53 protein-coding genes and 1 pseudogene (2 of these 54 running past the window's edge) are annotated in these 55,617 nt (G+C 72.9%); 31 read left to right on the top strand and 23 right to left on the bottom strand.

Annotation, left to right across the window (positions count from 1 at the left end):
* Nucleotides 1–136: the start of a DUF1499 domain-containing protein gene (locus MKK64_RS02400; RefSeq protein WP_243932099.1), read on the bottom strand. 644 nt of this gene lie to the left of the window's left edge; only the first 136 of its 780 coding nucleotides appear in the window; the start codon lies at nucleotides 134–136; its stop codon lies beyond the left edge, outside the window.
* 98 nt (nucleotides 137–234) lie between these two features.
* Between MKK64_RS02400 and MKK64_RS02405 the strand changes: the two genes are divergently transcribed.
* Complete coding sequence (locus tag MKK64_RS02405; RefSeq protein WP_243932100.1) at nucleotides 235–735, top strand: MarR family winged helix-turn-helix transcriptional regulator; 501 nt, start codon at nucleotides 235–237, stop codon at nucleotides 733–735.
* Between the two features lie 42 nt (nucleotides 736–777).
* Here the strand turns inward: MKK64_RS02405 and MKK64_RS02410 are convergent, their stop codons facing one another.
* Complete coding sequence (locus tag MKK64_RS02410) at nucleotides 778–2,640, bottom strand: AsmA family protein (RefSeq protein WP_243932101.1); 1,863 nt, start codon at nucleotides 2,638–2,640, stop codon at nucleotides 778–780.
* A gap of 307 nt (nucleotides 2,641–2,947) precedes the next feature.
* Here MKK64_RS02410 and MKK64_RS02415 point away from each other — a divergent pair, with 307 nt between their 5' ends.
* Both MKK64_RS02415 and MKK64_RS02420 read left to right on the top strand, forming a co-directional pair.
* The gene (locus MKK64_RS02415) at nucleotides 2,948–3,685 is read left to right on the top strand and encodes a CoA transferase subunit A (protein ID WP_243932102.1); all 738 of its coding nucleotides are present in this window, start codon (nucleotides 2,948–2,950) and stop codon (nucleotides 3,683–3,685) included.
* Between the two features lie 174 nt (nucleotides 3,686–3,859).
* Nucleotides 3,860–4,519 (top strand): 3-oxoacid CoA-transferase subunit B, encoded by a 660-nt coding sequence (locus tag MKK64_RS02420; protein ID WP_147729342.1) that lies wholly within the window; start codon nucleotides 3,860–3,862, stop codon nucleotides 4,517–4,519.
* A 4-nt stretch (nucleotides 4,520–4,523) separates the two neighbouring features.
* On the opposite strand, the gene MKK64_RS02425 is transcribed toward MKK64_RS02420, so the two are convergent.
* The 4 genes from MKK64_RS02425 to MKK64_RS02440 all read right to left on the bottom strand — a co-directional run bounded on the left by MKK64_RS02425 (nucleotide 4,524) and on the right by MKK64_RS02440 (nucleotide 8,148).
* A complete protein-coding gene (locus MKK64_RS02425) occupies nucleotides 4,524–5,321 on the bottom strand; it encodes an ABC transporter permease (protein ID WP_243932103.1) in 798 nt (265 codons plus the stop codon).
* Nucleotides 5,318–6,238 carry an ABC transporter permease subunit gene (locus MKK64_RS02430; protein ID WP_147842667.1) on the bottom strand — a complete coding sequence of 307 codons (921 nt, stop codon included), beginning with the start codon at nucleotides 6,236–6,238 and terminating at the stop codon, nucleotides 5,318–5,320. Before MKK64_RS02430 ends, MKK64_RS02425 begins: the two co-directional genes overlap by 4 nt.
* A 160-nt stretch (nucleotides 6,239–6,398) precedes the next feature.
* The gene (locus MKK64_RS02435) at nucleotides 6,399–7,457 is read right to left on the bottom strand and encodes an ABC transporter ATP-binding protein (RefSeq protein WP_243932104.1); all 1,059 of its coding nucleotides are present in this window, start codon (nucleotides 7,455–7,457) and stop codon (nucleotides 6,399–6,401) included.
* 4 nt (nucleotides 7,458–7,461) lie between these two features.
* Entirely contained in the window at nucleotides 7,462–8,148 is a 687-nt protein-coding gene (locus tag MKK64_RS02440) for a Crp/Fnr family transcriptional regulator (RefSeq protein ID WP_147727456.1), read from the bottom strand.
* 380 nt (nucleotides 8,149–8,528) lie between these two features.
* Here MKK64_RS02440 and MKK64_RS02445 point away from each other — a divergent pair, with 380 nt between their 5' ends.
* The 3 genes from MKK64_RS02445 to MKK64_RS02455 all read left to right on the top strand — a co-directional run bounded on the left by MKK64_RS02445 (nucleotide 8,529) and on the right by MKK64_RS02455 (nucleotide 12,624).
* Nucleotides 8,529–9,395: a UDP-3-O-acyl-N-acetylglucosamine deacetylase gene (locus MKK64_RS02445; RefSeq protein ID WP_243932105.1), complete on the top strand. Its 867-nt coding sequence runs from the start codon at nucleotides 8,529–8,531 to the stop codon at nucleotides 9,393–9,395.
* A gap of 69 nt (nucleotides 9,396–9,464) precedes the next feature.
* On the top strand, nucleotides 9,465–11,333 hold the full coding sequence (locus MKK64_RS02450; protein WP_243932106.1) for an ABC-F family ATP-binding cassette domain-containing protein: 1,869 nt from the start codon (nucleotides 9,465–9,467) through the stop codon (nucleotides 11,331–11,333).
* A 130-nt stretch (nucleotides 11,334–11,463) separates the two neighbouring features.
* Nucleotides 11,464–12,624, top strand: coding sequence for a glycosyltransferase (locus MKK64_RS02455; RefSeq protein WP_409567831.1), 1,161 nt, complete (start codon nucleotides 11,464–11,466; stop codon nucleotides 12,622–12,624).
* 35 nt (nucleotides 12,625–12,659) lie between these two features.
* Here MKK64_RS02455 and MKK64_RS02460 read toward each other — a convergent pair whose 3' ends face one another.
* Nucleotides 12,660–13,979, bottom strand: a complete 1,320-nt coding sequence (locus MKK64_RS02460; RefSeq protein ID WP_243932107.1) for an MFS transporter — start codon at nucleotides 13,977–13,979, stop codon at nucleotides 12,660–12,662.
* A 222-nt stretch (nucleotides 13,980–14,201) separates the two neighbouring features.
* Between MKK64_RS02460 and MKK64_RS02465 the strand changes: the two genes are divergently transcribed.
* Nucleotides 14,202–15,104, top strand: a complete 903-nt coding sequence (locus MKK64_RS02465; protein WP_243932108.1) for an alpha/beta fold hydrolase — start codon at nucleotides 14,202–14,204, stop codon at nucleotides 15,102–15,104.
* Between the two features lie 4 nt (nucleotides 15,105–15,108).
* Here the strand turns inward: MKK64_RS02465 and MKK64_RS02470 are convergent, their stop codons facing one another.
* A complete protein-coding gene (locus tag MKK64_RS02470; protein ID WP_243932109.1) occupies nucleotides 15,109–15,819 on the bottom strand; it encodes a dihydrofolate reductase family protein in 711 nt (236 codons plus the stop codon).
* Nucleotides 15,820–15,886: 67 nt separating this feature from the next.
* Nucleotides 15,887–16,984 carry a hypothetical protein gene (locus MKK64_RS02475; RefSeq protein ID WP_243932110.1) on the bottom strand — a complete coding sequence of 366 codons (1,098 nt, stop codon included), beginning with the start codon at nucleotides 16,982–16,984 and terminating at the stop codon, nucleotides 15,887–15,889.
* Nucleotides 16,985–17,095: 111 nt separating this feature from the next.
* Between MKK64_RS02475 and MKK64_RS02480 the strand changes: the two genes are divergently transcribed.
* From MKK64_RS02480 to MKK64_RS02500, 5 genes are all read left to right on the top strand, one after another.
* On the top strand, nucleotides 17,096–17,533 hold the full coding sequence (locus MKK64_RS02480; RefSeq protein WP_243932111.1) for a GlcG/HbpS family heme-binding protein: 438 nt from the start codon (nucleotides 17,096–17,098) through the stop codon (nucleotides 17,531–17,533).
* Nucleotides 17,534–17,537: 4 nt separating this feature from the next.
* Nucleotides 17,538–19,133, top strand: coding sequence for a peptide ABC transporter substrate-binding protein (locus MKK64_RS02485; protein WP_243932112.1), 1,596 nt, complete (start codon nucleotides 17,538–17,540; stop codon nucleotides 19,131–19,133).
* Between the two features lie 75 nt (nucleotides 19,134–19,208).
* Nucleotides 19,209–19,403 carry a hypothetical protein gene (locus tag MKK64_RS02490; RefSeq protein WP_243932113.1) on the top strand — a complete coding sequence of 65 codons (195 nt, stop codon included), beginning with the start codon at nucleotides 19,209–19,211 and terminating at the stop codon, nucleotides 19,401–19,403.
* Nucleotides 19,404–19,446: 43 nt separating this feature from the next.
* Nucleotides 19,447–20,370: an ABC transporter permease gene (locus tag MKK64_RS02495; protein ID WP_243932114.1), complete on the top strand. Its 924-nt coding sequence runs from the start codon at nucleotides 19,447–19,449 to the stop codon at nucleotides 20,368–20,370.
* Nucleotides 20,367–21,470 carry an ABC transporter permease gene (locus MKK64_RS02500; protein WP_243932115.1) on the top strand — a complete coding sequence of 368 codons (1,104 nt, stop codon included), beginning with the start codon at nucleotides 20,367–20,369 and terminating at the stop codon, nucleotides 21,468–21,470. Before MKK64_RS02495 ends, MKK64_RS02500 begins: the two co-directional genes overlap by 4 nt.
* A gap of 18 nt (nucleotides 21,471–21,488) precedes the next feature.
* Here the strand turns inward: MKK64_RS02500 and MKK64_RS02505 are convergent, their stop codons facing one another.
* A complete protein-coding gene (locus MKK64_RS02505; protein WP_243932116.1) occupies nucleotides 21,489–21,836 on the bottom strand; it encodes a hypothetical protein in 348 nt (115 codons plus the stop codon).
* 115 nt (nucleotides 21,837–21,951) lie between these two features.
* Between MKK64_RS02505 and MKK64_RS02510 the strand changes: the two genes are divergently transcribed.
* The gene (locus MKK64_RS02510) at nucleotides 21,952–23,430 is read left to right on the top strand and encodes an MFS transporter (protein ID WP_147843944.1); all 1,479 of its coding nucleotides are present in this window, start codon (nucleotides 21,952–21,954) and stop codon (nucleotides 23,428–23,430) included.
* A gap of 43 nt (nucleotides 23,431–23,473) precedes the next feature.
* Here MKK64_RS02510 and MKK64_RS02515 read toward each other — a convergent pair whose 3' ends face one another.
* On the bottom strand, nucleotides 23,474–24,427 hold the full coding sequence (locus MKK64_RS02515; RefSeq protein ID WP_409567830.1) for a glucokinase: 954 nt from the start codon (nucleotides 24,425–24,427) through the stop codon (nucleotides 23,474–23,476).
* 134 nt (nucleotides 24,428–24,561) lie between these two features.
* On the bottom strand, nucleotides 24,562–25,311 hold the full coding sequence (gene otsB, locus MKK64_RS02520; protein ID WP_243932118.1) for a trehalose-phosphatase: 750 nt from the start codon (nucleotides 25,309–25,311) through the stop codon (nucleotides 24,562–24,564).
* Between the two features lie 107 nt (nucleotides 25,312–25,418).
* Here otsB and MKK64_RS02525 point away from each other — a divergent pair, with 107 nt between their 5' ends.
* Together MKK64_RS02525 and MKK64_RS02530 are read left to right on the top strand one after the other, a co-directional pair.
* Nucleotides 25,419–25,928: a DUF427 domain-containing protein gene (locus MKK64_RS02525; protein WP_147728397.1), complete on the top strand. Its 510-nt coding sequence runs from the start codon at nucleotides 25,419–25,421 to the stop codon at nucleotides 25,926–25,928.
* A 64-nt stretch (nucleotides 25,929–25,992) separates the two neighbouring features.
* Nucleotides 25,993–27,216, top strand: a complete 1,224-nt coding sequence (locus MKK64_RS02530; RefSeq protein ID WP_243932119.1) for a serine hydrolase domain-containing protein — start codon at nucleotides 25,993–25,995, stop codon at nucleotides 27,214–27,216.
* Between the two features lie 153 nt (nucleotides 27,217–27,369).
* Here MKK64_RS02530 and MKK64_RS02535 read toward each other — a convergent pair whose 3' ends face one another.
* Nucleotides 27,370–28,029, bottom strand: coding sequence for a DUF2147 domain-containing protein (locus tag MKK64_RS02535; RefSeq protein ID WP_147858430.1), 660 nt, complete (start codon nucleotides 28,027–28,029; stop codon nucleotides 27,370–27,372).
* 169 nt (nucleotides 28,030–28,198) lie between these two features.
* Between MKK64_RS02535 and MKK64_RS02540 the strand changes: the two genes are divergently transcribed.
* A complete protein-coding gene (locus MKK64_RS02540) occupies nucleotides 28,199–29,119 on the top strand; it encodes a bestrophin family protein (RefSeq protein ID WP_243932120.1) in 921 nt (306 codons plus the stop codon).
* A 25-nt stretch (nucleotides 29,120–29,144) separates the two neighbouring features.
* On the opposite strand, the pseudogene MKK64_RS02545 reads toward MKK64_RS02540, so the two are convergent.
* A pseudogene (locus MKK64_RS02545) lies at nucleotides 29,145–29,653 on the bottom strand (N-acetyltransferase family protein).
* Between the two features lie 88 nt (nucleotides 29,654–29,741).
* Nucleotides 29,742–29,948 (bottom strand): hypothetical protein, encoded by a 207-nt coding sequence (locus tag MKK64_RS02550; protein ID WP_147729034.1) that lies wholly within the window; start codon nucleotides 29,946–29,948, stop codon nucleotides 29,742–29,744.
* A gap of 337 nt (nucleotides 29,949–30,285) precedes the next feature.
* Between MKK64_RS02550 and MKK64_RS02555 the strand changes: the two genes are divergently transcribed.
* Nucleotides 30,286–35,136, top strand: a complete 4,851-nt coding sequence (locus MKK64_RS02555; RefSeq protein ID WP_243932121.1) for an NAD-glutamate dehydrogenase — start codon at nucleotides 30,286–30,288, stop codon at nucleotides 35,134–35,136.
* A 388-nt stretch (nucleotides 35,137–35,524) separates the two neighbouring features.
* On the opposite strand, the gene MKK64_RS02560 is transcribed toward MKK64_RS02555, so the two are convergent.
* A complete protein-coding gene (locus MKK64_RS02560; protein ID WP_243932122.1) occupies nucleotides 35,525–36,700 on the bottom strand; it encodes an MFS transporter in 1,176 nt (391 codons plus the stop codon).
* Nucleotides 36,701–36,993: 293 nt separating this feature from the next.
* Between MKK64_RS02560 and MKK64_RS02565 the strand changes: the two genes are divergently transcribed.
* A complete protein-coding gene (locus MKK64_RS02565) occupies nucleotides 36,994–37,458 on the top strand; it encodes a hypothetical protein (RefSeq protein ID WP_243932123.1) in 465 nt (154 codons plus the stop codon).
* Nucleotides 37,459–37,534: 76 nt separating this feature from the next.
* Here the strand turns inward: MKK64_RS02565 and MKK64_RS02570 are convergent, their stop codons facing one another.
* Nucleotides 37,535–38,782, bottom strand: a complete 1,248-nt coding sequence (locus MKK64_RS02570) for a deoxyguanosinetriphosphate triphosphohydrolase (protein ID WP_243932124.1) — start codon at nucleotides 38,780–38,782, stop codon at nucleotides 37,535–37,537.
* A gap of 163 nt (nucleotides 38,783–38,945) precedes the next feature.
* Between MKK64_RS02570 and MKK64_RS02575 the strand changes: the two genes are divergently transcribed.
* Both MKK64_RS02575 and MKK64_RS02580 read left to right on the top strand, forming a co-directional pair.
* A complete protein-coding gene (locus tag MKK64_RS02575; protein ID WP_147728759.1) occupies nucleotides 38,946–39,272 on the top strand; it encodes a HesB/IscA family protein in 327 nt (108 codons plus the stop codon).
* Nucleotides 39,273–39,473: 201 nt separating this feature from the next.
* Nucleotides 39,474–41,363: a hypothetical protein gene (locus MKK64_RS02580; protein ID WP_243932125.1), complete on the top strand. Its 1,890-nt coding sequence runs from the start codon at nucleotides 39,474–39,476 to the stop codon at nucleotides 41,361–41,363.
* Between the two features lie 26 nt (nucleotides 41,364–41,389).
* Here MKK64_RS02580 and MKK64_RS02585 read toward each other — a convergent pair whose 3' ends face one another.
* The 3 genes from MKK64_RS02585 to MKK64_RS02595 are packed head-to-tail and all read right to left on the bottom strand — an operon-like array spanning nucleotide 41,390 to nucleotide 43,897.
* A complete protein-coding gene (locus MKK64_RS02585) occupies nucleotides 41,390–42,154 on the bottom strand; it encodes an ABC transporter ATP-binding protein (RefSeq protein WP_243932126.1) in 765 nt (254 codons plus the stop codon).
* 1 nt (nucleotide 42,155) lies between these two features.
* Nucleotides 42,156–42,866: an ABC transporter permease gene (locus MKK64_RS02590; protein WP_147727945.1), complete on the bottom strand. Its 711-nt coding sequence runs from the start codon at nucleotides 42,864–42,866 to the stop codon at nucleotides 42,156–42,158.
* A gap of 50 nt (nucleotides 42,867–42,916) precedes the next feature.
* The gene (locus MKK64_RS02595) at nucleotides 42,917–43,897 is read right to left on the bottom strand and encodes an ABC transporter substrate-binding protein (RefSeq protein ID WP_147727942.1); all 981 of its coding nucleotides are present in this window, start codon (nucleotides 43,895–43,897) and stop codon (nucleotides 42,917–42,919) included.
* Between the two features lie 196 nt (nucleotides 43,898–44,093).
* Here MKK64_RS02595 and MKK64_RS02600 point away from each other — a divergent pair, with 196 nt between their 5' ends.
* Both MKK64_RS02600 and MKK64_RS02605 read left to right on the top strand, forming a co-directional pair.
* Entirely contained in the window at nucleotides 44,094–44,471 is a 378-nt protein-coding gene (locus MKK64_RS02600; RefSeq protein WP_243932127.1) for a 4a-hydroxytetrahydrobiopterin dehydratase, read from the top strand.
* Between the two features lie 119 nt (nucleotides 44,472–44,590).
* Nucleotides 44,591–44,842 carry an RAG2 PHD domain containing protein gene (locus MKK64_RS02605; protein ID WP_243932128.1) on the top strand — a complete coding sequence of 84 codons (252 nt, stop codon included), beginning with the start codon at nucleotides 44,591–44,593 and terminating at the stop codon, nucleotides 44,840–44,842.
* Between the two features lie 12 nt (nucleotides 44,843–44,854).
* On the opposite strand, the gene MKK64_RS02610 is transcribed toward MKK64_RS02605, so the two are convergent.
* The 3 genes from MKK64_RS02610 to MKK64_RS02620 form a co-directional block, all read right to left on the bottom strand.
* Nucleotides 44,855–45,076 carry a hypothetical protein gene (locus MKK64_RS02610; protein ID WP_243932129.1) on the bottom strand — a complete coding sequence of 74 codons (222 nt, stop codon included), beginning with the start codon at nucleotides 45,074–45,076 and terminating at the stop codon, nucleotides 44,855–44,857.
* 109 nt (nucleotides 45,077–45,185) lie between these two features.
* Entirely contained in the window at nucleotides 45,186–46,031 is an 846-nt protein-coding gene (locus MKK64_RS02615) for a metallophosphoesterase (protein WP_147842315.1), read from the bottom strand.
* On the bottom strand, nucleotides 46,028–46,636 hold the full coding sequence (locus MKK64_RS02620; protein ID WP_243932130.1) for a cation transporter: 609 nt from the start codon (nucleotides 46,634–46,636) through the stop codon (nucleotides 46,028–46,030). Before MKK64_RS02620 ends, MKK64_RS02615 begins: the two co-directional genes overlap by 4 nt.
* Before the next feature lie 163 nt (nucleotides 46,637–46,799).
* On the opposite strand from MKK64_RS02620, the gene croR reads away from it, so the two are divergent.
* The 9 genes from croR to MKK64_RS02665 form a co-directional block, all read left to right on the top strand.
* Nucleotides 46,800–47,276: a 3-hydroxybutyryl-CoA dehydratase gene (croR, locus tag MKK64_RS02625; protein ID WP_147727936.1), complete on the top strand. Its 477-nt coding sequence runs from the start codon at nucleotides 46,800–46,802 to the stop codon at nucleotides 47,274–47,276.
* Between the two features lie 108 nt (nucleotides 47,277–47,384).
* Entirely contained in the window at nucleotides 47,385–48,164 is a 780-nt protein-coding gene (locus MKK64_RS02630) for a TrmH family RNA methyltransferase (protein ID WP_243932142.1), read from the top strand.
* Nucleotides 48,165–48,249: 85 nt separating this feature from the next.
* The gene (gene crtI / locus MKK64_RS02635) at nucleotides 48,250–49,827 is read left to right on the top strand and encodes a phytoene desaturase family protein (protein ID WP_243932131.1); all 1,578 of its coding nucleotides are present in this window, start codon (nucleotides 48,250–48,252) and stop codon (nucleotides 49,825–49,827) included.
* Nucleotides 49,828–49,865: 38 nt separating this feature from the next.
* Nucleotides 49,866–50,306: a DUF2141 domain-containing protein gene (locus MKK64_RS02640; RefSeq protein ID WP_409567832.1), complete on the top strand. Its 441-nt coding sequence runs from the start codon at nucleotides 49,866–49,868 to the stop codon at nucleotides 50,304–50,306.
* Between the two features lie 8 nt (nucleotides 50,307–50,314).
* Nucleotides 50,315–51,280, top strand: a complete 966-nt coding sequence (locus MKK64_RS02645) for an ABC transporter ATP-binding protein (RefSeq protein ID WP_243932132.1) — start codon at nucleotides 50,315–50,317, stop codon at nucleotides 51,278–51,280.
* Complete coding sequence (locus MKK64_RS02650; protein WP_243932133.1) at nucleotides 51,277–52,476, top strand: ABC transporter permease; 1,200 nt, start codon at nucleotides 51,277–51,279, stop codon at nucleotides 52,474–52,476. Before MKK64_RS02645 ends, MKK64_RS02650 begins: the two co-directional genes overlap by 4 nt.
* Nucleotides 52,477–52,585: 109 nt before the next feature.
* Nucleotides 52,586–54,112: a phytoene desaturase family protein gene (locus tag MKK64_RS02655; protein ID WP_243932134.1), complete on the top strand. Its 1,527-nt coding sequence runs from the start codon at nucleotides 52,586–52,588 to the stop codon at nucleotides 54,110–54,112.
* Nucleotides 54,113–54,238: 126 nt separating this feature from the next.
* On the top strand, nucleotides 54,239–55,009 hold the full coding sequence (locus MKK64_RS02660; protein WP_243932143.1) for a lysophospholipid acyltransferase family protein: 771 nt from the start codon (nucleotides 54,239–54,241) through the stop codon (nucleotides 55,007–55,009).
* Nucleotides 55,009–55,617, top strand: partial view of a glycosyltransferase gene (locus MKK64_RS02665; protein ID WP_243932135.1) — the 5' portion only. 537 nt of this gene lie beyond the right edge of the window; only the first 609 of its 1,146 coding nucleotides appear in the window; the start codon lies at nucleotides 55,009–55,011; the stop codon falls past the right edge of the window. The genes MKK64_RS02660 and MKK64_RS02665 overlap by 1 nt, the downstream gene beginning before the upstream one ends.

Genomic DNA, 55,617 nt, shown 5'->3' on the forward strand with positions numbered 1-55,617 from the left:
GCGCCGGCCCGGCCTCCGTACGGGGATCGCGGACCAGCACGATCGCGATGCCGGACACGATGAGCGAGAACAGGGCGGCCCACCGGGCCAGGGGGCCGGCGCGGGTGACGGGTTCCTCGACGAGAAGGCGGCGCATGGCTGGTGTCTGGCTTCGGGGTCGCGAACGCTATACCGGCCGGCGCGTGGCCGCGCCACTCGCCGGGATCGCCCGGTCTGCTATAGCTTGGCCCCGTGATGCCGCGTACCCGCCCCGTCCCCGATCCGGATCCTGCCGACGCCGCGGTCGATCCCCTGCGCGTCTGGTTCCGCTTCATCCGCCTCAACCGGCGGGTCACGGCGGCGATGAGCGGGACGCTGCGCGGCATCGGCCTGTCGATCCCGCAATTCGACGTGCTCTCGACGCTGACCGAGCGCGAGGGCCTGACCCAGCAGGACCTGGCGGCGCGCCTCTACGTCACGAAGGGCAACGTCTCCGGTCTGATCGACCGCCTGGTCGAGGCCGGGCTGGTCGAGCGCCGCCCGATCCCCGGCGACCGGCGCTCGCACGCGCTCCACCTCACGCCGGCCGGCGCCGACCTCGCCGCGCAGGGGCTCGCGGCGCAGGCGGCCTATGTCGGGCGGACGCTCGGGCGCCTCGGCGCCGACGACCTCGCCGCATTCGAGGGCCTCGTGCTGCGCTGGCGGGAGCTGGCCCGGTCCGAAGCCGAGGGGCCGGATCGTCCCAAGGCCGATTGATCGTCGCGGGATGGCGGATCCGAGCTTCGCCCGAACTCCGGATCAGGGGGCGTAGGCGCGCGCCGAGCCGGGAATCACGACCGAGGTCGGCACGTGCAGGGGCAGGGACGACGGCGCGTCCTCGCGTTGGTCCGGGTCGGCGCCCTTCTGGCCGGTGCGGACGCGGATCCCGGCCCACGGGCCGTCGATGTCGAAGGCGAGGCTTGCACGCGCGTTGTCGCCCCCGGCCTTCGGGCCGAGTTCCGCCCGGGCTCGGACGCTGCGCGCCGGCAGCGAGACCTGGCCGCGCAGGATGCCCGTGAGGTTGGCGGCCTTGAGGGTGCCCTCGCCGATCTCGCCGACCCCGTCGGCGAACTTCAACGTGATCGCGGCCCGCTCGAACGGGGTGCGGCCGTTGCGGCGGGCGAGCGCGCCGGGCGCGACCGCCCCGTTGCGATGCAGGACGTCGGCGAGGTCGATGCCGGCGAGCACGCCGCCGTCGATGGCGAAGGCGGCCCGTCCGGCGACGTGCGCGGTGAGGTCCGCCGCATCGCGGCCGGTGCTCTCCAGGGCGAACTGCCCTTGCGTGCCGCCGTGAACCCAGCGCGACTCGCCGAGGTCGAGCAGGAGGGCGCCGAGGTCGAGCCGGTCGAAGGCACCCTGCGCCTTGACCTCGGTCTCGGCCCCGTCCGCGCCGGTCGCCGACAGGGCGACCCGGCCCTTCAGGGTCGCGCCCTGGAGCTCGGCGCGGTTGAGGGCGACCTCGACCGCCCCGGGCCGCACCAGCACGCTCGCCGCGAGATCGTTCAGGAGGACCGGCCCGATCCGGCTCTCGGCCGCCGAGATGCGCAGGTCGAGGTCTCCGCCCGTGAGCGGGCCCAGGGCGATCGCCTGAGCGCCCTGGGGGACGCCGTCGACCGTCGATCCGCCGAAGATCTGCATCAGGCCGCCGAGCAGGGGCGCCAGGTTCAGGCTGTCGCTGGCGAGCGTGGCCTGGACCGCGGTGCGGGCCTCGCCGAGGCTCACGGACCCCGCGCCCTCGAGCACGTCGTCGCCGAAGGTGGCGCGCAGGCTGGAGAACGCCATCGTGCGGCCGGCGGCCTCGAAGCGTCCGTCGAGGGCCAGCGTCCGGATGAAGGGGGCCAAGGCCACGTCGCTGCCGATCCAGGCCATCGTCTCGGAAAGCGAACGCGTCTCGATCCGCCCCTGCCCCTGGATCGCGAGGCCTCCCGCGGTCCGAGCGCTGCCCTCTGCGGCCAAGTTCCCGGTGGGCCAGGCGGCATCGAGCCTGAACGGCGACGCGGCGCCGCTCAGCAGGTCGTTCGCGCGCAGGCCGATAAGCGCGACGCTGGTGCGCGCGCCGCGCCAGGTGAAGCTCGCCGCCGCGTCGAGGCCGGCGCTCCAGAGCGGCCAAGCGAGGGTGAGGTCGACCGCCTGCGCGCCGCCGCCGGGGCTTGCCGCGTCGAGGGTCGCGCCGGTCAGCGTGATCCGGCGCGGGTGATTCGTGCCGCCTTGGCCGAGCCGCGCGGCGGTTCGGCGCACCGGCTCGGCCCAGCGCGGATCGTCGGCGCCCTCCGGCATGTGGATCGTGGCGCCCCCCAGCGCGAGCGAGCCGAGGTCGGCCTGGCCCGAGAGCAGGGCGAGCGGGTTGAGGTCGAGATCGAGGCTGCCGCCCTCGATCAGCGCCGGGCCGCCGGCCTGCGCGGCGGTGATCCGGGTGCGGGTGAAGCTCAGGCGCGGCAGGGGCAGCAACGTCATCGTGGTCGCGCCCTCGGCGGTGAGCGCGAAGCCGAAATCGCGCAGGCCGCGGCTGACGAAGGCCGCCGCCGTCGGGGTGCCGACCGGCCAGGGCAGGGTCGCGAGGCCGGTCCCGAGGACGGCGAGCGACGCGAAGCCGACGGCGAGAAGGAGGCGGCGCGGCGACATTGCACTCCGGGCGGGCACGTCGCGGGCCGCCCGAGGGGCGGCGAGATCGCGACGGGGGACGACGAGCGGCCCCGGATGTTTCAGGCTCACCCCGCCGTCATGCATCGGACCGTTCGGGTGATTCCCTTAAAGCGTCCGATCGGCTTTGTCTGCCCGCAGCGCCCGGCCGTCCCCGCTGCCTTCGTGCGGACGGCCGGGGCCGCGCTTCCCGACGCCGGGCGCCTTTACCGGCGCGCCGGAATCGGGGACAGCTTTCGCGGAACGAATGTCGGCGCGATCGCGCGCGGGCCGGAAGGGTTCAGTGTCCATGAAGAAGGTCTATGCGGATCCGACGTCGGCGCTCGCGGGGCTGCTCAAGAACGACATGATGGTGATGTGCGGCGGCTTCGGCCTCTGCGGCATCCCCGACGAGCTGATCGAGGCGGTGCGGGAATCGGGCGTGAAGGGGCTGACCATCGTCTCGAACAACGCCGGCATCGACGGCGTCGGCCTCGGCAAGCTGCTCGAGACCCGGCAGGTCGCGAAGATGATCTCGTCCTATGTCGGCGAGAACAAGGAGTTCGCCCGGCAGTACCTCGGCGGCGAGCTCCAGATCGAGTTCAATCCGCAGGGGACGCTGGCCGAGCGCATCCGCGCGGGCGGGGCCGGCATCCCGGCCTTCTTCACCAAGACCGGCGTCGGCACGAAGGTGGCCGAAGGCAAGGAGGTGCGCGAATTCGACGGCGAGCACTTCGTGATGGAGCGCGGGCTGTTCGCGGACCTCGCCATCGTCCACGCCCATACCGGCGACACCGAGGGCAACCTGCGCTACCGGAAGACCGCGCGGAACTTCAACCCGATGATGGCGACCGCCGCGACGATGACGGTGGCGCAGGTCGAGCACCTGGTGCAGCCCGGCGAGATCGACGCCGACGACATCCACACCCCCGGCATCTTCGTGAAGCGGATCATCCACGTTATGGGGCGCGAGAAGCGGATCGAGCAGCGCACGGTGCGCAAGCGCGCCGAGGCCGCTCCGGCCGCGGCCGGCGGCGGCGCCGTCTGAGCCCGCGACGACCTCCGGCCGTGAGGCCGCAAGCGCGAAGCGCGTCGCCGCGGGTGCGGCGGACGGCGCGGGACGCGCCCCACAGGAACCCGGCCGTGAGGCCGCAAGCGCGAAGCGCGTCGCCGCGGGTTCGGCGGACGGCGCGGGACGCGCCCCACATCAGGAGATCGAAAAATGGCCTGGACCCGCGAGCAGATGGCGGCGCGTGCCGCGCGTGAGCTGGAAGACGGCTTCTACGTGAACCTCGGGATCGGCATCCCGACGCTGGTGTCGAACTACATTCCCGAGGGCATGTCGGTGCAGCTCCAGTCGGAGAACGGCATGCTCGGCATGGGGCCATTCCCGTTCGAGGGCGAGGAGGACGCCGACCTGATCAATGCCGGCAAGCAGACGATCACGGCGCTGCCGACGACGAGCTACTTCTCCTCGGCCGATTCGTTCGGGATGATCCGCGGCGGGCACATCAACCTGTCGATCCTGGGCGCCATGCAGGTGGCCGGAAACGGCGATCTCGCCAACTGGATGATCCCCGGCAAGATGGTGAAGGGCATGGGCGGCGCCATGGACCTCGTGGCCGGCGTCAAGCGCGTCGTCGTCGTGATGGAGCACGTGGCGAAGAACAAGGACGGCACCGAGAGCCCGAAGCTGCTCAAGGAATGCGACCTGCCGCTCACCGGCACGCACGTGGTCGACCTCGTCATCACCGACCTCGGCGTGTTCACGATCGACAAGCACGGCGACGGCGGGATGCGGCTGATCGAGCTCGCCGACGGCGTCACCGAGGAGGAGATCCGCGGCAAGACCGAGGCGGCCTACACGGTGGCGCTCGCCTGAAACCCTACGCCGCGGCTCGGCCGCCCCGCCTGGCGCCGAGCCACGTCGCGGCGCCGACCGCGAGGCCGACCGCGGCGATGAGCAGCGTCGAGGCGGCGTTGATCTCGGGGTTCACGCCGAGCCGGATCTGGCTGTAGAGCCGCATCGGCAGGGTGGTCGCGCCGGGCCCCGAGACGAAGCTCGCGACGACAAGGTCGTCGAGCGACAGGGTGAAGGCGAGCAGGAACCCGGCGGCGATGCCGGGGGCGAGCAGCGGCAGCGTCACCGTCGCCAACACCCGGAACGGCCCGGCGCCGAGGTCGGCGGCGGCCTCCTCCAGGTCGCGGTCGAGCCCGCGCAGGCGGGCGGCGACCACGACCGCGACGAAGCCGGTGCCGAGGGTGGCGTGGGCGACGACGATCGCGCCGAGGCCGCGGTCGATGCCGACCCCGACGAACAGCAGCAGCAGCGACAGGCCGGTGATCACCTCCGGCATCACCATCGGCGCGGTGACGAGCCCGGTGAACGGCGTGCGCCCGCGGAAGCGTCCGTGCCGCGCGAGCGCGAGGGCGGCCAGCGTGCCCAGCGCCGTCGCGATGACGGCCGACAGCGTCGCGACGCGGAGCGACACCCAGGCGGCCTCTAGCAACGGCCCGTCGGCGAGCAGGACGCCGTACCACCGTGTCGAGAACCCGCCCCACACCGTGACCAGGGCCGAGGCGTTGAACGAGTAGACCACCAGCACCAAGATCGGCGCGTACAGGAAGCCGAGCCCGAGGATCAGCGCCGTGCGGGTGAGCGCGGTCGGACGATGCGCGTTCATGGTGCGCCCTCGCCGCTCGCGGCCTCGGCGGCGGCGTCGCGGAACAGCACCACCGGGCCGACGACGAGAACCAGCAGCAGGATCGCCACCGCCGAGGCGAGCGGCCAATCCCGGTTGGTGAAGAACTCGCTCCAGAGCACGCGCCCAAGCATCAGCGTCTCGGAGCCGCCGAGCAGGTCCGGGATCACGAACTCGCCGACCATGGGGATGAAGCACAGCGCCGCGCCCGCCAGCAGCCCGGGCAGGGCGAGCGGCAGCGTCACGGTCCAGAACACCCGCGTCGGCGAGGCGCCGAGGTCGGCCGCCGCCTCGCGCAACGCCGGATCGAGGCGGCTCAGCACCGCGTAGAGCGGCAGGACCATGAACGGCAGGTAGGCGTAGACGAGGCCGATCAGCACCGCGGCGGGGGTGTTCAGGATCTCCAGCGGCTGCGCGATCAGCCCGAGGCGCAGCAGCCCGAGATTGAGCAGGCCTTCGGGCTTCAGGATCGCGATCCAGGCGTAGACCCGGATCAGGAAGCTCGTCCAGAACGGTACTACGACGAGCGCGACGAGCAGCGGCTGGCGCGCCGCCGGGCTGCGGGCGATGGCGTAGGCGAGCGGCGTGGCGATGCCCGCCAGGATCGCGGTCGCCGCGAGCGCGTAGGCCAGCGACGTCAGGGCCGCGTCGCGATAGAGCGCGTCGGTGGCGAGCGTGACGTAGTTCTCGAAATTGAGCGCCCTGAGGAAGTCCGACCAATCCCCCGCGCCGCCTCGCCAGTCGAGCACCGGCAGGTACGGCGGCATCGCGGTCGCCGGCTCCGACAGGCTGATCTTCAAGGTGATGACGAACGGCACCAGGAAGAAGGCGCCGAGCCAGAGCCAGACCGGCAGGCGGAGAAGGGCTGCGAGAGCGCGCGCACGCGACGGTGCGGTCATCGCATCGACCTCTTTCCCCTTCCGGCCACCGAGGCGCCGATATTCTCACATCGCGCGAGCGGAGCCGTCCGGCCTTCCCTCCCCCCGCAGAGGGGGGAGGGAACGGGTGGCGACGTCGACGCGCGAGGCATGACGATGATCGTGGGGATCGCTCGTCCTCTCATGCCGGCAGGATCGTCGCGGCGTCGGGGGCGAAGCGGACCGCGACCGCTTCGCCCACGGCCGGCGCGCCCTCGCCCGGCGCGGTTGTCGCGCGCAGGCAGGTGCCGTCGGCGAGGCGGACGACGCGGCGGGTGCGGTCGCCGAGGAAGGTCTCCTCGACCAGCGTCCCGGGCGCGCCCTCCCCGCTCAGGCTCAGGTCTTCGGGACGCACGGCGAGGACGATGTCGGCGCCGGCTGAAAGCGGCGCGTCCGGCGCGCGCGCAAGCAGCGGTCCCACTACGCTCTCGATGCTGCGATGCGGGCCGGGCTCCTCCGCCCCGAGGCGGCCGGGGATGAGGTTCACGTCGCCGAGCAGGCCCGCGACGAAACGGGTGGCCGGCCGGCGGTAGAGGTCGGCCGGGCGGCCCACCTGCACGAGCCGGCCGCGATCCATCACGCCGATGCGGTCGGCCAGGGTCATCGCCTCCGCGGGATCGTGGGTGACGACGACGAAGGTGGTGGCGAGGCGGCGCTGCAGCGCGCGCAGCTCCGCCTGCGTCTCCTCGCGCAGCGTGCGGTCGAGGGCCGCCATCGGCTCGTCGAGGAGCAGCACCCGCGGCTCGCGGGCGAGCGCCCGGGCCAACGCCACGCGCTGGCGCTGGCCGCCCGAGAGCGTCGCCGGCGCGCGGTCCGCGAAGCCCTCGAGGCGCACGAGGCGCAGCAGCGCGGCGACCCGCTCGGCCGTCGCCGCGCGGCCGGCGACGAGGCCATCGAGCCCGTAGGCGACGTTCCGGCCGACGCTCATGTGCGGGAACAGCGCGTAGGACTGGAACATCATGTTCACCGGCCGGCGATGGGCCGGCAGCGCGGCGAGATCCTGGTCGCCGAGGCGGATCGCGCCCGAGCTCGGCGCCTCGAACCCGGCGATCAGGCGCAGCAGCGTGCTCTTCCCGCACCCCGAAGGCCCGAGCAGGCAGAAGAACTCGGACGCCGCCAGGTCGAGGGAGACGGCGTCGACGGCCGTTCCGGCCCCGAACCGCTTGGTCAGGTTCTCGAGTCGCAGCAGCGGCGCGGACAAGGGCTCAGCCGTCCTCGCGCAGGGCCTCGGCGACCCGGGCCTCCAGCAGGTCCGGCCGGCGGATCACCAGTGCGCCGCGGGTGCGGTCGACGAGGCCCTCGGCCGCCATCACCGTGAACTCGCGGGTCACCTGCTCGCGGCGGCAGCCGATGCGGGCGGCGAGCACGTGGTGGTAGGGCGGCGGCGTCACCACCCGCTCGTCGCCCCCGCCCGCCCGCGGCACCGAGAGCCGCAGCAGCTCGGCATAGAGGCGGTGGCGCAGGTCGAGCAGCGCATGCTCCATCAGGCGGGTGTTGAGCTCGCGCACGCGCTTGGTCAGCAGGCGGAACAGCCGGTCGGCGATGGCTTCCGAGGCGAACACCATCTGCCGGAACACCGAGGCCGGGACGACGCAGAGCTCGCCGCGGGTCAGCGCCGTGACGTTGGCCGAGCGGCCGACGCCGTCCAGCGCCGACAGCTCCCCGAAGAACGCGCCGCCGCGCATCTCGCCCAGGATCACCTCCTTGCCGGACTGCGTGCGGTTGAGGATGCGCACCTCGCCGGTGGCGAGGAAGTAGACGTCGGTGGAGACGTCGTCGAAATCGACCAGCACCTCGTTCTCGTCGAAGCGGCGCCAGTGGCAGCGCGTCTCGAAGGGGCCGAGCTCGATGCCCGGCTCCTTGAAGAACGGAATGGTGGAGAGCCGTGCCATCGAAAACCGGTCCCTTCGCGATGCGCCGGGACCGCCGCGCCGCGGACCATCTGAAAGTCCGCGCGACCGGCCCGACCCGGAGCATCGCGTCGTCGAGCTTGTTGCAGGATCGTGACGACCGGGTCGTCACCGGTCAAGCCGACCGTCGGCGATGGAGGTGGATGGGGCCGCGCCGGACTACGCGAGACTGTGATTTCCCGTTCGCGCCGACGTCGCTTAGGTGAAGGACCGCATTCGGCCTGCGAGGGCGCCCGGGATCCGGAATGCCGCGCCTGTTGCCCCCCGATCGAAGGCCTCCGGCCTCACCGCCCGACCTTTTCGCGCCGGGACGCGCGGCGATTTCGATCCCCCTCGACGCGCGCCACGCTCCGGCCGGTCCCGTGTTCGGCGGTCGTCGGGCGACCCTCGGGGCCGCGTTCACGCTGGCGGGACGCGGGCTTCACACCGGGCGCCGCGCGACCGTGCGCGTCGGCCCGGCCCCGCCCGGGCACGGCATCGTCTTCCGCCGGCGGCTTCACGGCGGGCGAACGGTCGACGTCCCGGCGCTGTGGACCCTGCGCGAGCGCCAGCCTCTGTGCACGGCGTTGCGCTCGCCGGACGGGCCGCTGGTCCGCACCGTCGAGCACCTGCTCGCCGCGCTCTCGGCCGAGCGCATCGACGAGGCGCTCGTCGAGATCGATGCCGAGGAGCTTCCGATCTTCGACGGCAGCGCGGTGCCCTGGTGCCGCGCGATCCGCGCGGCGGGCCGGATCGAGAATGGCGAGCCGCGCCGCATGATCCGGGTGCTGCGAACCGTCGAGGTGGTGGACGGCCGGCGCACGCTGCGCATCGCGCCGCATGACGGGCTCCACGTCTCCGCCCACCTCGCGCTGGCGCATTTCGGCCCGCTCGACTGGTCCGGCCCGGTCACGCCGGACGTGTTCCTCGCGGAGATCGCGCCGGCGCGAAGCTTCGGGCGCTACTGGCGCGCGATGCTCGGGCGCGCCTACGGCTTCGCGACGCGCAAGCCGTTCCTGCAGGGCTGCGGCGTGCGCTCGGCGGCGATGATCGTGCGCGGGGGGATCGTCGGCGGGATGCGGGTGCCCGACGAGCCGGTGCGCCACCGAGTCCTCGACCTCGTCGGCGACCTCGCGCTCGCCGGCCATCCGATCCTCGGGCGGCTGACGGCGGCCCATACCGGGCACGAGCTCAACCACGCGCTGGTCGCCAAGCTCATGTCCGACCCGACGGCTTGGGACCTGGTCTGAGGCATCCCACGGCTCAAGCGCATGGCACCGCACGCTTGCCACCGGGCGCCGGTCTCGCCAGAACGCCCCATGCTCCGCGTCAACGACCTCACCCTCCGCATCGGCGAGCGCCTGATCCTCGACGGCGCGAGCTTCTCGATCCCCGACCGCGCCCGCGTCGGCCTCGTCGGCCGCAACGGCGCCGGCAAGACCACCTTGTTCAAGGCGATCCTCGGCGAGTGGCCGGTGGATGCGAGCGCGGTCTCGATGCCCAAGGGCATGCGCATCGGCGCGGTGGCGCAGGAGGCGCCGGCCGGGCCCGAGACGCTCCATGCGGTCGTGCTCGCCGCCGACACCGAGCGCGCGAAGCTCATGGCCGAGGCGGAGGGCGCCGACGGGCTGCGCCGTGCCGAGATCGAGACGCGGCTCGTCGACATCGGCGCGCATTCGGCGCCGGCCCGCGCGGCGGCGATCCTGCACGGCCTCGGCTTCGACGCGTCGGCACAGAACCGGCCGTGCTCGGACTTCTCGGGCGGCTGGCGGATGCGCGTGGCGCTCGCCGCGGTGCTGTTCTCCGAGCCCGACCTGCTGCTGCTGGACGAGCCGACCAACTACCTCGACATCGAGGGCACGATCTGGCTCTACGACTACCTCGAGCGCTATCCCCGCACCGCGATCATCATCTCCCACGACCGCGACCTGCTCGACGAGTCGGTCGACCACATCCTGCACCTCGACCGCGGCAAGCTGACGATCTACCGCGGCGGCTACACCTCCTTCGCCAAGCAGCTCTCCGAGAAGCGGATGCTGCAGGCCAAGGCCAAGGTGAAGCAGGATGCCGAGCGGGCGCATCTCCAGAGCTTCATCGACCGGTTCAAGGCCAAGGCGACGAAGGCGCGCCAAGCGCAGTCGCGCGTCAAGAAGCTCGCCAAGATGGTGCCGATCGCCGGGCTGATCGAGGACGACGTGCCGGTGATCCACCTGCCGAGCCCGGAGAAGCCGCTCTCGCCGCCGATCGTGGCGATGGAGCGGGTGGCGGCCGGCTACCCCGACCGCATCGTGCTCTCGGGCCTCAACCTCAGCCTCGCCCCCGACGACCGCGTCGCGCTGCTCGGCGCCAACGGCAACGGCAAGTCAACCTTCTGCAAGCTCATCGGCGGCCGGCTCGACGCGCTGTCCGGCGAGCTGCGCCGCTCCTCGAAGATGAAGGTCGCCTACTTCGCCCAGCATCAGCTCGACGAGCTGCGCCCGGCCGAGAACGCGGTGGCGCACCTGCGCACGCTGATGCCGGACGCCCCCGAGGCGCGGGTGCGCGCCGCCACCGCCCGGCTCGGGTTTCCCGCCAACAAGGCGGACACGCCGGTCTCGCAGCTCTCGGGCGGCGAGAAGGCCCGCCTGCTGATGGGGCTCGCCGCCTTCGAGGGGCCGCACCTGCTGATCCTCGACGAGCCGACCAACCACCTCGACATCGAGAGCCGGCAGGCGCTGGTCGAGGCGATCAACGACTACGAGGGCGCGGTCATCCTGGTCAGCCACGACCGCTTCCTGGTCGAGGCCTGCGCCGACCGGCTCTGGCTGGTCGCCGACGGCTCCGTGAAAACCTTCGACGGCGACATGGACGATTACCGGCGCCTCGTGCTGGCCGGTCCCGAGCGCGACGCCGCCCGCGACGAGGACGCCTCGGGCGGCAAGCAGGCCGAGGCGCGGCGCTCGGCGGTGGAGCGCCGCGCCGCGCTTGCCCCCTTGCGCAAGCGGCTCGAAGGCTTGGAGGCGCGCATGGACAAGCTCACCGCCGCCATCGCCAAGATCGACGCGGCGCTCGGCGACGGCACCGCCTTCCTGCAGAACGCGGCCAAGGCCGGCGAGATCGCGAAGATGCGCGCCGACGCGGTCGCGGCGCTCGGGGCCGCCGAGGAGGAATGGCTCTTGGTGAGCGGGGAGATCGAGGCGGCGGCCTGATCGGCCTTCAGCCCCTGTACAGGCGCGGCCCGCGACAGGATGTCGACGTTCCACGATACGAACCGTCGCCGTGCGGGAGAGCGTCGGCGATCGAGGATGGATGATGCCTGATACGGTCGTGCTCGATGCCATCGCGCCGACGACGCCGGCGGCCGGTGGGCCGGACACGGTCGTCGCCATCCCCGTGCGCAACGAGGCCGAGCGCATCGGCTTCTGCCTCGACGCCCTCGATGCGCAGCAGGGCCTGGCCCCGGGCCGCCTCGGCATCGTGCTCTTCCTCAACAACTGCACGGACGACACCGCCCGCATCGTCGCCGAGCTGGTGCCGCGGCTTTCCGTGCCGGTGCGGGTGATCGAAATGGAATATGCCGGCGCCCATGCCGGCTGGGCCCGGCGCAAGGCGATGGACGCGGCCGCCGGCTGGCTCGGCGGCGCCGGCACCATCCTGTCCACCGACGCCGACAGCCGCGTGCCGCCGGACTGGGTCTTCGCCAACCTGCGCGCGCTCGCGGCCGGCGCCGACGCGGTCGCGGGCCGGGTCGAGCTGATCCCCGAGGAGGCGGCCCTGCTGCCGCCCTCGCTCCCGGCCCGCGGACGCCTGGAAGACGCCTACAGCGCGCTCCTGACCGAGGCGGAGGCGCGGATCGACCCCGATCCGAACGACCCGTGGCCGTGCCACCGCACCACCATTGGCGCGACGCTCGCCGTCAGCCGCGACGCCTACGCCCGGGTCGGCGGCATGCCGGAGATCGCCCTCGGCGAGGACGGCGCCTTCGTCGCCCGCCTCCTCGCGCACGGGTTCCGGGTCCGCCACGACCCGGCGGTGATGGTGTTCATCTCCGCCCGCCTCACCGGCCGGGCGCCGGGCGGGGTTGCCGACACCATCCGCTCCCGCTGCGAGGATCCCGGCGCGCTCTGCGACGCGCGACTCGAACCGGTGCCGCGCGCGCTCCATCGCTACCTCTGGCGCCGCCGCCTGCGCCGGCTCCATGCCTCCGGCCGGCTCGGGGCGAGCACGGCCTGGGCGCGCCGCCTCGGCATCCCGGCGGACGAGGCGGCGCGGATCGCCGCCCTCCCCCTTGTCGGCCAGGTCGTCGCGGAGGCCGAGCGCGCCAGCCCGAAGCTGAAGCACGCGCCGCTGAGCGTCCCGCGACTGCCCGGCCAGATCCGGCTCGCGAAGGCGGTGCTGCCGGTCGTGCGGGCGTTCGCATCGGTTCGGGACCGATGGGAGGGGCCAGTGGCTGTCGCGGCGTCGACATCGGCAGGGGCGGTCACGCGGGCCATGCCCTGAACCAGGTAAGGCGCCGGTCCCCTCTCCCGGTGGCCTCAGGCCCGCGCCGGCGCGGGCGCCGGCGACTTCGCCTTTCCGAGCCCCAGCACCAGGGCGCAGCCGATGGCGGAGAGGATCACCAGCGGCATCAGCCCCAGCGGGTAGCTTCCCGTCGCGTCCTTGATGACGCCGAGGAGGTAGGTGCCGAGGAACCCGCCGATGTTGCCGATGGCGTTGATCTGGGCGATGCCGGCCGCGGCCGCGCCCGCCGAGAGCCATTCGGTCGAGAGCGCCCAGAACGGGCCCTTCACGGTGTAGGTCGCGGTGATGGCGAGGCACAGGATCAGGATCGTCGGCCAGAGCTGGCTCGTCAGCACGGACGCGGCGAGGCTGGCGGCCAGCAGCCCGAGCGGCAGCGCGGTGTGCCAGACGCGCTCGCGCCGCCTGTCCGAGGACCGCCCCCAGACGATCATCAGCACCGAGGCGATGCCGAAGGGGATCGCGTTCAGCAGCCCGGTCTCGAGGTTGGTCAGGCCGAAGGACTTGATGATCTGCGGTTGCCACAGCGACAGGCACTGGCTCGCCCCGGAGGCGCCGGCGTAGATCAGCGAGGCGGCGAGCACGTAGCGGTTGGTCATCACCTGCCGGAGCGAGAGGTGGCCGGCGGGCCTCCCCGCGCCCTCCACCACCGAGGCCCGGTCGTCCGCCAGGCGCTCGGTGAGCCAGGCGCGCTGCTGCGGCGTCAACCAGCTCGCGCGGGCGGGGCCGTCCGGCAGCAGGACGAAGGCGAGGATGCCGAGCAGCACCGCCGGCACCGCCTCGATCAGGAACAGCCACTGCCAGCCGCGGAAGCCGAGCATCCCGTCGGTGCCGAGCAGCCAGGCTGAGAGCGGCGACCCGAGGAAGCTCGAGATCGGGATCGCGACCATGAAGATCGCCACGATCCGCCCGCGATAGGCGCGCGGGTACCAGTAGGTCAGGTAGAGGATCACGCCGGGGAAGAACCCGGCCTCGGCCGCCCCGAGCAGCAGGCGCACCGCGTAGAACGAGACCGGGCCCACGACGAAGGCCATCCCGGCCGAGACGAGCCCCCAGGTGATCATGATCCGCGCGAGCCAGATGCGGGCGCCGAAGCGCTCCATCGCGACGTTGCTCGGCACCTCGCACAGCACGTAGGACACGTAGAACAGGCCGCCGCCGAGGCCGAACTGCGCCGGCGACAGGCCGATGTCCTGGTTCATCTGCAGGGCGGCGAAGCCCGCGTTCACCCGGTCGACGAAGGCGACGAAGTAGGCCAGCATCAGGAACGGCAGGATGCGCCACGTCACCGTGCGCAGGGTGGCGCGCTCGATCGCGTCGATCTCCGCCTGAGCCATGGTCCGTCACTCCCTCGCGTCGCCGGCGCATCCGGCGTTCTACGAACCCGGCACCCCTCGGCCGGGGACGATCGCGACACCGCCGCCCCCCTGTCAACGGCTGCCGGGTGCGGCGCCGCGGGCGCGATGTGACGGCGAGGCACCAGGCGGCGCCAGGCAACGTTCCGCCCGCTCATCCCGTTGTCGCGACGACCGATCCGTCCCGAGACGAGGCGCAAGGCGATGGCGACGAGCCCCGACGGCTTACCCCCTGCCCTTCCCGGGCGGCGGGAGGTGATCGACACGGCGGCCGGCCGGGTGAGCGTCTACGGCTCGGCCGAGGCCGAAGGGGTGCCGCTGCTGCTGATCCACTCGATCAACGCCGCCGCCAACGCCTACGAGGTCCGCCCGCTCTACCTGCATGCGCAGGGGCGGCGCCCGGTCTACGCCCTCGACCTGCCGGGCTTCGGCTTCTCCGAACGTTCGCGCAGGCTCTACAACCCGCGGGTGATGGCGGACGCGATCCACGCCGTCGCCGACGCGATCGCGCGCCGGCACGGCGGCGTCCGCATCGACGCGATCGCGCTCTCGCTCTCGGCCTCCTACCTCGCCCGCGCCGTGGTCGAGCGGCCGGAGGCCTATCGTTCGATCGGCCTGATCAGCCCGACCGGGTTCGACCGGCGCCTCTCCGGGCGCGGGCCGGCGGGCGGCGACCGCGGCAGCCCGCGCGTCCGTACGATCGTCGATTCGCGCCTCCTCGGGCCGGCGCTGTTCGCCCTCCTCGTCAGCCGCCCGAGCATGCGCTTCTTCCTGCAGAAGACCTTCGGCTCGAAGCGGATCGACGAGGGGCTGTTCGCCTACGACTACCGCTCGGCCCACCAGCCCGGGGCGCGGCACGCACCCTACTGCTTCGTGGCCGGCCACCTGTTCCCGACCGACGCCACCACGCTCTACGAGGCGCTGACGCTCCCGGTGCTGATGCTCCACGGCAGCCGCGGCGACTTCGTCGACTTCCGCGACGCGCCGCGCTTCGCCGCCCGGCCGAACTGGACGATCCGGGCCCTGCCGACCGGGGCCTTCCCGCATTTCGAGGATCCGGCGACGGTGACGGGGCTCTTCGACGGGTTCTTCGCCGGCCTCGCCTGACCGCTCAGGCCGCGGCGACGCGATAGCGGAGCCAGACCACCCCGCCGGACAGGGTCTCGCAGGATCTCAGCTCGAGCCGGCGCTTGGCCCCGAGCGAGTCGGCCTCGGTGCCGTCGACGTCGAACACCGCGGGCGTGCCGCGAAGGCCGTCGACGGCCGGGGCGAGCAGCAGGCTGAGCTCGTCGATCACGCCGGCTCGCAGCATCGAGCCGTTGAGGCCGCCGCCGCCCTCGACCAGGAGGCGGGCGATGCCGAACAGGCGGCCGAGCTTCTCCACCGCCAGCGCGAAGTCGATCGTCTCGGTGCCGGCGAACAGGTAGGATTGCCCGCCCGCCCGCAGGCGTCTCAGATGCGCGTCGGGGACGCCCTCGGTCAGGACCACCACCACGTGATCGCCGGTGATCTCGTTCCGCGCGCCCCAGTCGAGGCGACCCTTCGCGTCGAGGGCCACCGCGTAGCCGGACGCGTCGCGCCGGGCGACGTGGTCCTCGCGCGGCACCGGGCCGTCATCGGCGGGCGGGGCGGCGAGCGGCGTGGCGCTGTCGGCGTAGCCCTGCATGGTGACGCGGCCGCACATCCAGGCATCGCCGTCGAGGCGCGCGTGCACCGTCTCGTAATGGTCGTCGGCGTCGATCCCCCAGCGGCGGGTCTTGATCCGCCCGTCGACGGAGCTGGTCATGTGGCAGATCACGTGCGGTCTGGCGGTCTCGGCCATCGTCGGGTCTCCTGCGGACGGGTCGCCGCCGGAACTAGCCCGCGACGGCCCTTCGCACAGGGGCCGCTCAGCTGACGCGCCAGCGTGATTCGAAGCCGATCAGGCGCGCCGCGCCCAACGCGGCGCTCTCGGCGCACTCGGCCGGGATCCGGCGCCACGCCGGAGGCCTGCGGAAATCGAAGCGGCGCATCGTCTCGCGCATCAGGAGCGCGATCTGCGCCTCGGTCTCCGGCGGGATCGGCCGCCCGGCCCACTCGTTCGGCGCCCGTGCGGGCGCCGCGGCGACGACGCGATCCCACGGCAGGCCCCAGGCGAGGTCGGCGAAGCGCGCGCAGGTGGCGGCGAAGCGGTCGGCGATCTCCTCGGCGAGGTCCGGCGCGTCGCCGCGGAACGGCTCCGGATCGAGACCGCGCGACCACGCCGCCTGGTCGAGGACGTGGCCGATCCGGCGCGGGTGGCCCTCCACCTGGCAGTGGACCCGGAGGTGCCGCAGGCGGCGCGAGGCCTCGACGGCGAGCGGCCCGGAACTGCGGTTGGTCACGGTCCGCAGGGCGTCGGCGTCCATCATCGGCGCGAGCCGCGCGGTCAGCCCGAGCGCGGCGACGAACCGCTCGACCAGCGTCGCGTCGGAGCGCGCGTCGCGCAGCGGCACGGCGATCACGGCGCCGTCCGTCGCCCGCGCCCAGGGCGCGATCAGCGCGCGATAGTCGAGCCGCCCGGAGCGGCGGTTCGCACGGGCGTATTCGCGGAAGCTGCGCGGCTCCTTCACCAGTTGCGCGCGGTGGGCGTAGGCGGAGTTCAGGAACTCGAACGGCGGCTTGACCGCCATCACGACCTCCATCGCGAAGCCCCGGCGGGCGAACGCCTCGGACAGCGTCCGGGGCACGCCGAAGCTCGGCCGCTGCACCGAGAAGTCCTCGTAGGACAGGATCACCGTGTCGGCGTCCGTCGCGGACAGGACGCGATCAAGGCGCGCAAGCATCGTGCGGCGCTCCGCCTTCGGCCGCCGCCCGTCGAGCGCCTCGCCCAATCCCTGGTGATTGACGTCGGACCCGGGCTGGGCGCCTTCGGGTGCGAGGTCCGGGTAGAGCAGGCCGGCTTCCGCCAGCCGCGGCCGCAGGTTGGCCAGCACCTGCTGCAGCGATGTGGACCCCGTCCGGGGCATTCCGATATGGATGATCGCGCGACGCACCGTCGATCGCCTCCCTGTCCTGATCCCTGGCCGTCGCGGACCGTCCGCGCGGCCGTCCGTCCCCCAAGATCCCCCTCGGTTCCGATGAACGACCTGACGCTCGAGGCCGCCCGCACCATCGTCGCCACCGCCCTGGAGACGGCGCGAACGCGCGGCCTGAAGCCGCTTGCGGTGGTTGTATATGACGATCGCGGTTCTCTAAAATGTGTCCAGGCGGAGGACGGCACCTCGCTCCGCCGCGCCGAGATCGCGATGGGCAAGGCCAACGGCGCGCTCGCGCTCGGCCTCGGCTCGCGGGCGATCCACGCCCGCGCCGAGGCGCAGCCCTACTTCGTCGCCGCGGTGAGCCACGTGGTCGGGCCGGCGGCCCTGGTGCCGGTCCCGGGCGGCGTGCTGGTCCGTGCGGCCGACGGGCGCCTTCTCGGCGCCGTCGGCATCTCCGGCGACACCTCGGACAACGACGAGATCTGCGCGGTCGCCGGCATCGAGGCCGCCGGGCTCGTGCCCGAGACCGGCGCCTGAGCCGATGCGCCTGCCGCGGCGTGGCTGGCTGACCGGCGCCGGCGCCCTGCTGCTCGCGGGCTCGGCCGGGGCCGGAGCGGCCCCGGAGGCCACGTATCGGCGCGGCAACGACGCCGATCCCGAGACCCTCGATCCGCATCGCTCCTCGACGGTGGCCGAGGCGCACATCCTGCGCGACCTCTACGACGGCCTTCTCACCTACGACAATCGCGGCGCCATCGTCCCCGGCGCGGCGGAATCCTGGCGCATCTCGGACGATGCGCTGACCTACACCTTCACCCTGCGCGAAGGCGGGCGCTGGTCGAACGGCGATCCGGTCGAGGCCGAGGCCTTCGTCTATTCCCTGCGCCGCATCCTCGCGCCGGAGACGGCGGCGAAGTACGCCGAGGTGCTGTTTCCGATCCGCAACGCGGCCGCGATCAACCGCGGCGCGATGCCGGCGACGGCGCTCGGCGTCGCGGCGCCGGACCCGCGCACGTTGACGATCGCGCTGGAGGCGCCGACCCCCTACCTCCTCGAATTGCTGACCCACCAGACCGCGCTGCCGGTGCACCGCCCCTCGGTCGAGCGCTTCGGCGACGGCTTCACCCGGCCGGGCAACCTGGTCTCGAACGGCCCCTATGCCCTGGCGGATTCGGTGCCGAACGACCGCATCGTGCTCAGGCGCAACCCGCATTTCCACGCGGCGGCCGAGGTCGCGATCGCGCAGGTCGCCTTCGTGCCGACGCCGGACCTCTCGAGCGCGGTGCGCCGCTACGATGCGGGCGAGCTCGATTCGCTGGCCGACCTGCCGGGCGACCAGATGGCGTCGCTCCGCCGCCGCTTCGGCGACCAGGTGGTGCTGGGACCCTCGCTCGGGCTCTACGCCCTGGCGGTGAACACGCGCAAGCCGCCCTTCGACGACGTCCGCGTCCGACGCGCCCTCTCGCTGGCGCTCGACCGCGAATACCTCGCCGCGGCGTTGTGGGGCGGCACCATGAGCCCGGCCTACTCGCTGTGCCCGCCCGGCCTCGACAACTACCGGACGCCGCCGGAGACCGAGGGGCGCACCCGCCTCCCCATCGACAACGAGGACACGGCGAGGCGCCTGCTCACGGAAGCGGGCTTCGGGCCGGATCGGCCGCTGTGCGTCGAGTACCGCTTCAACACCAGCGACAACAACCGCAACACCGCCGTCGCCGTCGCCGAGATGTGGCGCGGCCTCGGGATCGAGACCCGGTTCGTCTACACCGACGCCAAGACCCACTTCGCCTACCTGCGCGACGGCGGCGACTTCGACGTCGCCCGCATGTCCTGGATCGCCGACTACTCGGACCCGCAGAACTTCCTGTTCCTGCTCACCACCGGCAACGACGGCATGAATCCCGGCCACTGGTCGAACCCCGCGTACGACGCCCTCCTGGCCGAGGCCGCCGCCGAGCGCGACCTCGCCGCCCGCGCCGACCTGCTGTCCCGCGCCGAGAGCCTCGCGATGCGCGACCTGCCCTGGATCCCGGTGATGCACACGCGCTCGAAGGCCCTGATCTCGCCGCGCCTGCACGGCTACGTGCCGAACCTGCGCAACGCCGCGCCGACGCGATTTCTGCGGCTGGTGGGCTGAGCGCGTGTCCCCGGCGCTTGTCTCGCCGGGGCGGGGCACCGATACAGGGCGGGACCATCGGCAGCGGAGCATTCCATGGACGACGTCGCACCGCCGGCGCCCGACCCGGCCCGCTCCAGGCGTCACCCGATCCTGCTCGGGGTCTTCGTGTTCGCGATGCTGTTCTTCGGCGATCTCTACCTCAACCACGGCACGAACCTCACCGTCACGCTGCCGGCCTCGCTCGGGATCGGGATCTGGGCCGGGTATCGCGAAGCGCGACGGGCGTGAACGCTCCGACGCGGCATCGTCGCCTCCGAAGCCCCGATCGCCCATGACCAGCTACGTCCTGCGCCGGCTGCTGCAGGCGGTCCCGACCCTGTTCGTGGTGATCGCGGCGAGCTTCTTCCTGATGCGGCTCGCGCCCGGCGGCCCGTTCGCCCTGGAGCGGCCGCTGGCACCGGCGGCCATGGACAACCTGCGGCGGGTCTATGGGCTCGACCAGCCGCTGGCGGTGCAGTTCGGGCGCTACCTCGCCGCCCTGGCGTGGGGCGACCTCGGGCCGTCCTTCTCGTTTCGCGACCTCACCGTCGCGGACCTGTTCGCCCGCGGCCTGTCGGTCTCGATGATCCTGGGCGGCTTGGCGCTCGCCGTCTCGCTGATCCTCGGGGTCGGCCTCGGCGCGCTGGCGGCCTACCGCCGCGGCGGATGGCTCGACCGCCTCGTCGGGGCGGGCGCCTCCCTCGGCCTCTCGGTGCCGAGCTTCGTCGTCGCGCCGCTGCTGCAGATCGCCTTCGGCCTGTCGCTGCGCTGGCTGCCGGTGAGCGGCTGGGAGGGCGGCGCGCCGACGCATCTCGTGCTGCCGGTGATCACCCTGGCGCTGCCGCAGGCCGCGGGCATCGCCCGGCTCACCCGCGCGGCGATGGCGGAGGCGCTGCGCGCGCAGCACGTGCGGACGATGCGCAGCCTCGGCCTCCCGCCCTGGCGCGTCGCCCGCCACGCGCTGCGCGGCGCGCTGCTGCCGGTCGTCGCGATCCTCGGGCCGCTCTCGGCCGCCCTGCTCACCGGCTCGGTGGTGATCGAGACCATCTTCGGCCTGCCCGGGATCGGCCGCTACTTCGTCGAGGGCGCGCTGAACCGCGACTACACGCTGGTGATGGGGACGGTGGTGCTGGTCGCGGTCCTCGTCGTCGCCCTCAACCTCTTCGCCGACCTCGTCTCCGCGTGGCTCGACCCGCGCCTGCGGCTGCACGCGTGAGCCTACCCCCGCGCCTGCCGCCGACGCGCCGCGCGCTGCTGCGGCTCTCGCGCCATCGCGGCGCGACGGCGGCCTTCGCCGTGCTTGTCCTGCTGACGCTCGCCTGCCTCGTCGGCCCTTTCCTTACCGGCCATGCGCCGGAGCGGACCTACCCCGACCTGCGCCAGCTTCCCCCCGGCTTCGCGGCGCAGCCCGACGCGGATCATCTGAGGCCGGCGCTCGATCGCCTCGCCTTCCGCATCCGCGCCGCGGTCGCGCAGGCCGAGACGGCGGACGGCGTGCTCCGCCTCGTGCTGGCCTCGGAGGCGCCCATCGACGCGCGCGGCCTCGTCTACCTGCCGCGCTCCGACCTGTTCGGCGAGCCGCGCATCGTCGCCCGCGACGACGAGGGGCGGCGCCTCACCGTCGCGGTGCCGGTCCGCAGGCTGCACTTCCTCCTCGGCACCGACGTGCACGGGCGCGACCTGCTCAGCCGCAGCCTCGTGGCCGGCCGCGTCTCGCTGCTGATCGGGCTCACCGCGACGCTGGTCGCCCTCGGCGTCGGCATCGCCTACGGCGCCGTGGCGGGCTTCGCCGGCGGGGCCGTCGACGCCGCAATGATGCGCGTCGTCGACATCCTCTATGCCCTGCCGTTCGTGTTCTTCGTGATCGTGCTGGTGGTGTTCTTCCGCGCGAGCCTCGTGCTGATCCTGATCGCGATCGGCGCCGTGGAATGGCTCGACATGGCCCGCATCGTCCGCGCCCAGACGCTGGCGCTGCGCCGCCGCGACTTCGTCCGCGCGGCCGAGGCGCTGGGGCTCTCGGCCGCGACCATCCTGCGCCGGCACATCGTGCCCAATACCCTCGGGCCGGTGACGGTGGCCGCCACGCTGCTGGTGCCGCGGGTGATCCTGCTGGAAAGCTTCCTGTCGTTCCTCGGCCTCGGGGTTCAGGAGCCGGCGACGAGCTGGGGCGTGCTGATCGCGGAGGGCGCGCGCAGCCTCGAATCCGCCCCCCACATGCTCGCCGGGCCGGCGGCGTTCCTTGTCGCGACGCTGGTCGCGCTCAACCGGCTCGGCGACGGGCTGGCCGACGCGCTCGATCCGCGCGCCGACGCCTGACGCCCGCGCCCGGCGATGTCACCGCATCTCGGTGTAGGCCGGGTAGACCTGCCGGACGCGGCGGCGCTCCTCGGGGATCGGCATCGCCGGGCGCACCCGCGCCTGCGCGGCCGCGGGCAGGACGATGTTGGTCTGGGCCGGGCGCAGGCGCCAGCGGTCGGCGCCGGACATCGCGACCGGCTGCCGGTCCCGGGCGAGCGTCGCGTCGGCGCCGTGCGTCGGCACGATGGCGAGGCCGGCGAGCGCGGCCGTGCCCAGGATCGCCACGCGCAGGCAGGGGCCGAGGCGGCGGGCTCCGGAACGGGCGGCCAAGGAATGGCGGGGCGGGAGGCGACCGGTCTTGCGGACGTCGGGGTGAGGCTTCATGGGGAGCATCCACGGTGATGCCGCCATCAAAGCCCGCAACGATGAAAGCTCGGCCGAACCTTTTGTTGGTCTCCGCCGTTCTGAACAGCAGTCTCGAGTCAAGGTAAACACAGTCATGGCGACCAAAGTCGAGACGGCCTCGGGCGAGAAGACGCCCGAGCGCGCCCCCATGGGCACGGTCGTCGACACCGACATCTCGGCGCGACTGGACCGGCTGCCCTGGGGCCGGTTCCACGTCCTCGTCATCGTGGCGCTCGGCATCACCTGGGTGCTCGACGGGCTCGAGGTGACGCTCGCCGGGGCGCTGGTCGGGGCGCTGCGCAAGGCGCCGATGAGCTTCACCGAGTTTGACGTCGGCCTGGCCGCCTCGTCCTACCTCGTCGGCGCGGTCACGGGGGCGCTCGGCTTCGGCTGGCTCACCGACCGCATCGGCCGCAAGAAGCTGTTCTTCATCACGCTTGCCCTCTACCTCGCGGCGACCGCGGCGACGGGCCTGTCGTGGAACGTCTATTCCTTCTGCATCTTCCGCTTCCTCACCGGCGCCGGCATCGGCGGCGAGTACACCGCGATCAACTCGACGATCCAGGAGCTCGTCCCCGCCCGCGTGCGCGGCTGGACCGATCTCGTCATCAACGGCTCGTTCTGGATCGGCGCGGCGCTCGGCTCCTTCCTGTCGATCGTCCTGCTGAAGCCCGAGGTGATCGACCCGGCCTGGGGCTGGCGCGTCGCGTTCTTCACCGGCGGCGCCATCGGCCTCGTGATCCTGCTGCTGCGCACCTGGATCCCCGAGAGCCCGCGCTGGCTCGCGACGCACGGCTACACGGCGGAAGCCGACCGGGTCGTCACCGGCATCGAGAAGCGCTTCACCGACGAGGGCCACACCCTGCCGCCGGTCGACGCGGGCAAGCGCATGAAGCTGCGCACCCGCAGCCACACGCCGCTCTCGGAGGTGTTCGGGACGATGTTCGGCACCTCGCGCCGGCAGACGTTCGTCGGGCTGTCGCTGATGATCGCGCAGGCGTTCTTCTACAACGCGCTGTTCTTCACCTACGCCCTGGTGCTGGAGCGCTTCTACGGCGTGCCCGGCGGCAGCGTCGGCTGGTACCTGCTGCCGTTCGCGCTCGGCTCCTTCCTCGGGCCGGTGCTGCTGGGGCGCCTGTTCGACACGGTCGGCCGCCGCCCGATGATCGCCTTCACCTACGGCATCTCCGCGCTGCTGCTCGCAGGCGCGGGGTACCTGTTCAAGATCGAGGTGTTCGGCGCCTGGGCGCAGACCGGCGTGTGGATGGTGGTGTTCTTCTTCGCCTCCGCCGCCGCGAGCGCCGCCTACCTCACGGTGGCCGAGACCTTCCCGCTGGAGATCCGGGCGCTGGCCATCGCCGGCTTCTACGCGATCGGCACCGGCATCGGCGGCGTGTCTGGGCCGCTGCTGTTCGGCTCGCTCGTCGAGACCGGCTCCCGCGACGCGGTCTTCGGCGGCTACCTCGTCGGCGCCGCGCTGATGGCGGTGGCCTCGATCGTCGGCGGCCTCTTCGGCACGGCGGCCGAGGGGCGGTCCCTGGAGGACGTTTCGAAGCCGCTCGCGGCGGCGTGACGGCTCGTCCCGCGCGCCATGATCTGGCCGGGCGGCGTTGAGATCACGCCCCCCGGCGCCAAACCTGCCCGTGATAGACGAAGGTCTCGCCCTCGCTCGCCAGGGCCGCGAGCCCGGTGAAGGCAGGGTCGTGGACCGTGATGACGCTGGTCGGGATCGCCCGCATCATCGCGGCGAACGGCGCCTTCCGCTCGAAGGAAGCGCGGAAGCCGCCCTGCTGCAGCAGCTTGACGATCCGCGGGGCGATGCCGCCGCCGATATAGACGCCGCCGGTGGCCAGGAACGTCAGGGCGAGGTCGCCGCAGACGCGGCCGAGCACGCGACCGAACAGCTCCAGCGCCTCGGCGGCATGCGGGTCGGAGGCGTCGAGCCCGGCCTGGGTCACCGCCGCCGGCTCGATCTTCTCCGGCGGCTCGCCTGTCCGGACGTGGCGCACCGCGGCGTGCAGGCGGGCGAGGCCGGGGCCGGAGAGCACGGTCTCGACGGTGATCCGGTCCTCGACGCGCTCCAGCGCGTGCCAGACCTTCTCCTCGAACGCGTCGGCGGGGCCGATATCGGTGTGGCCCGCCTCGGTCGAGACGATCGCGAGGCGATCCGAATACGGCACCAGGGCCGCGGCGCCGAAGCCGGTGCCGGGCCCGAGCACGACGCGGGCGCCCCCGGGCGCGTGCCCGGTCGGCCCGATCGGGGTCAGGTCGTGCGGCGCGATGCCGGCGGCGCCGGCGGCGACCGGGACGTAATCGTTCACGACGACGGACGAATCGAGGTCGAAATCGGCGCCGATCTTCGCGCCCTCGATCACCCAGTGGGCATTGGTGAGCTGCACCTTCGGGCCGTCGACCCGGCCGGCGATGGCCAGGATCGCCGAGCGCGGCGGCTTTCCGCCTTCATCGCCCTGCTTGGCCAGCGCCGCGCGGATGGCGCTCGACGGGTCGGGGTGGCGCGCCGTCTCCTCGTGCGAGAGCGGGCGCGGCGCGGCGCCCTTGGAATCGACCACCGCGAACCGGGCGTTGGTGCCGCCGATATCGCCGACGAGGACCGGAAACGCGAACATGCGGTACCCTTTCCCGATCGACGCGGGCCGTCCCGGCCGACGCGTCGCTGTCTGTCCGATGGAGCCGCCGGCGCGGCTCAGGCCGCCGGCAGCGTGTCCGGGTCGATGATCCCGCCCGCCGCCCAGCTGCCAAGCAAGGCGTGCACCGCGTTCGGGTCGGCCAGGCGCCGCGCGGCCGCGGTCTCGCCGGGCCCGATGCGGATGCCGAGGCCGCCATACGCCGCGACGCTGGCGAACGCGATCTCGTCGGTGCGGTCGTCGCCGAGGAACACCGCGCGGCGGCCGGCATAGGGAGCGTGCTCGAGGAAGGCGCGGATCGCGTGCGCCTTGGTGGCCGAGGCCGGCACGATCTCGCCGACCGCCTTCCCGAGCTGGAGCCGGTACCGGCCCGACAGCTCGGTGGCGATCGCCGTGACCGCGGCCTCCGCCCGCTCGGCATCGGCCGGGTTCGCCAGGCGCCAGTGCACGGCGACCGAGGCGCCCTTGTCCTCGATCAGCACCGCGTCGAGGTCGGCGACCAGGGCCCGGAGCCGAGGCATCCGCGCACGCAGCTCCGGATGGTCGTCCGGGCTGCCGCCGGTGAGGACGCCGTCGACCCGGCGCTCGACCCCGTGCAGCCCGGCGACGTCGAAGGCGGCGGGTGCGAGGAAGTCGTCGATCACCGAGACCGGGCGCCCGGTCACGATCGCCAGCGCCCCGTCGAGCCGGGCGTGCAGCGCCTGGAGCATCGGCACCAGCCCGGGCTCGACCCGGACGAGGTCCGGCCGCGGCGCGATCTCGACCAGGGTGCCGTCGAAATCCAGGAAGAGGGCGATGGGCGTGTCCAACGGCGGCGCTCCGGGCTGTCGGGTCGGGGCTAGCACGCCGCGCGTTTTCGGCAAACGCATCTTCGCGGCGCCCTATGTTTCGGACGAGACGAACCGAGGACGACGCGATGCATCCGACCCCATCCCCGACGAAGCCCGGCGAGGAGAGCGTGTGGGCCTATCCGCGCCCGCCCCGGCTGGAGCCGGTCGCCGCGACGCTGAAGGTCGTCCTCGGCGGCCGCACCATCGCCGAGACGCGGGCCGGGTTCCGCGTGCTCGAGACCAGCCATCCGCCGACCTACTACTTCCCGCCCGCCGACGTCGCCGAGGGCGTGCTCGGGCCGGCGCACCGGGCCGGGATCTGCGAATGGAAGGGCCGCGCGGTGCTGTTCGACGTGACGGCGGGCGGCGCAGCGATTCCCGGCGCGGCTGTTCCCGGTGCCGCTTGGGCCTATCCCGATCCGACGCCGGATTTCCGAGCCATCGCCGGCTACGTCGCCTTCTATGCCGGCCCGATGGAGGCCTGCACCGTCGGCGGCGTCCGCGCGGAGCCGCAGCCGGGCGGCTTCTACGGCGGCTGGATCACCCCCGGCATCGTCGGCCCGTTCAAGGGCGGGCCCGGAACGATGGGCTGGTGAGCCTCGGGAGCTGTCCCGCCGCCCCAGGACCGCTACATCGGGCGCCGGGAACAAGGAGCACGGCATGAGCGATGCGATCGACGGAAGGCCGCAGGACGTCGGCATCGACCCGGGACGCCTGGAACGGATCGACGGCTGGATGCGCAGCCTCGTCGCGGAGGGCAAGCTCGCCGGGTTGTCGGTGAGCGTGGCGCGGCGCGGGCACACGGTGTTCCAGCGCGCCCACGGCCTCGCCGACCTCGCCCGCAGGACGCCGTTCACCACCGACACGGTGACGCGGATCTACTCGATGACCAAGCCGCTGACCTCGGTCGCGGTGATGCAGCTCTACGAGGAGGGCCGGTTCCAGCTCGACGACCCGGTCGCGCGCTTCCTGCCGGAGTTTTCCGAGATGCGGGTCGCGACCGGCGGCAACCGCGCCAAGCTCGAGACCGAGCCGGCCCGCCGCCCGATCACCATCCGCGACCTGCTCACCCATACCGGCGGCCTGACCTACGGCTTCATGGAATCGACCCTGGTCGATGCGCTCTACCGCCAGCAGGGCGCCGACTTCCTGCGCCCGGATGCGAGCCTCGCCGAGGTGGTTGCGACCGTGGCCCGGCTCCCGCTCCTGTCGCAGCCCGGCGAGGCGTGGAACTACAGCGTCTCGACGGACGTGCTCGGCCACCTCGTGGCCGTCGTCTCGGGGCGCGACTTCGCGGATTACCTGCGGGACGCCGTGCTCGCGCCGCTCGGCATGATCGATACCGATTTCTTCGTGAGACCCGAGAACATGGGGCGGTTCGCCGCGAACTACGTCTACGATCGCACCCGCACGCTGACGCTCTACGACGACGCGGTCGAGACCCATTTCGCCAAGCCTCCGGCGATCGCCGGCGGCGGGGGCGGCCTCGTCTCGACGGCCTCCGACTACCTGCGCTTCTGCCGGTTCATCCTGAACAAGGGCGAGCTCGACGGCGCGCGCCTGCTCGGGCGCAAGACGGTCGAGCTGATGACGATGAACCACCTGCCCGGCGACCTCGCCGCGATCGGCACGCCGCGCTTCGCGGAATCGTCCTATCACGGCATCGGCTTCGGGCTCGGCTTCTCGGTGATGCTCGATCCGGCCAAAGCCCAGATCGTCGGCACGCCGGGCGAGGTCGCCTGGGGCGGCATGGCCTCGACCGCGTTCTGGGTCGACCCGGCCGAGGAGCTCGCGGTGGTGCTGCTGACGCAGCTCGTCCCGTCCTCGGCCCTGCCGATCCGAAAGGAGCTGCGGGTGCTGACCTACGCCGCGCTGACCGATTGACACGGGATCGGGGCGCGGTGGAGCATTCTCGGGCGAGGCGGATGCCCACGCGCGTGAGGATAACGCGACCACACGACGAAACAGAGCGTCTCCCGTGATCCAGGGATCACGGGAGACGCTCTCGTGGTCGACAGCGCCTTCGTTCTGCGGCGCCTATTCGTCGGCGGGCGCGGCCGCGGGCGGCGTGCCGGCGGCCGGAGCCGGGGCCGGCTTCGCGCCGGGCTTCGCCGCCGCGGGCTTGGCGGCGGTCGAGCCGGTCGCGGCCGGCTTGGCGGCCATGTATTCCGGATCGGTGCGCGGGCCTCCCGGACCGTTCGTCGGCCCGGTCATCTGGCCGGCGACCACGTCGGTCACGCGGTTCCAGGTCTGCGACTTGCACAGGAAGGCGATCAGGCAGCCGCGGACGGTCAGCTCCTCCGGGGTGTCGGACCAGATCGTCACGTCGTAGGACTTGCCGTCCTCGGAATTGTAGATCTTGCCCTCGTAATGGGCGTCGGCGTTCGGCTTCAGCCCCATGATGAGCTGGTGGCCCAGCGATGCGCGCGTCTGCTTGCTCGCGTCGGGGTTCTTGAAGTCGACCCGCGGCTGGCCCTTGTCGTTGAGCGGCACCTTCAGCCACACGACGTAGCCGCACAGGCTCTTGTTGCTCGGGCCGCACTTCTCCACCCGGATGCGGGCACGCCCGTCCTCGGTGAGCCACGTGCCGCTCGGGTCCGCGGGCGTCGCCGCGTGCGCGATGCCCGAGAGCATGGCCAGCGCCATCGCACGCCCGGCCCAGGCGCCGATTCCCGCGCCGATCCGTCGAACCGTCATACCCACTACTCCTTCCGCGCGCCCGCGCCGTGGCCTTCGCCCCGCCCGCGTGCCCAATCTCTGGGCCCCGCCATCCGCTCGGAACATGACGGGATCATGGCCGTGCCTCGGCGCGCCGTGCCGCACGGCCGATGACGGGAGCGACCCGCTTCGGCTAAGCCTGCCATCCATGATCGTTCGCCCCCGTCCCAACCTCTTCGCCATCCTGTTCACCCTGCGCGGCTCGATCCTGCCGCGGGTGGCGCTGAAGGTCCTCGGGCTGACGGCCTTCGCCGCGCTGGTGGTCGCGGTCGAGCAGCGCGTTCCGGAACGGTTTCCGGTGACGGCCGGGATCGGCCCGTTCACCCTGATCGGGCTGGCGCTCTCGATCTTCCTCAGCTTCCGCAACAACGCCTGCTACGAGCGCTGGTGGGAGGCCCGGAAGGCGTGGGGCGCGCTGATCGTCGAGATGCGCGGCTTGAGCCGGACCCTGGTCGCCCTCCTGCCCGGCCCCGAGCACGATGCGGTCCGCCGCACCGGCCTGCGCCGGCTCGCGGGCTTCGGCCACGGCCTGCACGCGCGGCTGCGCGGCCTCGACGAGGCGGCCGCCGTCGCGCCCTGGCTGCCGCCGGGCGAGGTCGCGCGCCTGCGCTCCTGCCCGAGCCCGACCGATGCGGTGCTCGCCGGCCTGACCCGCGACCTCGCAGGGGCCTATCGCGACGGGCATCTCACCGACGTGCTGTTCGGCGTCCTCGAGCGCAAGGTCTCGGACCTGTCGGCGATCCACACCGCCTGCGAGCGGATCCACGGCACGCCCCTGCCCTTCGCCTACACCCTGCTGCTCTACCGCACGGCGTGGCTCTACTGCCTGTTGCTGCCGTTCGGGCTGTCGGCCTCGCTCGGCTGGGCGACGCCGGTCGCGACCATGCTGGTGGCCTACACCTTCTTCGGCCTCGATGCGCTGGGCGACGAGCTGGAAGAGCCCTTCGGCCTGGAGGCGAACGACCTGCCCCTCGATGCGATGCTGCGCACGGCCGAGCGCACGGTGCTCGACGCCCTCGGCGAGCCGCTTCCGCCCGCGATGGAGCCGGTGCGCTACCGATTGGATTGAGCGTGCGGGCCGGCGTCCCCCGCGCTCACGTCCGCGACGGGGCCGCGTCCGGCCCGGGCCCGAGCCGGCGCTGCATCAGCACCGTGCCGAGCCAGCGCCCGTGCTTGTGGCCGACGTTCTCGAGGACGCCGGCATGCGCGAAGCCCAGGCCCGCATGCAGCGCCACCGACGCCTCCGAGCCCGGATCGGTGATCACCGCCACCATCACCCGCGCGTCGATCGCCTCGCAGGCCGCGATGAGCGCCGCCAGCAGGGCGCGGCCTCGGCGACGTAGACCGAATCCTCCACCGTCGAGCGATAGGCCGCCCGCACGCGATAGGGGCCGGCATAGGCGTATCCGCAGACCGCGCCGTCGCGCTCGGCGACGAAGTAGGGATAGCCGTCCGCGACGAGCGCCATCCGCCGCCGCGCCATTTCGGCCAAAGTCGGCGGCTCGGTCTCGAAGCTCGCGGTGCCGTTCGTCACCGCGTCGGCGTAGATCCGGGCGATCGCGGCGATGTCGGCGTCGACGGCCGGGCGCAGGTCAGGCGTCATCGATCCGCTCACGCAAAAAAGGGGCCGGCGCGACGGCGCCGGCCCCTGCGGTCGATCGTTCGGCGATCCCTTCGGGACCGCGCGGGGATCACTCGGCCGCGGTCATCTCGGCGGTGAAGTGGCCGCACCAATCCTGCGAGGCCACCACCGGCCACAGGCCCTTGGACTCGGGAGCCGGCTGGCTCACCGGCGGGTTGAAGCGGCACAGGCCCTGATCGCCGACGGCGGAGGCGCCGTTGGTCTTGTGGTCGTCGAAGAAGCGGCAGCTGTTGCAGGAGGCGTTGGTCGAGGTCATCGGGTTTCTCCGGTTCGGGCGTCTGTCGCGGGCTGTCGGAACCGTCGCCGGCCCCGTCGTCCGTCTGCAGTTCTTAATTAGAACAGCTCCAATATGGCGTCAACCGGCGAGTCCCGGCGCGGTTCCCGTTTTCGAGCGCGACCGGTGGAAACCGGTACGGTGCGTGCAGAAGCAACGCCGGACGGCAGCGGGGCCCCTTCCGGAAACGCCGGTCGTCACGGCCCGCCTGTCACCCGGCGCGGGCCTGCGAGCGGCGAGCGTCATCGACTCGCCATGGGCCCTCCCCTAACGTCCGGGGCGGGACCGGCGTCGGTGCCGGTCCGGAGGGTCCCCGCCCATGGTGCTGGAAACCGAATCGGCGCTGGAATCGGCCACCGCCCTGGCGACGAGCGAGGCGAAATCCGCCCGCACCGATCTGATCGAGGCGGCGGCATCGATCGTGGGCGGCCGCGGCGGACCGGGCGGCTTCGTTCGCGACCTGTTCGGCCGGGTGCCGCCGGAGGACCTGGCGCCCTACCCGGCCGAGGCGCTGGCCGACCTCGCGATCGCCGCGCGTGCGCATCTCGCGGTGCCGCGCGCCACGGGTTCGGCGGCGAACCTGCGGCTCGTCGACGTCGCCGTGCCCGGCCCCGGGCGCACCCGCGAGCTGACCGTCGTCGAGGTCGTCAACGACAACCGCCCCTACCTGCTCGACTCGACCCTGGCGGAGCTGACCGAGCAGGGCCTGACGCCCCACCTCGTCGCCCACCCGATCCTCGGCGTCGAGCGGGACGCCGACGGGGCGCTCGTCCGCGTCGTCGGGGAGACCACGGCGGACGCCCACGGCGCCCTGCTGCGCGAGAGCTTCATCCACATCCACCTCGACCGGCTCGATGCCGGCGAGGCGCGCGAACGCCTCGAAGCCGGCCTCGCGCAGGTCTTTCGCGATGTTGCCCTGGTCACCGACGACCACGACGCGATGCTGGCCCGGCTCGGCGCGCTCGCCGAGGGCTACGGCCGCAATCCCCCGCCGCTGCCCGAGGGCGAGGTCGCCGAGGCGCGCGCCTTCCTCGAATGGCTGCGCGACGGCCACTTCACGCTGCTCGGCATGCGCGAGCACGCGCTGCCCGGCGAGCGGGCGGCCGAGGCCGAAAGCCTCGGCATCCTGCGCGATCCGGGCCTCGCCGTGCTGCGCCGCGGGCGGGCGCTCGTGGACATGACGCCGGAGATCGTCGCGTTCCTCGAGGAGCCGCACGCGCTGATCATCACCAAGGCGAGCCTCAAGGCCCGCGTCCACCGCGCGGCGCATCTCGACTACGTCGCGGTCAAGCTGTTCTCCGCGACGGGTAAGCTCACCGGCGAGGTCCGCATCGTCGGGCTGTTCACCGCCGCGGCCTACACCGCGCTCGCCCGCGAGGTGCCCTATCTCCGCGGCAAGGTCGCGGCCGTGGTCGAGAAGGCCGGCCTCGACCCGACGAGCCATGCCGGGCGGGCGCTCCTCGCCGTGCTGGAGACCTACCCGCGCGACGACCTGTTCCAGATCGACGTGGACCGGCTGTTCCGCTTCACCCTCGCCATCGCCAACCTCGCCGACCGGCCGCGCGTCCGCGTGCTGTCGCGGACCGACCGGTTCGGGCGCTTCGTCTCGCTCCTCGTCTACGTGCCGAAGGACCGCTACGACTCGATCGTGCGCGCCCGCATCGGCGCCTATTTCGCCCAGGAATACGGCGGCCGGCTCTCGGCGACCTATCCCGACCTGCCCGACGGGCCGCTGGCCCGGATCCACTACATCGTCGGGTTCTCCGAAGCCGGCGCGCCGGAGCGCGACCCCTCGGTGCTGGAGGCCGGCATCGCCGCCCTGGTGCGGACCTGGGGCGACGCGCTGCGCGCCGCGCTCACGGAGGCCATGGGCGGATCCGAGGCGCGGGCGCTGGCCGCCCGCTACGGCGAGGGCTTTTCCGCGGCCTACCGCGAGAACTTCTCCGCCGAGGTCGCCATCGCCGACATCGCCATCCTCGAATCCCTGTCCGAGGACCGCCCGCGCGCCGTCGCGATCGACCGCCGCGACACCGACCCGGCGGCGCAGGTGCGCCTGAAGGTGTTCTCGCGCGGGGCGTCGCTGCCGCTGTCCGACCGGGTGCCCGGCCTGGAGAACCTCGGCTTCCGGGTGATCAACGAGCGGACCTACAGCGTGCTGCCGGCGGGGAGCGACACCAAGGTCTGGCTGCACGACATGCTGCTGGAGCGCGCCACCGGTGCGGCCATCGAGATCGGCCCGCTCGAGGCGCCGCTGGAGGCGGCGATGCTCGCCATCGCCGCGGACCAGGCCGAATCCGACGGCTACAACCGCCTCGTGCTGGAGGCCGGCCTCGCCTGGCGCGACGTGGCGCTGCTGCGCGGCCTCGGCCGCTACCTGCGCCAGCTCCGCGTGCGCTACGGCCAGGACTACCTCGCCGCGACCCTGAGCCAGCATCCCGGCATCGCCCGCCAGCTCGTCGCGCTGTTCCACGCCCGGTTCGACCCGGCCGCCGGGGGCGACCGCGGGGCCGCCGAGGCGGCGGTTCGCGAGGGCATCGAGGCGGCGCTCGCCGACGTGACCAGCCTCGACGAGGACCGGATCCTGCGCCGCTTCGTCAACCTCGTGGAGGCCGCGGTCCGCACCAACTTCTTCCAGAAGGCCGCCGACGGCACCCCGCGCGAGACGATCGCCTTCAAGTTCGCCTGCGCCAAGGTGTCGGGCATGCCGCTGCCGCGGCCGTTCTTCGAGATCTTCGTCTATTCGCCCCGCGTGGAAGGGCTGCACCTGCGCTACGGCTACGTCGCGCGCGGCGGCCTGCGGTGGTCCGACCGGCCGGAGGATTTCCGCACCGAAATTCTGGGGTTGGTGAAGGCGCAGCAGGTCAAGAACGCGGTGATCGTGCCGGTGGGCGCCAAGGGCGGGTTCTTTCCCAAGCGCCTGCCGCCGGCCTCGGATCGCGCCGCATGGCTGGCGGAGGGCACCGAGAGCTACCGCATCTTCATCCGCACCCTCTTGGAGCTCACCGACAACTTCGTCGCCGAGGGCATCGCGCCGCCGGCCGACACCGTGCGGCACGACCCCGACGACGCCTACCTCGTGGTCGCCGCCGACAAGGGCACCGCGACCTTCTCCGACATCGCCAACGCGCTCTCGCTGGAGCGCGGGCACTGGCTCGGCGACGCCTTCGCCTCCGGCGGCAGCCAGGGCTACGACCACAAGGGCATGGGCATCACCGCCCGCGGCGCCTGGGAGGCGGTGAAGCGCCACTTCCGCGAGATCGACGTCGACACGCAGGCTGATCCGGTGGCGGTGGTCGGCGTCGGCGACATGTCGGGCGACGTGTTCGGCAACGGCATGCTGCTCTCGCGCACCCTGAAGCTGGTGGCGGCCTTCGACCACCGCGACATCTTCCTCGATCCGACGCCCGACATGGCGGCGAGCTTTGCCGAGCGCAAACGCCTGTTCGACCTCGGCCGGTCGAGCTGGGCCGACTACGACAAAAGCCTGATCTCGGCCGGCGGCGGCGTCTTCTCGCGCGCGCTCAAGGCGATCCCGCTCTCGGCCGAGATCCGGGCCGTGCTCGGGTTCGAGCGCGCCTCCGCCTCGCCCGCCGAGCTGATGCAGGCGATCCTCAAGGCGCCCGTCGACCTGCTCTGGTTCGGCGGCATCGGCACCTACGTCCGCGCCACCACCGAGACCGAGGAGGAGGCCGGCGACCGGGCCAACGACGCCGTGCGCATCACCGGCCCGGAGATCCGCGCCAAGGCGGTGGGCGAAGGCGCCAACCTCGGGCTGACCCAGCGCGGGCGCATCGAGGCGGCGCGGGCCGGCGTCCGGCTCAACACCGATGCGATCGACAACTCGGCCGGCGTCAACACCTCGGACGTCGAGGTGAACATCAAGATCGCGCTGATGATCCCGGAGCGCGACGGCCGCCTCGATGCGGAAGCCCGCAACGCGCTCCTCGTCGCGATGACCGACGAGGTCGCCCACCTCGTGCTGCGCAACAACGAGCTGCAGACGCTGGCGCTCTCGCTCGCCCAGCACCGCGGCCTCGGCGAGGCCGGCTTCGCGATGCGGACGATGCAGGCGCTGGAGGCGGAAGGCCGCCTCGACCGCGCGGTCGAGTACCTGCCCGACGACGCGACGCTGACCGAGCGCATGCGCCGCGGCGAGGGCCTGACGCGGCCGGAATACGCGGTGCTGCTCGCCTACGCCAAGCTCTCGCTCTACGACGCGGTGCTGGCGAGCCCGGTGCCGGACGACCCGTACTTCGACCGCGAGCTGCAGCGCTACTTCCCCAAGGCCCTGCGCGAGCGCTTCCCCGATGCGGTGAGGGGGCACCGTCTGCGCCGCGAGATCATCGCGACGGCGTTGTCGAACATCATCGTCAACCGCGGCGGCATCTCGCTCGTCACGCGGCTCACCGACGAGACCGGGGCGGACGCCGCCACCATCGCCAAGGCCTACGCCGTGACCCGCGACGCCTTCGGCCTGATGGAGCTGAACGCGGCCATCGACGGGCTGGCCGGGCGGATCGGCGGGCAGGCCCAGATCGGCCTTTACGCCGAGGTGCAGGACCTGCTGGTCAACCGCATCGTCTGGTTCATCCGCAACCTCGACCTCGCCGGCGGCATCGCGCCCCTGGTGGCGCGCTATCGCGACGGGATCGCCGCGGTGCTCGCGTCCCTCCCCGGCGTCCTCGGCACGGAGGCGAACGCGGCGATCGAGCGGCGGCGCGCCGACCTCGTCGGGCAGGGCATGGATGCGGAGCCGGCACTCCGCCTCGCCTCGCTGCGGGCGCTGACCTCGGCGCCGGACATCGTCCGCGTCGCCGGCACCAGCGGGCGGCCGGTCGCGGAGATCGCGGCGACGCACTTCGCGCTGGAGCGGGAATTCTCCCTCGACGCGCTCGCCGAAGCCGCTCGCGCGGCGCCGGTCTCCGACACCTTCGACCGCGTCGCGCTCGAGCGGGCGGTGGCCGGCATCTCGTCCGCGCACCGGCAGCTCACCGCCGAGGTCGTCGGCGACATCGGCGCCGGCCCGGAGGCGGTCGCCGCCTGGGGCAAGGCCCGCGGCCCGTCGCTGGCCCGCATCCGCAGCGCGGTCGACGCCATCGCGGCCTCGGGGCTGACGGTCTCGAAGGCCACCGTCGCCGCGAGCCTGCTCGGCGACCTGGCACGAAGCTGACGCCGGATCGAGGACATGAAAAAGCCGGCCCGGCGCATGCGCGGGACCGGCTTTTCAGGGACCGGGCGGTTCGTATCGCAGGCTCAGAACGGGCCCATCCGCATGTCGAGCATGCGCTGGTTGTGCTCGAGCCAGAGGCGGAGCATCTGCGAGAACAGGCCGGGCTTCGGGGCAGGCTGGGTCATGGATCGTTCTCCGTGGGGCGACGGCCGCAGGGCCGTCCGTTCGCTCCGAAGATGCCGATCATGGTGCGCTGCAACAATGGACAAGGTTGCACTTCGCGCATGCATCGGGCGCATGTGTGTAGCCAAATATTAACGGTTCGGCGTCGTCGCATGCGTGAGCGGCAGTATCCTGCAACCAGAGCGATAGCGTCCCCGCGGCGCGATCAGCCGGGGTGGACCGGCGCCGGCAGGACCGAGCGCGTCGGCCCCGACATCGCCGACAGCGCGAGGCCGAGCCCGAGGGCCGACACCGCGGCCGCGATCAGCGGCAGCTGGCCGTAGCCGACGCCCGCGGTCAGCGCGACGCCGCCGAGCCAGGCGCCGGTGGCGTTGCCGAGGTTGAACGCGCCCTGGTTCAGGGTGGAGGCGAGGTTCGGGGCGTCGCTGGCCGCCTCCACCACCCAGATCTGCAACGGCGAGACCAGGGCGAAGGCGAGCCCGCTCCAGACCACCAGCGCCGTCAGCATCGCGATCTCGAAGCGGGCGACGCCCGCCAGCAGGGCGAGGACGGCGATGAGGCCGAGGAAGCTGCCGATCACCGTGGCGGTGAGATTCCCGTCGGCGAGGCGGCCGCCGATCAGGTTGCCGGCGGTGAGGCCGATGCCGGCGACGAACAGCGCGCCGGTGACGCCGCGGGCGCTGAGCCCGGTCACCCCCATCAGGAGCGGCGTGATGTAGGTGAACACCGTGAAGAAGCTCACCGAGGACAGGGTCGAGACCAGCATCGGCCGCAGCACCGGCCAGCGCCCGAGCGCCCGGAACTCCCGGGCCAGCCCGCCGCGCGAGCCGGGGAGCCCGGCCGGCACGAACAGCTGGATCGCCAGGCCCGCCGCGACGCCGATCGCCACCACCGCCCAGAAGGTGGCGCGCCAGCCCGCCGCCTGCCCCAGCGCGGTGCCGAGCGGCACGCCGAGCACGTTGGCCAGCGTCAGCCCGGCGAACATCAGCGACACCGCCTGGGTCCGCTTCTCCCGCGGGACGAGATCGCGCGCCACGATCGCGCCGATGCCGAAGAAGGCGCCGTGGGCGAAGGCGGTGGCGATGCGGGCGAGCATCAGCGTCGCGTAGGTGGGCGCGACGGCGCAGGCGACGTTGCCGGCCAGGAACACCGCCATCAGCGCGAGCAGCGCGGTCTTGCGCGGCAGGCTGGCGGTGGCGATGGCGACCAGCGGCGCGCCGATCACCACGCCCATCGCGTAGCCCGAGACCAGGTAGCCGGCCTGCGGGATGGTGACGCCGAAGCTCTGCGCCACCTCCGGCAGCAGGCCCATGATCACGAATTCCGTGGTGCCGATCCCGAAGGAGGCGACGGCGAGGGCGAGAATCGGCAGCGAGACCATGCATGGGCTCCGTTGGCACGGGGGCGAAGGCGCGGGCGCCGATCCCTTTTGTGCGGTGCGGTATGCCCCAACATGGCGGATCGCCCTCGGTTGCGGACCGGCGGGCAATGGGATGCAGCCTTGTTCCACGAACGGGTCTCAACCGTCGGGTGCGTCATCGCGCGATCGACCTGGGATAACCGGCGGGGTGCGTACACTGACGCCCGCCGGGCGGTGCCGGAGCGCCTACCATCGAGGCCGTTGCGCCTGGCGATCCTGCCGAAGCGCCCCTCGGTTTCGGTGGAGATGACGTGATGAAGGCCCTCATCCTGGCGGGAACGGCCCTCGGTGCCGCCCTGATCCTGCTTCCCGCCGGCGCGGAAGCGCGCCCGTACGGCGGCGGCTACGGCGGGCATGGCGGTTTCCGCAGCGCCGGCTTCGTCGGAGCGCGCGGCGGCTACGGCGGATACCGCGGTGGTCTTGCCGGATACCGGGGCGGTTACGGCGGCTACCCCGGCGGCTATGGCCGGGGGATCGGCTACGGCCTCGCCGGCGCCGGGATCGGATTGGGTGTCGGGCTCGCCGCCGGCGCGCTGGCCGGCGGCTACGGCGGGTACGATTACGGCAGCAGCTACGGCTACGGCGGCGGATATGGCTACGGCGGTGGTTACGGCTACGGCGGCTACGCGCCCGCCTACGGCGGCGGGTATGGCGGCTATGGCGGTTATGCGCCCGCATCCTACGGCAGCGGCAGCGGCTGCACCTGCGCGGGCTACTGATCGGGCCGGGTGACGAACGCGACGGCGGGCGCTTGGCGGCTCCTCCGTCGCGTCCGCCCCGGCGCGGCGCCCTGCCCTACGGCTCGGTCAGGGGCAATCCGCGGCTCGGCGGGCTCCAGTGGAGGTCGGGCGTCGACGCGTAGAGCCGCCGGTGGGCGAGCACCGCGTAGGTGTCGGTCATGCCGGCGATGTAGTCGGCGATGCGCCGGGCGATGCGGCCGGCCGGTGCGCCGGACAAGCCCTCGCTCCATTCCACCGGCATCCGCGTCGGATCGGCCGAGAACGCCGAGAACAGGTCCGCGACGATGGCGTTCGCCTTCGCCCGCACCGCCATCACCTCCGGATGGCGGTACATCCGCGCGTAGAGGAAGCGCTTGATGTCGGCGTCGGCGGCCGCGATCTCCTCCGAGAACGCGATTACCGGAGCCTGCGCCCTACGGATCGCGGCGACGTCGCGCGGTGCGAGCACGGCCAGGCGGCGCCGGCTTTCCGCGATCACGTCCTCGACGAAGCGCGTGATCACCCGCCGGGCGAGCTCGTGGATGGTGCGCGACACCTCCAGCCCGGGATGCAGGGCGGCGATCTCGTCGAGCAATCCGCGCAGGAACGGCACCGCTTCGAGGTCGGCGAGATCGAACAATCCGGCGCGCAGGCCGTCGTCGAGGTCGTGGCTGTCGTAGGCGATGTCGTCGGCGAGCGCCGCCGCCTGCGCCTCCGGCCCGGCATGGTGCGCCAGTTCCAGGGGGTGCAGCGCGTCGTATTCGAGGATCGCCGCCGCGATGCCCGTGCGCGCGTAGCGCGGGGTCGGGCGACCGTCCGGCTCGAGCAGCGGGCCGTTGTGCTTGACCAGGCCCTCCAGCGTCTCCCAGGCGAGGTTCAGCCCGTCGAAGCCGGCGTAGCGCCGCTCCAGCCGGGTCACGATGCGCAGCGCCTGCGCGTTGTGGTCGAAGCCGCCATGCTCGGCCATGCAGGCATCGAGCGCGTCCTCGCCGGTATGGCCGAAGCAGGTGTGGCCGAGGTCGTGGCTGAGCGCGAGCGCCTCGGCCAGGTCCTCGTCGAGGCCCAGCGCGCGGGCGAGCGCCCGGGCGATCTGGCTGACCTCGAGGGTATGGGTCAGCCGGGTGCGGTAATGGTCGCCCTCGTGATGCACGAAGACCTGGGTCTTGTGCTTCAGCCGTCGGAAGGCGGTCGAGTGCACCACCCGGTCGCGGTCGCGCTGGAAATCGCTCCGCGTCGGCGAGGCCGGCTCGGGGATCAGCCGTCCGCGGGTCGCGCCCGGGTCGGTGGCGTAGGCCGCGCGCCAGCGCTCACCGTTGGCGCGCACGCGGCCTCCCGCCCGGTTCGTGATGTGCTGCCGGCATGGTTCCCTCGCAGTTCGACGCGGCACGCGTTGCGGCGCGCCGTCGTACCCCATATCTTGGATCGATCACGCGCCGGGCAATCGCCCGCCGCGCCCGGACCCGACAACAGCGCCGATGGCTCTCCCGATGGCCGAGATCACCCTGACCCCCCGCGCCGCCAAGCGCATCAACGAGATCATGGGTGCCGAGCCCCCGGGCGCGCTGCTTCGCGTCAGCGTGAACGGCGGCGGCTGCTCCGGCTTCTCCTACGCCTTCGACATCACCCGCGACCAGGAGGCGCAGGACGTCACGATCGAGCGCGACGGCGCCACCGTGGTCGTCGACCCGGTGTCGCTCGAGTACATGGCCGGATCCACGATCGATTTCGTGAACGACCTGATCGGGCAGTCCTTCAAGATCGAGAACCCGCAGGCGACCTCGTCCTGCGGCTGCGGCACCTCGTTCTCGCTCTGATCTTTCGAGGGGCGCGGCGCTGTCCCGTGCGGCCCCGAGGGTGGTGTCGGGGCTGGTTGCGGTCGCCGGCATCGTGGTGCCGGAACGACAGGCGCCGACAAGCGTGGGTCGTGACGTGGCGCACCGATTGCCTCGCGCGGCGAAATGCGGGACGACAGCGCCGTCTCCTCGGATAGAACATTCGTCAGCGGTCCGCACACGATGATCAGTCACCGAACGGTCCGTGCCAGCCTGATCCGGGCGGCCCGCCTCTGCCTCTGTGCCGGTCTCGTCCTCGGCGTCGGGACGACGGGCCGGCCTGCGGCGGCGCAGGAGGCGGCCTCGGCGGTCCAGGACGTCGTGCTGGTCGACGTCGCGTTGCCGCTCGGCGACACGGTGTTCAAGGCGGCGCGGATCACGGTCAGCGGCACGCGTCTCTCGCGCGACGACCTGACGGCGATCCTCAAGGCGGATTCGCCCGAGCCCTGGGCGCCCCGCCTCGCACGCCTGGAGGCGGCGAGCATCTCGATCCCGGTCCTCGTCTCCGAACATCCCGGCCCGGGCGGATCGCTGCAGACCGTGACCTATCGCGAGGTCGCGGCGCGCGACGTGCGCGCCGGCCGCATCGCCGAGCTGACCATGGCCGGCGCCGGGGTCTCCGTCACCGGCGCGCACCCGGGGTCGGGCACCTACGGCCGCATCGTCGCCAGCGATCTCGACCTCGCCGCGCTCGTCCGGCTCTCGTCGGAATCCGGCGACGGCAAGGGGCCGGTCCAGCGGATCTACGCCGCGATCCAGGCCTCGGACGTGACCTACACGGAAGCCTCGGGCGTCACGATTCGGATCGCCGGGCTCGAGGGCCGCGATTTCGGCGGACGCCAGGTCCCCGGCGGCTGGAACGGCGCGATGGCCGGGCTCGCCCGCGAGCTCGAGGCCGTCGACCCGGAGATGACGGCGGCCGAGCGCGGCAAGCTCGCGGGAACCGCCGCCGACCTGGCCGACGCCGTCGCGTTCGGCAGCCTCGAGCTGCGCGGCCTCGCCATCAGCCGGACCGGCGCCGGCGAGCCGATGCTGGTCGAGGTCGGGCGCCTGGCTCACGGCGGCACCGGCGCCGAGAGCGGCACGACCCTGGAGGCGATCGCGTTCGCGCAGGGCGGCCTCAAGGCCCGGCTCGCGCGTGTGGCGCTCACTGGCGTCTCCCTCGCCCCGACCATCGCGACCCTGCGCCGCCTCGCCAACCCGGACACCGCCGTCACCGACGAGGAGCTGCGCCGCCTCACCCCCGCGGTCGGCGGCCTGGCGCTGCAGGACCTGAGCCTCGACATGCCGGGCGCCCCGGCCCCGGTCGGCAAGGAGCCCGGCCGGACCGCATCCAGGCCTCCGGCCACCGCCAAGTCCGGCGATCCCCTCGCCACGCCCGCCGCCCCCGGTGCGGCACCGGTCCACCTCGCCCTGCGCAGCGGCGCCCTGACCTTCGGGCCGCTGCGCGACGGGGTGCCGACCGCGAGCCGCCTCGATCTTTCGGGCCTGACGTTCCCCGCGGCGATGGTCGCCGGCATGCCGGTGCTCGGCGCGCTGCCGGATTACGGCTATGCCGATCTCGATCTCAACCTCGTGGTCGATTCCGCCTGGGACGAGGCCAAGCGCGAGGTCGCGGTGCGCGAGATGACGCTGTCGGGCCGCGACATCGGCTCGCTGCGGCTCGCCGGGACGATCGGCGGCCTCGGGCCGGAGCTGTTCGCCTCGCACATCCCGGCGGCGAGCCTGCTGATGCTGACGGCGACCGCCAAGGCCCTCGACCTGACGATCCAGAATACCGGCCTGTTCGAGCGCTTCCTCGCGGCCCAGGCGAAGGCCCTCAGCCTGAAGCCGGAGGAGCTGCGCCAGGAATACGTGGCCGCGACCCAGTTCGGCGTGCCGGCGATGCTCGGGAACTCGCCCGCCGCCCGGGCGATCGGCGCGGCGCTGGGCCAGTTCGTGACGAAGCCCGGCCGCCTGACGATGACCGCGAAGGCAAAGAACGCCGCCGGCCTCGGCTTCGCCGATTTCGGCCTGGCCCGCACGCCGGGTGCGGTGCTCGACAAGCTCGACGTCGACGCCAAGGTGGAGTGAGGCCGGCCCTTTCGCTCGAAGGAACGCTATTCCGCGATGACGCCGGGGAAGCGCTGCGCCAAGTCCTGTCGCGTCGCATCCGCCCAGGCGCGGTCCCGCTGCGGCCGCGGCCGGTCGAGCGGGATGGTGGCGACGAGGCTCGCCGGGCGCGGGGAGAGCAGCAGCAGCCGGTCGGCGACGGCGATCGCCTCGGCGACGTTGTGGGTCACCATCAGCACGCTCATGCCGAGCCGGTCGACGGTGTCGACCACGAGGCCGCGCAGCGAGGCGGCGGCCGCGTCGTCGAGCGACACGAACGGCTCGTCGAGCACCAGGAGCCGCGGGTCGTTGGCGAGCGCGCGGGCCAGCGCCACGCGGCGCTGCATCCCCAGCGACAGCGCGCCCGGATAGCGGCCGCGCCAGGGGGCGAGCCCGAGATGCGCGAACAGCCCGTCGAGGTCGCGCCCGCGCTGCGGCCGCGGCATCGCGAGGCGCACGTTCTGCTCCACCGTCCGCCACGGCAGCAGGCGCGGCTCCTGGAAGACCATGCCCGGTCCGGTCTCCGAGGCGCGCGGATCCGGCACGATGGAGCCGTCGTAATCGGCGTCGAGCCCGAGCAGGATCCGCAGCGTCGTGGTCTTGCCGGCCCCCGAGGGCCCGATCAGGCAGGCGATCTCGCCCGGCCGGATCGCGAAGGCGAGGTCGCGCACCGCCTCCACCGGCTCGGCCGAGGCCGGATGGTAGACCTTTCGCGCGATCGCGACCCTGAGGACCGCGTCGGAACCCGACATCTCGTCGACGGCGGCGGACATCTTATCGCCAGCGGCGGACATGCGCTTCGAGCCGCTGCAGGAGGAGGATGTCGATGGCGATCATCACGCTCATGAACACGATGCTGTAGCCGAGGATCGCGGCGACGTCGGTGCTCTGGACGAAGTAGTAGTTGATCGCGAAGCCGACGCCGTTGGGGCGGCCGAGCAGCTCGATCACCAGCACGATCTTCCAGGCCAGCGACAGGCCGGAGCGCGCCGCGGCCACCACGTAGGGCTGCAGCTGGGGCACCAGCACGTGGGCGACCCAGGAGCGCCGGTCGAACCGGTAGGTCCGCGCCATCTCCTCAAGGCCCGGGTCGAGGTCGCGCGCGCCCTCCCGCAGGATGACCGCGACGTTGGGCAGCTTGTTCAGCACCACGGCCAGGATCGCGGCCGACTCGTTCAAGCCGACCCAGACGTAGGCCAGCACCGTGATCACCAGGGCGGGCGTGTTCAGCATCGCCAGCAGCGGCGTGTCGAGCAGGGTGTTCAGGCGCTTCGAGCGGCCGAGCGCGACGCCGAGCAGCACGCCGAGCACCATCGCGAGCACGAACGAGACGCCGACCCGCGCCAGCGTGATCCCGACATTGGTCCACAGGTCGCCGCGCGCCGATTCCCGGCCGATGAAGGCCGCCACGGTGAGCGGCGTCGGCAGCATCCGCGAGCCCGCGGCTTGTGCCGCAGCCTGCCACGCGGCGAGCAGCACCAGCATCGAGCCGAGACGGGTGAGGATGGCGCGGCGGTTCGAGGCGCTTGCGCGGATCAACCGGTCTTCCCGTCGTAGTACAGGCCCGGCGGCAGGCCGGTGCCGGTGCCGACGAGGCGTTCGCCCCCGAGCCGCGACATCACCGAGAACAGCCGCTCGCCGTCGCTGCGCTCCTCAGCCAGCGGGCGGCGCGGGATGCCGGCAAGGTATTCCCGCTTCAGGGCCTCGAAGATGGCGTCGTCGTCGGCGGCCATCAGCGGGCGCACGATCTCCCAGGCGGAGGGGTCGGCCGCGAGCATGTCCTTGGCCGCGCGCACCGCGCGCACGAACCCGGCCATCGCCTCGGGCTTCTCGGCGACGGTCTGCGCCTCGAACAGGTATCCGATCAGCGCGAACGCGCCCTTCGCGCCGAGCGCGCGCATCATGTCGTCGGCGCCGATCAGCCGGCGGAAGCCCTTGGCCTCGAGGCGTGCGCAGTAGGTCCAGTAGGTGAGCGCGGCATCGAGCGACCCCTGCTCGAGCTTCAAAGCGATCAGGGGCGGTGCGCCGTAGGCGATCTCGGTCTTGGCCTCGATGTCGAAGCCGGCCGCGTCCTGCGCCTGGGCCTTGAGCAGCAGCCAGTTCTTGTCGAGTGGCCCGCCGCCGACGCCGAGGCGCTTGCCTTCGAGATCCTTGAGGGTCTTCACCGGGCTCGCGGCGGGCACCATCACGGCGCCCTCGGAGGTCGAGGCCGGCACGTAGCGCATCGCCCGGCCCTCGTTGCCGAGGCGGGCCGCCCAGAGCAGGTCCCCGACGATCACGTCCACCTGGCCGCCCATGAAGGCGATCCGCGCCGCGTCGTTGCCGGCGAGCTTGACGAGGTCGAGGGTGAAGCCGTTGGCGGCGTCGAGCCCGCGCGCCTTGATCACCGCGGCTTCCCACGCGACCGTGCCGAACGGCAGGCTGCCGAGGCGCACGCTCGGGGCCGCCAGCGCCGGATGCGACAGCACCGGCAGGCCGGCGAGCGCGGCGGCGAGCAATCCGCGCCGTGACAGCATGGCGCCTTCTCCCTGGAGGTCTTGCCGGCCGGTTCGGCCTTGGGCCCGCCCCGGCCGGAGCGGTGAGGCTCCGACGCCGAGGGTGCCGTTGCCGAAAGGTCATAGGGCGCAGCACGCGGCCCGTCCACAACCGCCTTGCGCGGGAGCGGTGGCCGGGGCAGGCTCGAAGGGGACAACCGACATCGGAAGAGAGATCATGGCCGAGCCACGCGAAGGCACCCTGGACGACGAGACCATCGCCACTCGGATCGCCGCCGAGATCCCGGCCTGGCGCTACGAGGACGGGTGGATTCGCCGCACCTACAAGACCGCGAGCTGGAAGAGCACGCTGATGGTGATCAACACCGTCGGCCACCTCGCCGAGGCCGCGTGGCACCACCCCGACCTGACCGCCTCCTACGCCTGGGTCGAGGTGCGGCTGATGAACCATGCCGCCAAGGGCATCACCGATAAGGACTTCGCGCTGGCGCGCAAGATCGAGGAGGTCGTCTCCTGGCAGCCGGGCCTCGAGGGCCAGGGCCTGGAAGGGACGCCGACGGACGCACGCTTCGCCTACGTCAAGTACGAGAAGTAGGCCGATCCTCACGACACGCTCATGGCATCGCGCGGCGGTGACGCTCGATTCCTTACGTGGGCGGCTCGATCTTGGCGGTGCGGTTCCGGCAAGGGGCCGCGCCAGCCCCGCGTGAGACCATGCCGAACCTTCGATCCGCCCTCGCCGCCGTCGCCGGCCGCCCGCCCGCCATCCCGGACGTGCCCGCTCTCAGCTTCACCATCGGGCAGGATGCCGGCGGCTGCTGGGTCGCGCTGGAGAGCCACGGGATCGCCGGCGGCCTGTTCCGCAACCGCGACGACGCGCTCCATTACGCCGGGGGCGAGATCCGGAACGGGCGCGGCGAGATCCGCTTCGCCACCGGCCCCATCGCCTTCAAGGCCGGATGCTGAGGCGCCCTGCGGTCACTGCGGGCTCTTCACCCGGCGGCACTCGGTCTTGAGGTAGGAGGTCTTGCCGATCTCCTCGCGCAGGTCCGTGCGGGCGATGATCTCCTGCCAGCCGTTGGTGCAGCCGAGCTCGTTCGCGACGCGGACCTTGCGCACCTCCAGGGCCTTGTCGTCGGTGCAGGCTTCCTGCGCGATCGCGTTGGCGCAGACGAGGACGACGGCGAGGAAGGTGTTCACGGCAAGGGCTCTCCCGCGGGAAGGACGTGGCAGCCCTACGCACGAGCCGCGCAGGAGGTTTCGCGCCGGGCGGCGCGGCGGCGTCGCCTTGCGTCGACCGGGCCGAGCTTCACGCCACGGCGACGACGCGGTCGGCCGCGTAGGTCGCGCCCTCGACCGGGTTCGCCACCCAGCGGCAGCGTCCGATCGTCATGTCGTGCCCGGCATGGAAATGGCCGGACACCCACAGGACGGGCCGCGCGGCGTCGTCGAGCTCGTCGAGCACCGTGGTCGCGTAGAAGGCCGGCACCCACCACGGCACCCCCGGGGCGTCGCGGAAGGCGTCGGCCGCACGCGGGCTCGGGGGATGGTGCGTCACCGCCACCGTCGGCCCGTCGAACGGCTGCGCCAGGGCCGCCAGCAGCCGGCGGCGCTCGGAGGCGTGGGCCGCCATCGCGTCGGCGGGAAGCCAGGCGGTGCCGTCGGCCTTGCGGATCGAGCCGCGGTACTCTCGCGAACCGGTGATCGGGTCGGTCATCCGCTCGGCCGCGTAGCTCACCGGGTCGGCCGGCCGGTCGGGCGCGTCCGCCGCGAGCCAGCGCCCGGCCAGGGACCAGTCGCTCCACAGGGTCGCGCCGACGAAGCGAACCCCATCGAGGACGCACGTGGCGCCGTGCTGCAGCAGGTGGATCCGGGCACCGGCGCCATTCAGGCGCTCGACCTCCCCTGCCAGTGCGGCGAGGAGCTCGGGGGCGGTTCGCGCGTCGCCGGTCGGCGCATAGTGCTCGTGATTGCCCGGCACGAGCACCACCGGTCGGCCGCCGGCCAGCGCCAGCACGGCGGCGAGCCCGCGCTCGGGGTGGCCCTCGTACAGATCGCCGGCGCAGACCATCACGTCGAACGCCCCGCTCGGTGCGGCGATGAGATCGAGGCGGCGGCGCTCGAGATGGAGGTCGGAGATCGGGAAGATCCTCACGGGGGCGGTCCTGCTTCGTGCACGGCGCGGCGCTCGGCGGAGGCCGCGCGAAGGATGTCGCCGGCCGAGTCCGCGTTGAGGATGGCGATCCCGGCCGCGGCGATCAGGTCGGGCCAGGGCGAGGGCTGCAGCGCGGTGGCGAGCCCGGCCGCGATGATCGCCAGGTTGGCGTAGGCGTCGTTGCGGGCCGACAGCCAGGCCGCCCGCGTCAGGCTGCCGGCGCCGTCGCGATGGCGCGACAGCATCAAGGCGCAGGTCAGGTTGATGCCGAGCGCGCCGAGGCCGGTGAGCGTCAACGGAAGCGGCGCCGGCGCGCTCAGGTCCGAAAACTTCTCGTAGGCCGCGTAGGCGGTCGCGAGCGCCGGCACCATCAGGATGCCGGCCATCAGCGTGCCGAGGCGGGCGCGGTTGACTGCGCTCCAGCCGAGGCCGGCGAAGATCAGCAGGTTGATCGCCGCGTCCTCGAGGAAGTCGAGGCTGTCGGCGATCAACGCCACCGAGCCGATCGCCAGGGCGACCGCGATCTCGATGCCGAAGTAGCCGAGGTTCAGCCCCGCGACGCGCGCGACGACGGGGCGGAGCGGGGGGGAGGCGGTGGAGTCCACGCGGGCGACGGTGTCCGTTGACGGGCCGGGCCGCCTCTTCGCCCACCGCGCGCGGGCTGTCGACCCGGCCTCGGCGTTTCGCCCGGCTGGATTCGGCGCCCGACCTGTGCGAGGCGGGGCCGCGGCCGGACCGAATCCGTGCGGCCGGAACGAGGAGTCTCAGATGTTGCCCGAATTGCGCGTTCTCTACTTCGAGGACCTCGAAGTCGGGCTCTCGGAGACCCTGTCGAAGACGATCGCCTCCTCCGACGTGATCGGCTTCGCCGAGATCACCGGCGACCGCAACCCGATCCACCTGTCCGAGCACTTCGCGGCGCGCACGCCCTTCGGCACCCGCATCGCCCACGGCCTCTACACCGCCGGGCTGATCTCGGCGGTGCTCGGCACCCGCCTCCCCGGCCCCGGCGCGGTCTACATCAGCCAGACCCTGAACTTCCGCGCGCCCGTGCGCATCGGCGACACCGTCGACGTGACCGTCGAGGTAGCCGAGCTCGTGCCCGAGCGGCGCCGCGCCCGCCTCAAGTGCACCTGCTCGGTGGCCGGCGAGGTCGTGCTCGACGGCGAGGCCCTGGTGAAGGTGCCGACCAAGGCCGAGGCCGACCCGCTGGCGATCCGCATGGGCGGCCGTCCGCCGGCGTGAGCGGAGCCGGACCCTAAGGCCGCCGACCGCATGTGCGCCGACGCGCGGTCCGTGCAGCCGATCCCGATCACCGATCCGGCCGATCTGCGCCTCGCCCCCTATGCGGCGATGCGCGAGCGCGACCTCGTCGGGCGGGCCGGTCGCTTCATCGTCGAAGGCGAGGTCACGCTGCGGCTGATGCTGTCGCCGCAGGCCCGCTTCCGCACCGAATCGATCCTGTTGCTGCCCGAGCGCGTCGCCGGCCTCGCAGCCGCGATCGAGGCCGGCCCCGGCACGCCGCCGGTCTTCGTCGCCGACCGCGCGGTGATGAGCGCGGTGGCCGGGTTCCCGATCCATCGCGGCGTGCTCGCCGTCGGCATCCGCGGCGACGGCGCGCGTGCGGACGCGGTCGTCCCGCCGGCGCCCGCCCCGGCGCTGGTCGTCGGCCTGGCCGGCTTGACCAACCACGACAACGTCGGCGGCCTGTTCCGCAACGCCGCGGCCTTCGGTGCCGATGCGGTGCTGCTCGACGCCGGCACCTGCGATCCGCTCTACCGCAAGGCGATCCGCGTCTCGGCCGGCGCCGCCCTGACCGTGCCCTTCGCGCGCTTGGATCCCGGCGCCGACTGGCTCACGACCGCCCGCGCCCTCGCCCTCGAGCCGCTGGCGCTCAGCCCGTCCGGGCGAGAGGACGTCGCCGATCTGACGGCGCCGGCCCGCACGCTGCTGCTGCTCGGCACGGAAGGCCCCGGGTTGCCGGCCGACGTGCTGGCGCGGATGCGCGGCCTGCGCATCGCGATGGCGGCGGGCTTCGACTCGCTCAACGTCGCCACCGCCGGCGCGATCGCCCTGCATCGCCTCTCCGGCGGGGGGCGCGATGCGCGCGACAATGCGCACCCATTGCCTTGACCCCGCGGCGAGCTAGCTTGACAGCAGGTGGACCGGGCGGGAGCCGGTCGTCCGCCGGGTGGTTCTGGTCTGGGAGTCGGGCGCGTTGCTTCAGTCACGGGAGGGCCTGCGGACATTGTCCGGGCGCCGGGTCGTCGTCGTCGGTGCCGGGCCGGGCGGCCTCGCCACGGCCCTGCTGCTGGCGCGCGCCGGCCTTCAGGTCACGCTGATCGAGAAGGACCAGCAGGTCGGCGGCCGCACCAAGACGGTCGAGGCCCCCGGCGGCTACAAGTTCGACATCGGCCCGACCTTCTTCCTTTATCCACAGATCCTGGCCGACATCTTCGACAGTTGCGGCGAGCGGCTGGAGGATCACGTCAAGCTCGAGCGGCTCGATCCACAGTACCACCTCGTTTTCGAGGCCGGCGGCGAGATCCGCGCCACCGGCGACATGGACCGCCTCGAAGCCGAGATCGCCCGCATCGCGCCCGACGACGCTAAGAACGTCAAGCAGTTCTTCGCCGACAACCGGGTCAAGCTGAAGTTCTTCAAGCCGGTGCTGGAGCAGGCGTTCCACACCCTCCGCAGCATGGCGAGCCCGGGGATGCTGCGGGCGCTGCCCCACCTGCATCCCGGCCGCAGCGTCGACCGCGACCTGCAGCGCTACTTCAAGGATCCGCGGGTCCGCCTCGCCTTCGCGTTCCAGACTAAGTACCTCGGCATGTCGCCGTTCCGCTGCCCGAGCCTGTTCACGATCCTGTCGTTCCTCGAATACGAGCACGGAGTCTACCACCCGGTCGGCGGGTGCGGCGCGATCTCGGAGGCGATGGCCGGCCTCTGCCGACGCATGGGCGTCGACATCCGGCTCGGGACCTCGGTCGAGCGCGTCACCTTCGACGGCAAGCGCGCCGACGGCGTGATCGTGGACGGAGAGCGGATCGCCGCGGACGCGGTGGTGATCAACGGCGACTTCGCGCAGGTGATCCAGGATCTCGTCCCCGAGGTGCACCGCCCGCGTTGGCGCGACCGGAAGATCGAGAAGGCGCGCCTCTCGTGCTCGACCTTCATGATGTACCTCGGCATCGAGGGTAAGATGCCCGAGACCCTCGGTCACCACACCATCCTCCTGGCCGAGGACTACGCGCGCAACATCCGCGAGATCACCGACGGCATCCTGCCGATGCAGCCCTCGGTCTACGTGCAGCATGCCGGCTACACCGACGGCGGCATGGCGCCCCCCGGCCATACCGCCCTCTACGTCCTCGTGCCGGTGCCGAACCTGAAGGCGGGGATCGACTGGTCCGCCACCCGCGCGACCTACCGGGCCCTGGTGCTGGAGCGCCTGAAGCTCCTCGGTCTCGACGACATCGAGAGCCGCATCCGCTTCGAGCGGATCGTCGACCCGGTCGAGTGGCGGGACGAGTTCGCGGTGTACGAGGGCGCCACCTTCAACCTCGCCCACGACCTGATGCAGATGCTGTACTTCCGCCCGCACAACCGCTTCGGGCCGGGGCTCTACCTCGTCGGCGGCGGCACGCATCCGGGCTCGGGCCTGCCGGTGATCTACGAGGGCGCGCGCATCTCCGCCCGCCTGCTCATCGAGGAGCTGGCCGGCGCCCGCGTCGCCGAGACCTCCGGCGTGCCCGAGACCGCGGCGCTTGCCACCGGCGGCGAGACCTCGTGAGCGTCGCTGGGCCCCGCACGCTCCGTACGCCGACTCCCATTCCGCATTCCGGCCGCGCCCCAAGGCGCCTCGCGCTCGCCGCGGCGGCCGTCTTCGTCGCCCTGCCGGCGGCGGCGGCCACCGTCGAGGTGGTGGTGGATGGGGCCGACCCCGGCACCTCCGTGTCCGTCGCCCTGTGCCAGGGCGGCCTGTCCGAGGAGGCCTGCAGCCTCGGGCAGGAGCTGACCGCGCGCGGCGGGACGGTGAACGTCGTGTTCCGCGACGTTCCGGCCGGTCGCTACGCCGTCGCGGCGTTCGAGGACGTCAACGGCAACCGCAAGCTCGACCGGACCGGCCTCGGCCTGCCGATCGAGCCCTACGGCTTCTCCGGGGGCGTCGGTCTCAAGGCCCGCCCGACCTTCGCGCAGGCCGCCTTCGACCTGCGCGAACCCGGGACCGCGCTGCGGGTCGGCCTCGCCCGCGCCCTGCCCCGACGCTGAGGCGCCGCGTGACGGAGCCTCTCGTCCGCGTCGCGGGCGCCGCCCTCGCCTATCGCGATCGACGCGTGCTCGACGCGGTCGATCTCGTCCTCAGCGCGGGCGAGATCCTGGCGCTGCTCGGGCCGAACGGCGCCGGCAAGACCTCGCTGATGCGCCTGATCGCGGGGCGCCTCGCGCCGCAGGCCGGAACGGTGCGGGTCGGCGGCCAGGATCCGTTCCGGGTGCGCGCAGCGCGGCGGGCGATCGGCTGGGTGCCGCAGGAGATCGCGCTCTACCCGCGCCTCACCGTCGCCGAGAATCTCGGCGTGTTCGCGCAGCTCGCCGGCATCGGGCGGCGTGAGCGCGCCATGGCCGTGGCGGAGGCCATGGCGCTCACCGACATCGCCGAGGCGGCCGGGCGCCCGGTCGGGCTGCTCTCGGGCGGCTACCAGCGGCGGGTCAACATCGCGGCGAGCCTGATGTGCCGGCCGGCCCTGGTGCTGCTCGACGAGCCGACGCAAGGGGTGGATCTCGTCGCCCGCGCCGCGATTCACGCCGTGCTCGGGCGCCTGCGCGAAGAGGGCACCGCCATCCTAATCGCCACCCACGACTTCGCCGAAGCCGAGCGCCTCGCCGACCGTGCCGCCTTCATGGCCGGTGGCCGCATCGTCCGCGAAGGTACGCTCGCGGACATGCTGGCCGAGCTTCGTGCCGGCATTCCCGAGCGCGAGGTCGCCCTCAGCCTGCCGGCCGGCCCGGCCGCCGACGAGGCCCTGCGCCGCGCCGGGTTCGCGCCCTCGCACACCCCCCTGGTCTGGCGCGCCGCCCCCGGCCTCGCCCGCCCGCTCGACGGCGCGGACCTGCTCGACGCGCTGCGGGCGCAGGCGGTGCCGGCCTACGAGGTCCGCGTGCGCGCGCCCGGCCTCGAGGCGCTCTACCTCGACGCCCTCGACGGCGGCCCCGCGGGCCTGCGCCTAGCCGAGGCCGCGCGATGATCGGCGCCGCCTTCCGCGTGATGTGGATCAGCCTGATCCGCGACCGCGCCGCCCTGACGATGGCCTTCGTGCTGCCGACCGTCATCTTCGTGATCTTCGCCGCGATCTTCTCGGGCGCGATCGGCGACCGCATCCGCATCCATCTGGGGCTCGCCGACCTCGCCGGCACCGCCACCACCGAGCGTCTGATGAAGGCCCTGGAGGCCGACCCGTCTCTCCGCGTCACCCGCCTGCCCGAGCGCGACTTGGCCGGAATCGTCGCCGCGGTGCGCCGCGGCGACGTCGACGTGGCGCTGGTGATCCGCAGCGACCTCGCGGCACCGGCGGCCGGTGCGGCGTCCGAGCAGCCGGTGGTGCTGGTCGAGAGCCCGGCCAAGGCGCTCGCCACCCCGATCGCCCTCGGCCAGCTCCAGCGGGTGCTGAACGAGGCGCTGCCCGACGTGGTGCTGTCGCGGGTCGTCGCCGACGTCGAGCGCAGCGGCAAGATCGGCGCCGACGAGCGCGCCTTCCTCGACGAGGCCTTCGCCGAGCAGCGCGCGAAGAAGGAGCCGTTCAGCTTCGCCTCGCTGGTCGAGCGGCGCAGCACCGCGGAAGGCGCCGCCAACGAGCGCGTGCGCTACTATGCCGGTGCGATCACCGCGGTGTTCCTGCTGTTCGCCGCGATGCAGGGGGCGATGTCGCTCACCGAGGAACGCGCCACCGGCCTCGCCGACCGGCTGATGGCGGGGCCCGGCGGCCTGGGCGTCATCGTGCTGGGCAAGTTCGCCTTCCTCACCGTGCAGGGCGTCGCCCAGGCCGGGCTGATCTTCGCGGCCGCGGCCCTGCTCTACGGCGTCGAGATCGGCCCGCACTGGCCGGCCTTCCTCGTCACCTGCGCGCTGGTCTCGGCGATGGCAGCGGGGCTCGCGCTCGCCGCCTGCGCCGCCGCCGCGACCCGCCAGCAGGCGCACCTCGCCTCGACCTTCGGCGTGCTGCTGCTCTCGGCGGTCGGCGGCAGCATGGTGCCGCGTTTCCTGATGCCGCCCTGGTTGCAGCAGGCGGGCTGGTTCACGCCGAACGCCTGGGCGATCGAGGCATACCAGGGCGCCCTCGGCGACGGCGCCGCCGCGGCTTTGGCCGCCTGGGGCGTGCTGTCGGCGATCGGGCTGGCCGGGCTCGGGGCCGCCTTGATGCTCGTTTCGCGGCGGACGGCATGACGATGGTCGGCCCGGCGCGACCCGGTGGCGCGTTGACCGCCGATCGGTTCTGCCTAGCTTCAATCGAGGGGACGCCGTCGTCGCGGGCGTGCCGGGAGTATCGAACGCCATGAGCCAGGATTCCACGGTCGCCGTCGTCGGCAGCGGGCTCGGCGGCTTGGCCGCCGCCTGCGTGAGCGCGGCGCGCGGACACCGGGTCACGGTCTACGACAAGAACGACTGGCTCGGCGGAAAGGCCGCGGTGCTGCACGAGGGCGGCTTCCGGTTCGACATGGGGCCGACGATCCTCACCGTGCCGCGCGTGCTTGAGCGCATCTTCGCCGAGGCGGGCCGCAACCTGCACGACTATCTCGACCTGCGCCGGCTCGATCCGCAGTGGCGCTGCTTCTTCGACGACGGCACCCGCATCGACCTGATGCAGGACGTCGCCCGCATGGCCGCCGACATGGATCGCTTCGCGCCGGGCGCCGGGAGCGGCGAGGGCTACAGGAAGTTCCTGGAGGTTTCCGAGAACCTGCACCAGATCTCGGAAAAATTCTTCTTCTGGAAGCCGGTGGAGGACCTGTTCGACACGATCAACGTCCGCGCGAACCTCAACCCCGGGACCCTGCGCGACGTTCTCGCGCTCCGGATGCACGCCTCGGTGGCGAGCACGATCCGCGGCAAGGTGAAGGATGCGCGCCTGGCGCAGATGCTCGACCACTTCGTGCAGTATGTCGGCTCCTCGCCCTACGGCGCGCCGGCGGTGCTCTGCGCCATCGCGCACATGCAGACGGCGGAGGGGGTCTGGTACCCGATGGGCGGCACCCGGGCCGTCGCCGAGGCGCTGGCCAAGCTCGCCACCGAGCTCGGCGCGACGCTGAAGCCGGGCGAGGAGGTGTTGGGCCTCGACGTCACGGCCGGCGCGGTGAAGGGCGTGCGGACCAAGTCCGGCACCACCGCCTACGACGCGGTGATCTCGAACATGGATTCGGTGCGGACCTATAAGGAGCTGGTCGGCGGCGACGCCGGCAAGGCCTACGCGAAGAAGAACCCCGAGCCGGCCTGCTCCGGCGTGGTGCTCTACCTCGGCCTGAACAAGCGCTACGAGCACCTGAACCACCACGACTTCATCTTCTCCAAGGACCCCGAGGAGGAGTTCGACTGGATCTACCGCAAGGGCGAGCCGGCCCCGGACCCGACCGCCTACCTCGCGGCGCCCTCCTCCACCGATCCGTCGGTGGCGCCCGAGGGCGGCGAGGCGCTCTACGTCCTCGTCCACACGCCGTACCTGCGCCCGCACCACGACTGGAAGACGATGTTCCCGGCCTACCGGCAGGTGATCCTCGACAAGCTCAAGCGCACGGCCGGCATGCCGGACCTCGAGGAGCGCATCGTCGTCGAGCGCCACCTCACGCCGCAGGACATCCACGAGCGCTACCATGTGCTCAACGGCGCGATCTACGGGCTGGCCTCCCACGGCAAGGTCATGGGCGCGTTCAAGCCGGGCAACCGCTCGCGGCAGGTGCGCAACCTCTACCTCGCCGGCGGCGCCGCCCATCCCGGGCCGGGCATGCCGATGGTGATGATGTCGGGCTGGATCGCCGCCGACGCGCACGACGCCGACGCCCGCGGGCAGCTGCGCGAATCCGCGTGACCGGCGAAGCGGCACCCGGCATCCTGCCGCCCGGTCCGGTCCGGGACTGAACCCATGGCCGATGCGCCCGATCGCAGCCGCCGGTTCCGGGCGCCGCCGCCGGCCTCGCCGGTGGTGTGGCGGTTCATGGTCGCCTACTTCGATCGCTTCCTCCGGCGGCGGATGAACGCCCTGCGCCTCGCGCGCTGGGGGGCGGCGCCGGAGCTCGGCCCGGGGCCGGTGGTGGTCTACTGCAACCATCCGGCCTGGTGGGATGCGGCGGTGATCATCCTGCTCGCCGGGCGCCTGTTTCCCGAGCGGTCGAGCTACGCGCCCTTCGACGCGCGGATGCTGGAACGCTACGGCGTCTTCCGCCGGATGGGCGCGTTCGGCGTCGACCTCGACACGCCGCGCGGCGCGGCGCAGTTCATGGCCGCCTCGCGCGAGATCCTGGCCCGGCCCGCGAGCGTGCTCTGGATCACCGCCCAGGGGCGCTTCGCCGACGTGCGCAGCCGGCCGCTTGCCCTGCGCGCCGGCGTCGCCCGGCTCGCCGAGATCGCGCCGGACGCGCAGTTCGTGCCGCTGGCGCTCGAATACGCGTTCTGGGACGAGAGCGGCGCCGAGGCCTGCGCGGCCTTCGGCCAACCCGTGTCCGGGAGGACCCTGGGCGATTTGCCCCGCGGCGAGCGCCTCGCGCGGCTGGAGGCCGACCTCACCGCCGTCCTCGATCGCCTGAGCGCCGACGTGATCGCCCGCGATCCGGCGCGGTTCCAGCACCTCGCCGCGGGGCGCCAGGGCGTGGGCGGCCTGTACGACGGCTGGCGGCGGATGGCGGCGGCCCTGCGCGGGCGGCGCTTCGAGGCCGGCCACCGGGCTGCGGCCGGGCGGGAGACCCGGGCCGAGGAAGTGCAGCGCTGATGGTCGACCTCGTGCTGCCCGCCCTCGCGATCCTGGCGCTCGCGGCCGCGCTTCTGCCGGCCGTCCTCGCCGCGATGAACCTGACGCTGCTGCGCACGCCCGAGCCGGACGGGCCGGAGGCGGGCCTCGTCTCGATCCTCATCCCGGCGCGCAACGAGGCCGCCCATATCGCGGCGACCGTTCGGGCGGCGCTCGCCAGCGTCGGCGTCGCCGTCGAGGTGCTGGTCGGCGACGACCACTCGACCGACGCCACCGCCGAGATCGTCGCGGGCATCGCCGCCGGCGAGCCGCGCCTGCGCCTCGTGCCTGTGCCGCCGCTGCCGGAGGGCTGGACCGGCAAGAACCACGCCTGCGCCCACCTCGCCGGCGAGGCACGCGGCGCGCATCTGCTCTTCGTCGACGCCGACGTGCGGCTCAAGCCGCTCGCGGCGGCCGGCCTCGTCGCCCATGCCCGCCGCACCGGATCGGGCCTCGTCAGCGCGGTGCCGCGGCAGGTGATGGGCACGCTCGGCGAGAAGCTCACCGTGCCGATGATCAACTTCCTGCTCGTCGGCTACCTGCCGGTGGCGATGATGCGCGCCTCGATGCGCCCGGCTTTGGGCGCGGCC

Source organism: Methylobacterium sp. E-025, from assembly GCF_022829705.1.
GTDB lineage: Bacteria > Pseudomonadota > Alphaproteobacteria > Rhizobiales > Beijerinckiaceae > Methylobacterium.

Coding starts and splice junctions, on each gene's coding strand:
- MKK64_RS02405 (WP_243932100.1), top strand. CDS start 235: ATGCCGCGTACCCGCCCCGTCCCCGATCCGGATCCTGCCGACGCCGCG.
- MKK64_RS02410 (WP_243932101.1), bottom strand. CDS start 2,640: ATGTCGCCGCGCCGCCTCCTTCTCGCCGTCGGCTTCGCGTCGCTCGCC.
- MKK64_RS02415 (WP_243932102.1), top strand. CDS start 2,948: ATGAAGAAGGTCTATGCGGATCCGACGTCGGCGCTCGCGGGGCTGCTC.
- MKK64_RS02420 (WP_147729342.1), top strand. CDS start 3,860: ATGGCCTGGACCCGCGAGCAGATGGCGGCGCGTGCCGCGCGTGAGCTG.
- MKK64_RS02425 (WP_243932103.1), bottom strand. CDS start 5,321: ATGAACGCGCATCGTCCGACCGCGCTCACCCGCACGGCGCTGATCCTC.
- MKK64_RS02430 (WP_147842667.1), bottom strand. CDS start 6,238: ATGACCGCACCGTCGCGTGCGCGCGCTCTCGCAGCCCTTCTCCGCCTG.
- MKK64_RS02440 (WP_147727456.1), bottom strand. CDS start 8,148: ATGGCACGGCTCTCCACCATTCCGTTCTTCAAGGAGCCGGGCATCGAG.
- MKK64_RS02450 (WP_243932106.1), top strand. CDS start 9,465: ATGCTCCGCGTCAACGACCTCACCCTCCGCATCGGCGAGCGCCTGATC.
- MKK64_RS02460 (WP_243932107.1), bottom strand. CDS start 13,979: ATGGCTCAGGCGGAGATCGACGCGATCGAGCGCGCCACCCTGCGCACG.
- MKK64_RS02465 (WP_243932108.1), top strand. CDS start 14,202: ATGGCGACGAGCCCCGACGGCTTACCCCCTGCCCTTCCCGGGCGGCGG.
- MKK64_RS02470 (WP_243932109.1), bottom strand. CDS start 15,819: ATGGCCGAGACCGCCAGACCGCACGTGATCTGCCACATGACCAGCTCC.
- MKK64_RS02475 (WP_243932110.1), bottom strand. CDS start 16,984: ATGCCCCGGACGGGGTCCACATCGCTGCAGCAGGTGCTGGCCAACCTG.
- MKK64_RS02480 (WP_243932111.1), top strand. CDS start 17,096: ATGAACGACCTGACGCTCGAGGCCGCCCGCACCATCGTCGCCACCGCC.
- MKK64_RS02485 (WP_243932112.1), top strand. CDS start 17,538: ATGCGCCTGCCGCGGCGTGGCTGGCTGACCGGCGCCGGCGCCCTGCTG.
- MKK64_RS02490 (WP_243932113.1), top strand. CDS start 19,209: ATGGACGACGTCGCACCGCCGGCGCCCGACCCGGCCCGCTCCAGGCGT.
- MKK64_RS02495 (WP_243932114.1), top strand. CDS start 19,447: ATGACCAGCTACGTCCTGCGCCGGCTGCTGCAGGCGGTCCCGACCCTG.
- MKK64_RS02505 (WP_243932116.1), bottom strand. CDS start 21,836: ATGAAGCCTCACCCCGACGTCCGCAAGACCGGTCGCCTCCCGCCCCGC.
- MKK64_RS02510 (WP_147843944.1), top strand. CDS start 21,952: ATGGCGACCAAAGTCGAGACGGCCTCGGGCGAGAAGACGCCCGAGCGC.
- MKK64_RS02525 (WP_147728397.1), top strand. CDS start 25,419: ATGCATCCGACCCCATCCCCGACGAAGCCCGGCGAGGAGAGCGTGTGG.
- MKK64_RS02530 (WP_243932119.1), top strand. CDS start 25,993: ATGAGCGATGCGATCGACGGAAGGCCGCAGGACGTCGGCATCGACCCG.
- MKK64_RS02535 (WP_147858430.1), bottom strand. CDS start 28,029: ATGACGGTTCGACGGATCGGCGCGGGAATCGGCGCCTGGGCCGGGCGT.
- MKK64_RS02540 (WP_243932120.1), top strand. CDS start 28,199: ATGATCGTTCGCCCCCGTCCCAACCTCTTCGCCATCCTGTTCACCCTG.
- MKK64_RS02550 (WP_147729034.1), bottom strand. CDS start 29,948: ATGACCTCGACCAACGCCTCCTGCAACAGCTGCCGCTTCTTCGACGAC.
- MKK64_RS02555 (WP_243932121.1), top strand. CDS start 30,286: ATGGTGCTGGAAACCGAATCGGCGCTGGAATCGGCCACCGCCCTGGCG.
- MKK64_RS02560 (WP_243932122.1), bottom strand. CDS start 36,700: ATGGTCTCGCTGCCGATTCTCGCCCTCGCCGTCGCCTCCTTCGGGATC.
- MKK64_RS02565 (WP_243932123.1), top strand. CDS start 36,994: ATGAAGGCCCTCATCCTGGCGGGAACGGCCCTCGGTGCCGCCCTGATC.
- MKK64_RS02575 (WP_147728759.1), top strand. CDS start 38,946: ATGGCCGAGATCACCCTGACCCCCCGCGCCGCCAAGCGCATCAACGAG.
- MKK64_RS02580 (WP_243932125.1), top strand. CDS start 39,474: ATGATCAGTCACCGAACGGTCCGTGCCAGCCTGATCCGGGCGGCCCGC.
- MKK64_RS02585 (WP_243932126.1), bottom strand. CDS start 42,154: ATGTCCGCCGCCGTCGACGAGATGTCGGGTTCCGACGCGGTCCTCAGG.
- MKK64_RS02590 (WP_147727945.1), bottom strand. CDS start 42,866: ATGCTGGTGCTGCTCGCCGCGTGGCAGGCTGCGGCACAAGCCGCGGGC.
- MKK64_RS02595 (WP_147727942.1), bottom strand. CDS start 43,897: ATGCTGTCACGGCGCGGATTGCTCGCCGCCGCGCTCGCCGGCCTGCCG.
- MKK64_RS02600 (WP_243932127.1), top strand. CDS start 44,094: ATGGCCGAGCCACGCGAAGGCACCCTGGACGACGAGACCATCGCCACT.
- MKK64_RS02605 (WP_243932128.1), top strand. CDS start 44,591: ATGCCGAACCTTCGATCCGCCCTCGCCGCCGTCGCCGGCCGCCCGCCC.
- croR (WP_147727936.1), top strand. CDS start 46,800: ATGTTGCCCGAATTGCGCGTTCTCTACTTCGAGGACCTCGAAGTCGGG.
- MKK64_RS02630 (WP_243932142.1), top strand. CDS start 47,385: ATGCGCGAGCGCGACCTCGTCGGGCGGGCCGGTCGCTTCATCGTCGAA.
- MKK64_RS02650 (WP_243932133.1), top strand. CDS start 51,277: ATGATCGGCGCCGCCTTCCGCGTGATGTGGATCAGCCTGATCCGCGAC.
- MKK64_RS02655 (WP_243932134.1), top strand. CDS start 52,586: ATGAGCCAGGATTCCACGGTCGCCGTCGTCGGCAGCGGGCTCGGCGGC.
- MKK64_RS02660 (WP_243932143.1), top strand. CDS start 54,239: ATGGTCGCCTACTTCGATCGCTTCCTCCGGCGGCGGATGAACGCCCTG.